Origin of the sequence: Allopontixanthobacter sediminis (assembly GCF_009828115.1) — a bacterium.
GTDB lineage: Bacteria > Pseudomonadota > Alphaproteobacteria > Sphingomonadales > Sphingomonadaceae > Allopontixanthobacter > Allopontixanthobacter sediminis.
The window spans coordinates 510,682-565,048 of the sequence record NZ_WTYL01000002.1 but is presented as its reverse complement, the minus strand read 5'-3'; the positions used below and the strand labels follow the sequence as shown (position 1 = coordinate 565,048).

Genomic DNA, 54,367 nt, shown 5'->3' with positions numbered 1-54,367 from the left:
AAATCGCGCGTTCTTCGAAGATCTCCATCGGGGATTCGTAAGAAAAATCCGGCCCGGTCGCGATCGGGCCAACCATTTTACAAGAACGGAACACTGCCATGAAGGCGCTCACCAAGAGCACCCGGTCGATCAAACCGGCCGAGGTTGAAAAGAACTGGCATCTGATCGATGCCGAAGGCCTGGTCGTTGGCCGGCTGGCGGTCATCGTCGCCAACCTGCTGCGCGGCAAGCACAAGCCGAGCTTCACCCCGCATGTCGATTGCGGTGATCATGTGATCATCATCAACGCCGACAAGGTGCAGTTCACCGGCAACAAGATGACCGGCAAGACCTATTACAAGCACACCGGCCACCCCGGCGGGATCAAGGAAACGACCCCGGCGAAGGTGCTGGAAGGCCGCTTCCCCGAACGCGTCATGGAAAAGGCGATCACGCGGATGATTCCGCGCGGACCGCTTGGCCGGGCGCAGATGAAGGCACTTCATCTCTATAACGGCACCGAGCATCCGCATGATGGGCAAAAGCCCGCCGTGATGGATGTCGCTTCGCTGAATCGCAAGAACAAGGCTGCATCGTAATGGCTGACGAAAACACCAAGGATACCGGCACGGTTTCCGATCTCGCCGATCTGAAGGACATCGCCGGCGGCACCGCCACTGCAGCTCCGCCTGCAGCCGCTACTGCCGATGCAGACACGGATGCCGCTGCGGCACCCGTTGCTCCTTCCGCACCGGAAACTCCGCTGCGCGAACAGGAACTGGACGCCCAGGGCCGCGCCTATGCCACCGGCCGCCGCAAGGACGCCAAGGCCCGCGTGTGGATCAAGCGCGGCAGCGGCAAGATCACCGTCAACGGCCGCGACCAGGAAATCTATTTCGCTCGTCCGACCCTGCGCCTGGTGATCAACCAGCCGTTCTCGATCTCCGACCGGGTGGAACAGTATGACGTGATCTGCACCGTCAAGGGCGGCGGGCTTTCGGGCCAGGCCGGCGCAGTCAAGCACGGCATCGCCCAGGCATTGTCCAAGTTCGAACCCAAGCTGCGCGGCACGATGAAGCTCGCCGGCTTCCTCACCCGCGACAGCCGCGTGGTGGAACGCAAGAAGTACGGCAAGGCCAAGGCCCGCCGGAGCTTCCAGTTCTCCAAGCGCTAAGTTCTTCAGGAACTTTCAGGAAAACGGGGCGGCCAGGCAACTGGTCGCCCTTTTCTTTGTGAGTTTCAGTGAGGTCCGATACCGGGGCCCGGCCGGTTCAATGGACGGGCGGATCGACCGGCGGCACCCGGTTTACCGGCGCGACGGGTTCGCCCGGTGAACGCGGCGGCATCGCATCTTCCGGCACTTCGTCGATCATCATAGCGCTGGATTCTGCCGATTCCTGATTGCGCACTTCGACATGGATCTCGCCGCCCGCCATGGTCAGTTCGTTGAAACTGGGCGGGGTTGAGCGGATCCGGTGCGACAGGGTGCCGGCGCCGATCATCCGGACCGGCCCATTGGCGGTGTCCTGCATAATATCGAAGGCGTCATGGACATGACCGGTCAGCACCGCCGCGACCTTGCGCCGGGCGAGTTCGGCAAGCGCCCGGGTGCCGCCCCGGGTGAGCGCGGTTCCGTGCGTGTCGGCCTCCACCAAAGGATGGTGCGCGGTAACCAGCACCTTCGTTCCGGCAGGCAGCGCGTCGATTGCCGCGAGCGTCCTTGCCAGCGCCTTGTCGGACACTGAGCCCTTCGACCAGTTGAAGCGCCATTGCGCGCGCGCGGTGGTCTTGAGCGGCACGATCGCCACCCCCGGCAGGTCGATTTCGCGTTCGATCATCGATTTTAGCCCGCGAAACCGCTTGTACGGGGTCACGAACCGCTCGATCAAATTGTAATAGGGCATGTCGTGATTGCCGACCTCGATGGTGACCGGCACATCGACCGAGGAAATCCATTCCTGCGCCGCGGCAAATTCGCGGTGCCGCGCGCGCATCGTCAAATCCCCGGTGATCATCACCGCATCGGGGCGGCGGCGGGCAATTTCTTCCGCGACCCAGGCCAATGCGGAGCGATCCTCCAGCCCGAAATGGATGTCGCTGAGATGGAACAGGAGCGCGCGGTCAGTCGTCATGCCCGGTCGCTAACAGATCGACCCTGCTCGGGGCCAGCCCAAAAACTTCCTGCGTGCCGCCCTCGACCGGCTCTCCGTCGAGCAACAGGTCGATCGGGCTGCCGTCGGTCTGACGCAAGGTAATCTGCCGGAACAGGCCGAGATCGTCATGCGGACCTTCGCGAAAATTCCGCCGCAGCAGTGCCGCCCCTTGCGACAGGAAATCGGCGATCGATTCGGCATAGTAACCTTTGACCCGCAGTCCTTCACCGGTGGGAGTTATCTCGATCAGGGGATAACCCTCTTCCCGCCCGGCATCGGGCTCGACGATATGGACGTTGGGGCCTTCATAGGTTTCCGCGATAGCCTCCGCGGTTCCGGTCACGATACCCGGGACATCGGATTCGCGCAGCGCTTCCCGCACCACGTTCCAGACTGTGCCCGGCCCCGCCAGCAGCCCGACCAGCGCAGTGCCGTGGGAAGTCGTTCCGACCAGCGGCCGCACGGCCCGTCCCTTGCCCTGGCAGAGCCGCGTCAGGATCGATTCCGCATCCTGGTCGCCGTGGAGTCGTTTCGACAGAAGGTTCATGGTGCCACCCGGCAAGGGCAACACTGCGCCGCTCCAATCTTCCAGCCGGGTGATCGCGGCGTTGAGCGTTCCGTCCCCGGTGAAGACCGCCAATACGCGAACACCGGCCGCGTCGAGGTCCTTTGCGGATGGCAGCTCCTCGTCCGGGAAGTTGATCGTGCGCACGATTTCGACGCCTGTGCTCGCGGCTCCGCAGCAAGCCTGCAAGCGATCCGCGCTATCGGCTGAATAGCTGCCGCTGGCAGTGTTAACGACGAGCCAGAGCGGTCCCGTAATGGTCATGCAAGAAGTTTCCTGTGGTAGATTTCGGAAGAATTGCAGCGAATCGCAGTATCTTACCGGCCAGCAAGTGTCTGTGCACTTAAAAGCGGCGAGACAGGATGAGCCATGCCGCAAAACCGTTGAGCAGCGAGTATCCGAGATAGGCCCATACCGCGAACGTCCAGCCACTCGCCGCCATCAGCAGCGCGGCCAGCAGCACGGCAAACTCCGCAGCGAGCATCGTGCGCCGGCCGAAGCGGGCCGCCAGCTTGCCGATTTCCTGCGATCGCGGGTGTGGGCTTTCCAGCACCGCACGATGAAGCGCGAAATTGGCGATTCCGAGCAAGAATATGATGATAAAGGCCATTAGGCTGCAACTATGCACTCACCGCCGTCGGTTGCCAAACATCCTTCGTCCGGATTCCGAACCCATTCGTCCGGCGATTACATCCGTGGTCGAGTGGAAACGGATGACGGTCGAAGTCCGACTGCGCGGTCGGGGGAGCTGGGGTAAACCAATCATGCGAAAGGCCTCCACCCCCAAATCGGATGGTCCGCAATAGGAGGAAATCATTATGAAAAGCGCATTCTTTGCCCTTGCCGCCGCAGGTTCCGCTCTTGCCCTGATGGGCGCCGTGCCGGCAGCCGCACAGTCCAACCGCGACATGGTCATCGTCCACTCCGACCTCAACCTGAACTCGCCTTCCGGTCAGAAGACCCTCAAGCGCCGGATCGACAAAGCCGCGCGGGAATTCTGCGGGATGGACCGCAAGCTAACCGGATCACGCGTTCGCGCGAGCCAGGACACCGAATGCTATCGTCAGGCCAAAGCCCTTGCCACGCAGCAGATGGCGAAGCTGGTCGACGATGCACGACTTGGCGGCTGATCACCCTCAGCTGTCGGAGCCCGGGCCGGACCAGTCCCCCGACCCGGGCTTCTATCTCTTCTTCATCGAATCCAGCGCTCAGCGCCCGGCCATGGCCTTGACCCGGGCGAGGTAGGTTCGCCCGATCCGCAGCGCTTCCCCGTCATCCAGTTCCGCCGACCAGACGCCGAGACCATCGTGGCGAAGCCCGCGGATATTTTCACGGCGCAGGATGGTCGAACGGTGGATGCGGATGAACTCCGCCGGGTTGAGGCGCTCTTCAAGACCGGCGATCGTTTGCAGCAACAGGTAATTGGCGCCGCCGACATGCAGGCGGACATAGTCCCGCTCGGCATCGATCCGCGAGACCTGCGCGATCTCGATCCGCACCAGTTCCGAACGATGCGGCACCCACAATTCGGTGAGCCATTCGCCCTCGCGGGGGCCCGATTCGCTGCGCCGCGCGAGCGCGCGTTCGATGGCGCGGCCGAGCCGGTCAGGCGCCACCGGCTTGAGAACGTAGTCGACCGCATCGAGGTCGAACGCCTCGACGGCGAAATTGTCATGCGCGGTGACGAAAATGATCGCCGGGCGCTTCTGCTTTTCCGGGTCCATCCGGGCCAGCTTGCGGGCGACCGAAAGGCCGTCGACTTCGGGCATGGTCATATCGAGCAGGACGAGGTCCGGCCCGAGCGCCTCGATCAACCGCAACGCAGCGGCCCCGTCGCTGGCGGTACCGACCACCTGCAGGTCGTCGAGCTTGGCGCAGATTACCTGCATGCGTTCGACCGCCAGCGGCTCGTCGTCGACGATCAGGGTGCGGAGGGGAGTATTCTCGGTTTGATCAGCCATGCGTCACCAGGGGCAGCCTCAGTTCGGTAAGGTATCCATGCCGCGTCGGGCCGGAAGTGATGCTTGCTTCCTTGCCGAAACGGGCCTCGAGCCGGTCCCGCACATTGGCGAGGCCGATGCCGAACCCCGGCGCGCCGTTTTCGCCCGCTTCTCCGTCCCGGGACCTGCCATTGTGTCCCGGCCCGTCATCGCTGACCGAGACCACCAGGCGGCCGTATTCGGCCCGCGCGGCAAGCGTTATTGTGACCGGCTGGTTGAACGGTGCGACCGCATATTTGACCGAATTTTCGATCAGGGGCTGCAGGATCATGCCGGGAACGCGGGTCTGTGCGAGCTCGGGCGGCAGGTCGTACCGGGTTATCAGCCGCTCGGGAAAGCGGACCTGCTCGATCTGGAGGTAATGCTGCTGCAATTCGAATTCTTCGGCCAGTTCAACGTCGGATGTCGGGTCGTCCGCCAGGCTGTAGCGGTAGAAATTGGAGATCGACTGGATCATCTCCTCCGCTTTGTCGGCCTTGCCCGTCATCACCATCGCCGACAGCGAATTGAGCGTGTTGAACAGGAAATGCGGATTGACCTGGTAACGTAGCGAGCGCAATTCGGCCGCCTTGGCCGCGCGCCGGAATTCGCCTTCGCGGCGCTCCGACGATTTGGCCTGCGCGCCCGCCAGCAGGGCGAGATAGAGCGAAGCCCAGGCAAGCAGCAGGAAGTACCGCCCCAGCGCGATGTCCGACAATTGCCGCCACCGGTCGAGACCGGTCGGCGCCGGGGCGAGGGTTACCGTAGCCCCGACCGAGGGTTCGGTGACGCCGGGCCCGGTAACGGTCTGACCATCCGGGGTATCGTACTGGCCTGGCAGGCCCGGCACATCGACCAGCACATTACCCGCTTCGTCGCGCCGGATGCGGATACCCTGGCGCTCCCCCATTTTCTCGATCACGCGGGTTTCGACATCGGCGAAGATCATCTGGTTGGTCTGGGCGATCAGCACCGCGGCCGGCAGGGCGAGCACGAGCGCCGCCAGGATCTTTGCCCACAGCCCGCGTTCGTCGAACAGCCGGAGGACCAGCCACATGACGAAGGTGATCGCCACCCCGGCCACGCTCACCAGCGCGCGCCGCCACATCAATTCGTAAGGCATTTCCAGCCCGACGATCGAACCGCGCAGCGTCGTCAGGAGGAAGTAGCATAGCCACAGCCCGACCATCGAGGCCAGCACGGTGCGGACGGGCAGACGCACCGGCACAGCGCGGGCGGATTCGGAAAAGTTCATCACCCCGTCACCTAGGCCCGATGCGGCGGTGCGCGCCAGCGCCGTCGTCGAGTTGGCAGCGCCTTTCGTCGAGCATGCTTCAATCCCCCCGGATTTACTCACCAAACAACCCCCTCAACTCCCTCAACCGACCGGCAGCAGCCCCTCGCGGGCGATCTTTTCCTTCCAGTAGGCGGGGGCGAGCGTGTGGACATTGTTGCCTTCGCTATCGACCGCCACTGTCACCGGCATATTCTCGACCGTGAATTCGTAGATCGCTTCCATCCCCAGGTCTTCGAACGCGACGACTTTGGCTTCCTTGATGGCGCGCGCCACCAGGTAGGCCGCGCCGCCGGTGGCCATCAGATAGGCGACCTTGTTCGCTGCGATCGCGTCCACCGCGCCCTGCCCGCGCTCGGCCTTGCCGATCATCAGCAGCAACCCGAGGTCGAGCATCATCCTGGTGAACTTGTCCATCCGGGTGGCGGTGGTCGGGCCGGCCGGGCCGACCGCTTCGCCCATGATCGGATCGACCGGACCGACGTAATAGATCGCCCGTCCGGCAAAGCTGACCGGCAATTCCTCGCCCGCAGCTATCATGTCCGCGATCCGCTTGTGCGCCGCGTCGCGCCCGGTCAGCATCTTGCCCGATAGCAGCAGACGGTCGCCGTTCTTCCAGCTGCGCACCTGTTCCGGTGTTACCGTGTCGAGATCGACCCGCAGGGCCGCCGCGTCGGGCTGCCAATCGACGTCCGGCCATTCGTCCAGCTTGGGCACTTCGAGGAAGGACGGGCCGGAGCCATCGAGAGTGAAATGCGCATGCCGGGTCGCTGCGCAATTCGGGATCATCGCCACGGGTTTGCCCGCCGCATGGCACGGCGCATCGTAGATCTTGACGTCGAGCACGGTCGACAGGCCGCCCAGCCCTTGCGCACCGATACCGAGCGCGTTGACCTTGTCGAAAATCTCGATCCGCAGCCGTTCGATATCGGTCTGCGCCCCGCGCGCTTTCAACTGGCCCATGTCGATCGGGTCCATCAGGCTCTGTTTCGCGAGCTTCATGCAGTGTTCCGCGGTGCCGCCGATGCCGATGCCGAGCATTCCGGGCGGACACCATCCAGCGCCCATCTGGGGCAGCATTTCGAGCACCCAGTCGGTGATGTTGTCCGACGGGTTCATCATCTTGAACTTGGACTTGTTCTCGCTGCCGCCACCCTTCGCCGCAACGTCGATCGAGACGGTATTGCCCGGGACCATTTCAACCGACAGCACGCACGGCGTGTTGTCGCGGGTGTTACGCCGGGTAAAGGCCGGGTCGGCGAGGATCGACGCGCGGAGCTTGTTCTCCGAATTGGTGTAGGCCTGGCGCACGCCCTCATCGACCACGTCCTGGAGACTCATGTCGGAGCCGAGGCGGCAATCCTGGCCCCACTTCACGAACACGTTGACGATGCCGGTGTCCTGGCAGATCGGCCGGTGCCCTTCCGCGCACATCCGGCTGTTGGTCAGTATCTGCGCGATTGCGTCCTTGGCCGCGGGGCCCTGTTCGGCGTCATAGGCTTCGCCAAGCGCGCTGATATAATCCATCGGGTGATAATAGGAGATGTACTGCAGCGCATCGGCAACGCTTTCGACCAGGTCCGCCTCGCGGATCGTTACCATTTCGCTCATCGGATCGTATCTCCATTCGGTCGATTGGCCCGCTTCATAGTCGCAGCGCGCGTCTAGCGTCAAAGGGCTTGGCGGAGGATGCCTTACACCGTAAAGCCGCCGCAGATCCGGAGAAGGGGGCACTTCCCTGTCCGACACCGATTGACCAACTGTATTGTTGGTGTAATACAGTAGAGATGTCCATGACGAAGACCCTTACCAGCACCGAAGCCGCGCGCCGCGCGATGATCGACAGCCAGTTGCGGACCAGCGGCGTCAACGAACCGTTCGTGCTCGCCCGCATGGCCGCCGTGCCGCGGGAAGATTTCGTGCCGGCAGCGGCGCGCGACACCGCCTATATCGACCGCGCCATCCCGCTTGAGAATGGCCGCCGCCTTGCGGCGCCGCTGTTCTACGGCATGATGCTGGCCGAAGCGCAGCCGCTCGCCGCCGAAACGGCGCTGGTGGTGGATAGCGGAAGCGGATATCTGCCCGAATTGCTGCGCCCTTTGGTGAAATCGGTCGATGTCATCACGCCCGAAGAAGCGCTGGTGAAAAGCCGCAAGGCCGCCGTATATTCGCTGATGCTGGTCGACGGCGCGGTCGAGGAACTGCCCGACAGCCTGACCAAACGCCTCGGCGATGGCGGCCGGGTCCTGACCGGGCTGGTCACCAAGGGCGTGACCCGCCTGGCCGTGGGCCGCAAGACCGCGGGCGGCGTCGCCCTGCTGCCGCTGGCCGAACTCGGGATTCCACGGCTGTCCGAATTCGACAAAGCCGCCGGCTGGAGCTTCTGATCATGCGCCGCAGCGTTATCCGACTGGCGCTGCTCGCTGCGGCGTCGACCGTAATCGCCGCCCCCGCCGCGGCGGATACCCTGCGCGAGGCGCTGACCCAGGCCTATCAGAGCAACCCGACGCTGCAGGCGGCGCGCGCCAACCAGCGTGCGACCGACGAACTGGTCCCGCTGGAAAAAGCCGCTGGTCGCCCGAACGTTGGCGCGACCGTGACCCATATCGAGTTCCTCAAGCGGTCCTCCAACAGTTTTACTGCTCCCGAGCGGACGCTCAGCGCCGCGGCGGATCTTTCCGTTCCGATCTATTCCGGCGGGGCGGTGAGAAACAGCGTGCGCGCCGCCCGGGTCCGGGTGGACGCGGGCCAGGCCAATTTGCGCGCCACTGAATCGGCGATTTTCAGCCAGGTCGTCGCGGCCTATATGGACGTGATCCGCGGCCAGGCGCTCGTCGGCCTGACTGCGAACCAGGTCAACGTCCTGTCGGTCAATCTGGATGCGACCAGCGACCGGTTCGAAATCGGCGACCTGACCCGGACGGACATTGCCCAGTCGCAATCGCGCCTGGCGCTGGCGGAGAGCGATCTGCGCACCGCCCAGTCCAACCTGATCAGCGCACGGGAGTTCTATATTCAGCTGGTCGGCGATGCGCCGGATGACCTGCAACCGCCCCCGCCCTTGCCCGCATTGCCTGCGACGGCCGCCGAAGCGGTCGACACGGCGCTGGAATACAACCCGGACCTGATCGCCGCGCGCGAAAATGCGAAGGCCGCGGAGATCGACATCAAGGTCACGCGGGCGAGCCGCCTGCCCACCGTCTCCCTGTTTGCCGGGACCGATTACAACGACTTTTTCGGCACGCTGGGCGGGCCTTCGGCAGCGCAGCTTTCGCAAAGCGAGACGACCGCCAGTGCCGGCGTCCAGGTCAGCATACCGATTTTCCAGGGCGGCCGCCCCGCCGCGCTGGAACGGCAGGCGCAGGCTTTTGCCAGCGCCGCGCTGGAACAGGAAATCGCCGCGGAGCGTGACGCCATCGCCCAGGTCCGCGCCGCTTATGCCAGCTGGCAAGCGTCCAGCGCGATCATCGAATCCTCGCAATCCGCCGTTGCCGCTGCCGAATTGAGCCTCGAAGGCGTGCGGGCGGAAAACACCGTCGGCAACCGCACGATCCTCGATATCCTGAATGCGGAGCAGGAATTGCTGAACGCCCGCGTCGAGTTGGTGACCGCCCGGCGCAACGCGTATGTCGCAGGCTTTACCCTGCTGGCCGCAATGGGCCGCGCCGAAGCCCGCGATCTCGGGCTCGGTGACGCGACGCTGCTGTATGACCCGCAGGTCAATTTCGACCGGGTCGAAGGCAAGTGGTTCGATTGGGACAGCGACCCCGACCCGGTGGCCCGGTCCACCCGCACAACCGACGTTCCCGCGCCGGATGCGGAGATTCCGCAAACAGATGACTCGCCAAACCGGTGATTTTCGGTAATCTGGCACCCTGACGTCAGTTTGCGAATACGGGGACAGTTACACGATGCGCCAGCAAGGCGAAGCTTCGGTCGAGGAAATTCTCGCGTCCATCAAGCAGGTCATCGCGCGCGACAACCGCGCCGGGGCCCTGGAAGAACGCCGCCGCCGCGAATCCGACGGTCTTAAGCAGCATGACGAGGCGCAGGACGACGAGCAGCCGGAAACTGCTCCGGAGGATTCGGAGCAACCCGCAGCCGAAACCGAGGCAGTCGATTCCGATGATGTCCTGAATTTGAGCGAGGCGGATTTCGTCGAGCAGGATGACGATTACGCAGACAGCGCTGCGACCGCCGATGACGACGACAGCGAAGCGCCGCTGACCGCTGATCCCTTGCGCGAATCGATCCGCGAAAATTTTGCCGCGCTGGCCATGCTGTCCAAGCCGGGGGTTCAGCCCCAGATCGTGCGGTCCGGCGAAACCTCGCTCGAAGGGCTGGTGCGCGAATTGCTCCGTCCGATGCTGTCCGAATGGATCGAGAAGAACCTGCCCGGCATGGTCGAAAAGATGGTTCAGGCCGAAATCGCCCGGATCGCCGGAAAACGCGGATAAATCCGGACGAAATCCGCTTGCACGGCCCGGTAGAGCGTCTAACTCTACCGTCATGACAATGAAATCCGGGCTTAAGCCCCTGTTCGCACCCTTTGCCCTGGCCCTGACGCTTGCGGCTACGCCGACCTTCGCTGCCGATGAACCGACCGCGATGAGCGCGCAGGACCTGGTGACCATGCCCCGCGTGGGCGGCCCGGCCACCAGCCCCGATGGCCGGTTCGCGGTCTATCCCGTCACGGTGACCGATCCGGAAACCTACGAACGCAGCACCAGCCATTACGTGCTCGACCTGGCGAACCCTTCCGCCAGCCCGATGCCGCTCGACCTCGGCGGTAATGCCTCCGACGTCCGCTTCGGCGCGGGCGGATATCTCTACTTCCTCTCCGCCCGCCCCGAAACGGGCAGTCCTGCGGATGCGGAGGACGGCAAGACCCAGATCTGGCGCATCGCGGTAGCGGATGGCCGCCCTACCGGCGCGCCGGCGCAGGTCAGTTCTCTCGAAGCAGAAATCGCCGGCTACTCCGTCTCTCCCGACGGCACCAAGGTGCTGGTGTTCGGCGACGTGCTGCGCGGCTGCCCGACATTCGGCTGCGCAGATGCGAAAGGAAGCCATTTGCCCGGACCCGGCGCCGGCCGGCTTTACGAGGGCGATGTCGGCTTTATCCGCCACTGGGACCAATGGGAAACGCCCGGCATCTACAGCCGTGCCTTCGTGTTTCCCATCGTCGATGGGCGGCTGTTCGGTAACGGCGCAGCGGTGGACGGGCCCGAGGGCACTGGCGCGCTGATTGGCGACACCCCGACCAAACCATTCGGCGGGTCCGAAGATCTGGCGTGGGCACCGGACAGTTCCGCGGTTTATTTCGCCGCACGCAAGGCCGATGCGGACGAACCGGTGTCGACCAATGTCGACATCTACCGCTCCGATCTGTCCGGCAATGCGCCGGTCAACCTGACCGCGGCAAACACTGCGTTCGACACTCTGCCTGCCCCGTCTCCGGATGGGAAGTACCTCGCTTACGCCGCGATGGAACGGCCCCGTTACGAAGCGGACCGGCTAGTGGTCCAACTGCGCGATCTCGATACCGGAGAGATACGTGCGGTGACCTCCGCCTGGGACCGGTCGGCCGGATCGGTCGCGTGGACACCCGATTCGCGTTATCTGGTCGTGACCGCGCAGGACGTGCTGGATACCCCTGCTTTCCGGATCGATCCGCGTGACGGCTCGGTAACCCGCCTGACCCTGTTTCCGGGCCGCGAAGGGCATATCGGAAATGTCACGCCGCTTTCGGATGGCCGATTGCTGCTCACCCGCGACACGATCGAGGGCCCGGCCGAAATCTATCTTGCGCCCGAGGGCGCGCCGGTCCAGCAGCTGACCAGCCACACCACCGCGGCGCTAACGAGTTTGGCACCGGTCACCACCCGCCGGTTCAGTTTTGCCGGCGCGAACGGCGATACGGTCTGGGGCCAGATCACCAAGCCAGCCGGCGTGGACGGGCAACTACCCGCGATCCTGTATGTCCACGGCGGGCCGCAAGGCAGCTTCAACGACAGCTGGTCCAGCCGGTGGAACCCGCGCGTGGTCGCCAGCCAGGGCTATGCGGTGGTGTCGGTCGATTTTCACGGTAGCACCGGTTACGGCCAGGCCTTCACCGACGCGATCACCCGTGACTGGGGCGGCAAGCCGCTCGAGGACCTGCAGAAAGGCCTCGCCGCGGCCTTGGAGCTCGACCGCCAGATCGATGGCGACAACGCCTGCGCCATGGGGGCGTCCTATGGCGGTTACATGATGAACTGGATTGCCGGCCAGTGGCCCGAACGGTTCAAATGCCTGATCCAGCACGACGGCGTGTTCGACCAGCGGGCGATGTATTACGAGACCGAGGAATTGTGGTTCATCGAATGGGAACACGGCGGCAAGGCCTATTTCGAGGCGCCCGAGGAATTCGAGAAGTGGAACCCGGTCAATTACGTCAACAATTGGCAAACCCCGATGTTGGTCATCACCGGCGAGAAGGATTTCCGCATCCCCTATACGCAGGGAATCGCGTCCTTCACGGCCTTGCAGCGCAAGGGTATTCCGTCGCAATTGCTGGTGTTCCCGGACGAAAACCACTGGGTGCTGAAACCGAAAAATTCGCTCCAGTGGCATAACACCGTGTTTGGCTGGCTGGATCGCTGGCTGAAGGACGATACGTCCGGCACCCCGGGACAATGAGCGCGGAAAAGGAGCTGCTCAAGGCCCGGCAGGCGCTGGCCAAGATCGGCGGCGAGAGCATCGAACGGCAGATATTTCTGTGCGGGATCTCGGAGAAGCAGAAATGCTGCAACCGGGAAGAGGGTAAAGCCGCGTGGCATTACCTCAAGAAGCGGCTCAAGCAGCTGGATCTGGTCGGTCCGAAACGCACCGGCAAGGACGGCGACACTATCGGCGGGGTGCAACGGGCCAAGGCCGACTGCCTGCAAGTCTGCGCGGCGGGGCCGATCGCGGTCGTCTGGCCGGACCGGGTCTGGTACCATTCGTGCAACGAGGACGTGCTCGAACAGATCATCCAGCGCCATCTGATCGGCGGCGAAGTGGTCGAGGAATTCCGCCTGACCGGTACGACTTCGGATTAGTCGCGCTTGCGGGGGTCGCTCAGGTCTTCGACCGATTCGTCGTGACCGGTCCCGCTGGACAGGAACACCAACCCCATCAGAGCCGACATAAGAAGCATCGCGAACCCGATTCCGAGCGCGGTGGCGATGTAGAAATGCACCGACACCATGCCGTTGAATTTATACAGCACCGCGATGGCGATGATCACCGTGCCGGTAGTCAGCAGGAACATGAAGCGCATCAACCGGCGGTAACGGTCCCAGGCAAAGGCGGCTTTTTCAGGATCTTCGAGGGGGGACTTCTTGGTCATGGCGCCTCTTTAGGCCCCGCGAGGGGCGAGTTGCAACGGTTGCTTGGGCCGCCATCCCACGGGCATCAGGCGCGGATTCGCCATGAAGTGATTTTCGTGGCATATTTTCTCCAGGCCGGAAAACCGGCCGGTCGCCGTGAAAAGGGGAGTTGCGATGCAGATTGCCAAATTGATTGCGGGCCGCGATCCGGCAGATATCATCCATTGCACCGTCGACATGCCGGTGCGCGAAGTCGTCGCCTTGCTTGCCGGGAAACGGATCGGCGCGCTGCCGGTGATGAACGGATCGATGGTCGCGGGGATTTTCTCGGAGCGCGACCTGATCTACCGGGTCGCCGAAATGGGTGACAAATGTCTCGATTGCCCGGTGGGAGAGGTGATGACGGCTCCCGCGATTACCGTCGGGACGCATGAAACGGTGCTCGAAGCGCTTGGTCTGATGACGCGGCGCAGGATTCGCCATCTGCCCGTGCTGGAGAACGGCTTCATGCGCGGGTTCATCTCGATCGGGGACCTGGTCAAATCGCGGCTTGATGAAGTGGGTCACGAAGCCGAAGCCCTTCGGACTTACATCCAGAGCGCGTGACGCCTGAAGCCGGACGATTTGCGAATGTTGACCGGTGCGCCTTGAGCGCGGACCCGGCAGGCCCTACATAGGGTCCATGTCCGACACCCTCACATTGACGCCCTCTGCCGCCAAACGGGTGGCGTGGATCGCCGAGCGGCAGGCCAAACCTGCCATCCTGCGGCTGTCGGTCGAGGGCGGAGGTTGTTCCGGCTTCCAGTACAAGTTCGACCTTGCCGAAGGCGCGGACGCCGATGATATGGTGAGCGAAACCGAGGGCGTGAAGCTCATCGTCGACCCGGTCAGCCTCGACCTGGTGTCAGGCAGCGTGGTCGATTTCGTCGAATCGCTCGGCGGAGCGGCCTTCAAGGTCGAAAATCCGCAGGCGGCGGCCGGTTGCGGCTGCGGATCCAGCTTCGGTATCTGACGCGGGCACGGATCGTTATCCGGCGATGGACGGGCCCCCGATTATGGGGCTAATGCTCTCCCCATGAAAATCGCCAGCTTCAATATCAACGGCGTGAAGGCACGCCTGCCCCGCCTGCTTGAATGGCTGGAGGAAACCCGGCCAACCGTCGCCTGCCTGCAGGAAGTCAAAAGCCAGGACGAAGGATTTCCCGCCGAGGAATTCGAGAAGATCGGGTACCACGCGGTCTGGCATGGCCAGAAAAGTTTCAACGGCGTCGCCATCCTGGCGGACGGGGTCAAACCGGTCGAAACCCAGCGCGGCCTGCCGCATCTGTCACCGGAAGATGTCGAGGACGACCATGCCCGCTATCTCGAGGCCGATGTCGGCGGCGTGCGGGTCGCGTGTATCTATTTGCCCAACGGCAATCCCCAGCCGGGCCCCAAATTCGATTACAAGCTGGCCTGGATGAAACGGCTGCGTGCGCGGATGCAGCACCTGTGGGCGCTGGAAATACCCTGCGCAGTGGTGGGGGATTTCAACGTCATCCCGCATGACGACGATGTCTGGTCACCCAGAGCCATGGAAAACGACGCGCTCATGCAGCCGCAATCGCGCGACGCCTATATGCAGCTGCTCGGCGACGGCTGGACCGACGCGCTGCGCACGCTCAATCCGCGCGGCGGGGTGTGGACCTATTGGGATTACCAGGCTGGCGCATGGCAGCGCGATCACGGGTTCCGCATCGACCACATGCTGCTGTCACCCGAGGTGGCGGACCGGCTTGTCGGCGCGGGGGTCGACAAGGACCACCGCGGGCGTGAAAAGGCGAGCGATCACGCCCCGGTGTGGTTCGAAATCCAGTCCTGAACCGCCCTCAGCGGTAGAAAATGTGGCTGTCGATGGTTGCGCGGGCGACTTTCGTCCGGCTCCAACTTGGACGCACGTAGTTCGCGTGGAAATAAAGCGAATCGCCGGCCTGGCTGTCCCACATGCCCTCGTGCGCAATCCGGGCAATGGTCTTGGCGCGGCTCCACGCGGCCGAATTGCGCATGATGCGCGGCATGGCGCCGCCCTTCACGAACGAAAATTGCGAACGCTGGTACACGACACCACAATAGCTTGACGGGAACTGGGGAGATTCGGCGCGGTTCACGACAACCTGGGCAACAGCCAGTTGCCCATCGACGGGTTCGCCGCGCGATTCGAAATACACGGCCCCGGCGAGGCATTCCATTTCCGGGGAAAGCACTTCGGGAGCCTGCACTGCGGCGATCAGCTGTTTCAGCGAAGACGCCTGCGGTACGTCGGGGCGCCCGGGTGAAATCTCGTCCGCGGTTTCGGTGGGCAGTGGTTGAACCACTTCTTCGGCCACGAATACGGGTACGGTTTCATCAGTCAGAGGGAGTGCGGACAGTTCCGCGGATTCGCCCTGCCGGGCAATTGCGCCGGAACTTGCGGCGCTGGCAAAAACTACGGTCCCGGTCGCGGCGATCGCGATCAGGCCGGCAAAGTGGGCCTTACGACTCATGTGCTCATTCGTTAGGGCGGTTGACGCGCTCAGACGCAGGCTGGGACCGTGGGGTACTGGAATTTACGGTCCGCTGTTGGCCTGCCGGCCGCCACCCGTCTGCGTGCAAACCAGATAACCGAGTGTCATCATGGCCGCCTGCGCTTTCGGAAGCTCGGCGCCAAATAGGTGCATCTGAAACTAAGTCAACTCAGGGATTGAGGGTTGCGATGAACCGTTCCGGGTTTGCGATATCGACTTCGACGATCCAGGTGTCGCTATCCTGGCGCTTGCGGCGGTCCAGATATTCGTCGAATTCCCCAGCGTTATCCGAGCCTTGCGTCCTTACCGCAACGAATTTTCGGGACCCGTCGAGCTGCGGCATCCGTTCGAAAAGCACCCGGTTTTCGCCCTTTTGCATGGTCAGCACCAGGATTGTCCCGGCGTCGCGTTCGCCCTTGGCAAGGACCATTGCAAACCCGCCATTCGCTTCTGCCATCCGGAGAAGGCCGGAAACTTCGAGGTGGGCGGGCAGCCGTGCGTCCATCGCGGTCATTCCCTGGCCGCGCTATAACCGGGCAGGCCCGAGAGCAGGATCGAGGAGCGCATGAAGGTGCCGGTGCCGCGCCCGATCTCGTCACCTTCCTCGTCGATCAGCCGTGATTCAGCGACATAGACCCGGCGGCGGCCGCTGACCCACCGCCCCTCGGCAATCACCCGCCCGGTGCGGACCGGCTTGGTGAAATGGAGATTGAACGACGTCGTCAGCAGGAAGCGGTCGGTGACCAGCGTGTTCGCGGCATAGAACGCGGCATCGTCGAGCATCTTGAAGTAGATCGTCCCGTGCGCCGCACCTGCCGCGTGATAGCAGCTTTCGGTGACGTTGAAGATCAGCCGCGCGCTGCCCTCGCCCTCTATATGAAGGCTGGAATCGAACAGGGCGTTGACCGGGGCAGACCGGTACAGCCGTTCCAGCGCCCGGTAATGGAGGTCCGCGCCAGTACCCGCATCACGGTCCGGTTCGGAGGAACTTTCATGCGCTTTCACGAGTGACTCCACCGGGATTGTCGTTCGCGATTACACTATCCGCCAGATTGGTAAGGGTGGCAAACAGTGCATCGGCATCCTCCGCCCGAAGCAGGGCGTCGTAAATCGCTTCGTTGCGGATCATGCGCGATATTGCCGCCAAGGTGTGCAGGTGGTCCGCACCGGCGTTGGGCGGAGACAGCAGACCGATCACGAGATCCACCGGCATTCCGTCGGCCGCGTTGAATTCAACCGGCGCTTCCAGCTTGATCAGGGCCACCACCGGACGTTCGAGACCGTCGATCCGCGCGTGGGGAATAGCCACCCGGCGCCCGAACCCTGTGCTGCCAAGGCGTTCGCGTTCCTCCAGCCCCTCCAGCACGGTGATGCGGTCAAGACCGTAGGCTTCGGCAAAACAACTCGCCAGGGTACCAAGGACATCCGGTTTGCTTGCGGCACTGCACGTCGCCACGGCGGCTCTCGAGAGATTCAGGTTTGCGTTCATGGTTCCGACCTTTGCAGCGGGGATCCATCCTCTCAGAGTGTGACACTTTCGGCCGCGAATTTTCGCATGCCGGGCAGGCAAGGCCGTAAAACACGACCGCGGTTCGCAGGCTCGACCAGCGCTGCAATCCAGCAAATTCAAGGTTTTGACATCATCGCGGACGGACATCGCGATCTGGTTCAACCGGCGATATCAGGCCATCAATGCGGTTCGACCCAGCCGATCGAACCATCATTGCGGCGGTACACCATATTATGGCGTCCGGTTCCAGCGTTTTTGAAGAACATCGCATTGGTATGCCGCAGATCCAGCATCATCACCGCGTCGGCAACGCTGGCTTCAGGGATGTCGACCTTGGTTTCCGCTACAATCAGCGGGGCGTCGGCAGCTTCCTCAACCTCATCGGGCTCGGGCGCGGCGAAGATACGGTACGCTGCCTCTTCCTCCGCGACCGAATGGGCGGCCTGTTCGTGGCGATCGTTCAGCCGGCGCTTGTACCGTCGCAGCTGCTTGTCGATCTTGGTCACCGCCTGGTCCAGCGCCTGGTGGGCATCATGCGCTTCGCCGTGGCTCTTGACGATAAAGCCCTGCATCACGTGGGTCACGATGTCGCAGCTGAACGCCCCGCCGGGCGCCTTGCCGAAGGTAACATGCGAGGACAGGGCCCGATTGAAATACTTCTCGACGATCCCGTTCAAACGTTCCGCCGCATGATCCTGCAGCGCGGCTCCGGTATCCATCTGGTGGCCTGAAACACGAATATCCATCGCTACTACCTTTTATTTAACGCGCGTCGCCAACGATCCTGTTGGCGTTTGCGCGGGTTGACGAGCACGTCACCGTCCCCACAGGGGAGACTGGATCTGCTCGAGAAATTCGGCATGCCGGACGAGTTCGTCCGCGCTGGCCGCGTGGGGCCGCGGCGGGCGGCGGTCCAACCGCGGTGCCGCACCGGCCAAAGCCGCCGCGGCAATCACCGGCTCCACCGTATCGGCAGCGAGTTCGAGGCCGATCTGGCGCCCGCCGGTAAGCTCGACGTAAACCTGGGCAAGCAACTCGGCATCGAGCAGCGCCCCGTGCTTTACCCGGTGGCTACGGTCGACGCCGTATCGGCTGCACAGCGCATCGAGCGACAGCTTCGCCCCGGGATGTTTCTTGCGCGCAAGGGCGACCGTGTCGACCATCCGGCTGGTGCACACCGGCTCCCGCGATATGATCGTCAGTTCCGCGTTGAGGAAACCGAAGTCGAAACTTGCGTTATGCGCAACCAGCGGCGCATCTTCCAGGAAATCGAGCAGCTCCTGCACCTTGTGCGAGAACAGCGGCTTGTCGGACAGGAACGCGGCGGACAGGCCGTGAACCGCTTCAGCCCCGGCAGGCATGTCGCGTTCGGGGTTGAAATACGCGTGGTAGGTGCGGCCGGTGGCGACCTTGTTGATCATTTCGACACAGCCGATTTCGACCATGCGGTCCCCGCTTCGGGGGTCAAGACCGGTGGTTTCGGTATCGAAGACAATTTCACGCATTGGTTATAGTATCGGCGTGAGGATGGCGGTGTGCAAGAGGTCAATTCACCTAAAACCGCCAGTTACCCTTACGTGCGCGTCCGTTCGAGGTGCTTGACAAGTTCCCGCACGGCTCGCCGGGTTTCGTCAAGACTTCCTGAAGTATCGATCAAGTGATCGGCGCGGGCGCGCTTTTCCGCATCGGGGACCTGCAGGCTGAGGATGTGGGCGAATTTGTCGGCGGTCATGCCGGGCCGGCCAAGGACCCGCCGGCGCTGGATTTCCGCAGGGGCGGAGACCACCACGACCTGATCCACCCGGCTCTCGCCGCCCTTTTCGAACAGCAGCGGGATGTCGAACAGCAGGATCGGCGCACCCGCGTGTTCAAGCAGGAATTCGGAGCGCAGTTCGGCCACCGCGGGATGCACTATCGCCTCCAGCCGGGCGAGGGCTTCAGGATCGCCAAAGACCAGTTCCCCCAGTTTTACCCGATCGACGCCGTCCGGCCCGGTCGATCCGGGAAATTCCGCTTCGATTGCGCCGAGCAGCGCGCCGCCAGGTCCCTGCAGCCGGTGGACTGCCGCGTCGGCGTCGAACACCGGCACGCCCTCATCCGCGAACATTCGGGCGACCGTCGATTTGCCCATGCCGATTGAACCGGTGAGCCCAAGGATCAGGTGCTTGCCGAATTTGCTCATCGGACGAGACTTTCGCGCAGTTCGGCGTCGTATTCGCGTGGCGGCGCGGTACCGAAAAACAGCTCGAATGCCGCCGCCGCCTGGCCGATAAGCATGGAAAGGCCGTCAACGGTGCGGAAGCCGGCCGATCGTGCCGCGGACAGGAATTCGGTCTCCACCGGGTCCGTGACGATATCGTAAACGAGGCTGCCCGGCGGAGCATGGCTCAGATCGAAACGCAACGGCGGCTGTCCGCGCATCCCGAGCGGGCTGGCGTTGATGACCAGGTCGCAGCAGCCCTCGCGGTCGTCGAAGTCGAAGTCGGTAGCTTTGGCAAAATGGCTCAGACTGACGGCGTGATGATCGTTTCCCGCTGCGAGTTCGCCGAGTAATTCCGCTGCCTTGGCCGGATTTCGTGCTGCGACCACCAGCGTGAAGCCCCGGTTCCCGAGCGCGGAAACGATCGCACGCGCCGCGCCGCCCGCGCCGATGATCCTCGCCATGCGGAAATAATGGCTTTCGCGCATTTCCGCCGCCAATGGCTCAAGAAATCCCGCCGCGTCGGTATTCGTGCCTGCCAGCAAACGATCGAACGCAGGATAAACCGTGTTAACCGCCCCGATGGCGGTGGCGGTTTCGTCGATACTGTACAGCAGCGGAATGATCGGCAGCTTGAGCGGCATGGTCACATTGCATCCACGCCAGTCGGGGTCGCTGCGCCGGGCGGCAAGGTAATCCGCGAGACCATCTTCCGTCACTCGCTGGGCACGGTATTCCGCATCTATACCCAGTTTCTCGAGCCAGAAATTGTGAATCGCAGGCGATTTCGACTGCGCGATCGGGTCACCGATCACTTCCGCATAGGGCCGGGTCATGACGGCATCTCCCCGAGATTTCGAAGCGCGCCGAGGAGGGGCAATAGCGGCATTCCGAGCACGGTGAACTGGTCGCCGGTGATGGATTCGAACAATTGCACGCCGCGAGCCTCGATCCGGAACACCCCGACGCAGTATGATACTTCGGGCCATTCGGCGTCGAGGTAGCCTTCGATGAAATCCTCCGACAACTTGCGCACCATGAGCTGCGCCATCTCGGTGTGTTGCCACAAGGTCTCGCCGCCCCGAACCAGGGCGGCGGCGCTGTGAAGGTCCATGGTCCGGCCCGAGAAATACCGCAGATGCGCTGTCGCTGCCGCGCGGTCGGCGGGCTTGTCGAACCGCTTGCCCTCGACCGACACCAGCGAATCGCTGCCCAGGATGATCCGCCCCGGATTGGTGCCGGAAAGCGCGGCTGCCTTGGCGCGGGCCAGCGCCAGCGCCACTTCGGCGGGCGCGTGATCCGCCAGTTCCGCCTCAAGTGCGCGCTCGTCCACATTTGCGGGCGCGGCTTCATAGGCGACGCCTGCCGCGTCCAGCATGGCCCTGCGCGACGAGCTCTTGGAGGCAAGGATGATCATTGGACGCGGCTCATGTCGGATGGTTCATATCGGCTTCGGGCCGCCGTGCGAAGGATTGTCCTGCTTACCCCGCTCGTTATACAGCTTGATCACTGCGGCGGCGGTTTCCTCGATCGAGCGGCGGGTCACGTCGATCACCGGCCACCCGTTGTCGGCAAACATCCGCCGGGCGAAATGGATTTCCTCGCGCACCCGGTCACCGTCGACATAAGACGTCTCTGCCGCCTCGTTCATGCTGAGCAGGCGGTTCCGGCGGATCTGGACCAGCCGGTCCGGCGCGGTTGTCAGGCCCACCACCAGCGGATGCCGCAAACCGAACAGCGCGGCGGGCGGGGGGCTTTCGATCACCAGCGGAATGTTGGCGGTCTTGTACCCGCGGTTGGCGAGATAGATGCTGGTCGGGGTCTTCGAACAGCGCGAAACCCCCGCGAGCAGGATATCGGCTTCCTCCCAGTCTTCCCACCCGACCCCGTCGTCATGCGCGATGGTGAAATGGATCGCGTCGACCCGGCCGAAATAGGCGTCGTCCATGATATGCTGGCGGCCCGGACGGCCGTGCGCTTCCTGCCCGAGCTGCGTTTCGAGTGCACTGGTGACCGTATCGAGCGCGGGCACCGCAGGCAGTCCCAACTGGCGGCAATGTTCTTCCAGCCGGGCGCGGGTTTCCGGATTGACCAGCGTGAACAGGACCAGGCCCGGATTATCCGCAAGATCGGGGACGATCCGGTCGAGATGCTGGCGCGAGCGGACCATCGGCCAGAAATGGCGGACAACCTGGGCATCCTCGAACTGGGCAAGGGCGGCCTTGGCGACCATTTCCAGCGTTTCACCGGTTGAATCGGACACCAGATGCAAGTGAAGTTGACTCATGTTCGGCCTGCTGCTGGAGGGCGCGCATACGGGCGACCCGCGAGGGGTAAAATGCGTGTGGACAAGTTCCGGCATAAACCACGGGACAAGTCCGTCGACAAGTTCCGGCGGCAATTCGCTCCCCGCTGACCGGCATCGCAGCCCCGACTTGTGGCTGGGATAAGCCTGTTATCGACAGGCTGGGGACAACGGGGATAGCTATTGCTTGACGCGCAGCCATGCGGATTCGACAAGCATCGCGATGTGGCCAATCGGGGACAAGTCGGGCAAAGCCGGGTTGTCCCCGAAATCCACAGGGCCAACAGACTCCTACAATCCTTATTATATACTTTATTATTTTGATTGGACTCCCTCGATGCCTGGTCTTTTGCTCGAAACCTTGCGCGGACATCGCGGTACGCAGGCCCCCATGTGGCTGATGCGGCAGGCAGGACGCTATCTGCCCGAATATCGCGCCTTGCGGAGTGAAAAGGGCGGATTTCTGGACCTGGTCTACGACGCCGATGCCGCCGCGGAAGTGACCATCCAGCCGATCCGCCGGTTCGGCTTCGACGGTGCCATCCTGTTTTCGGATATTCTGATCGTTCCCCACGCCATGGGCCAGAATCTGGAATTCCTGGCCGGTGAAGGTCCACGACTGTCGCCGCGCCTGCTGGATGCCGCACTGGAAGGGCTGGAAGCGGCGCCACAGCACCTCGAGGCGATTTACCGGACCGTGGCCAAGGTGAAGGCGCAATTGGGCCCTGAGACCACCTTGCTGGGCTTTGCCGGAAGTCCGTGGACCGTCGCGACCTACATGGTCGCTGGCGAGGGCAGCCGCGACCAGCATGAAACGCGCGCAATGGCGTACCGCGATCCACCGGCGTTCCAGGCGATCATCGACGCCATTGCTGCGGTAACCGTCGAATATCTCGGTGGCCAGATCGAAGCCGGCGCGGAAGCGGTGCAATTGTTCGACAGCTGGTCGGGCACCCTGGCTCCGTCCGAATTCGAGCGCTGGGTCATTGCCCCCAACGCCGCCATCACCGCAGCGGTAAAGGCGCGCTATCCCGGTGTGCCGGTGATCGGATTTCCCAAGGGTGCGGGCGAGAAACTTACTGCCTATGCGCGCGAAACCGGGGTCGACGCGCTGGGCATTGACGAGACTATCGATCCGGTCTGGGCAGCGCGCGAACTGCCTGCCGGAATGCCGGTGCAGGGCAACATCGATCCGCTGCTGCTGCTGGCTGGCGGCGAAGCGCTCGACCGTGAAGCCGTGCACATCCTCGAATGCTTCGCGGACCGCCCGCATGTGTTCAACCTTGGCCACGGGATCGGCCAGTTCACTCCGATCGACCACGTCGAGCAACTGATCGCTACCGTTCGCGGCTGGCGCGGCTAATTTCTACACGAGGGGTGCTTTTGACGGCGTCTTTCCCTACATCGCTCTAATGCAGGAAGTGCTCTCGATGGTGTATCTCTGGCTCAAGGCCGGCCACGTGATTTTCGTGATCTTCTGGATGGCGGGGCTGTTCATGCTGCCGCGGTTCTTCGTCTATCACCAGGAAGCCGAGGCAGGTTCCCCCGAGGAAGCGCGCTGGATCGACCGGGAAAACAAGCTTCTCAAGATTATCCTGCTGCCTTCGATCATCATCGTATGGCTGCTCGGCCTAGCGCTGGCCGGTTCGATCGGGGCGTTCGCGCAGGGCTGGTTCCACGCCAAGCTGCTGCTGGTCCTGCTGCTGTCGGGTTATCACGGCTATCTGTCCGCCTATGCCCGCAAGCTGGCCCGCGGCGAACGTCCGCTGGCCGGCAAGAAACTGCGCCTGCTCAACGAAGTACCCGGCGTCGCGGCGGCGATCATCGTCGTATTGGTGATCGTCAAACCGTTCTGAACAGGCCGATTGACGTCCGGCCCGTGTCGGCGTATTTGCTTGGCCAATTCGGCTGAGGCTTCGCCGTAATCGAAGCCGGGTCTGCTTTCTCCAAGCCCTGACGACCTGCCGCCTATCTTGAAAATTCCCGGGGTTTCCGCGTGCGGATTTCCGGACCAATCTATCGGACTCGATTGCCATGCATCTTAGAGAACTCAAAGCCAAACCCCCCGCCGAACTGGTCAGCATGGCGGAAGAACTGGGGGTCGAGGGCGCGTCCACCATGCGCCGCCAGGACCTGATGTTCTGCATCCTCCGCGAATTGGCGGAGGATGAGGAATACACCGACCAGATCATGGGCATCGGCACGATCGAAGTGCTGCAGGACGGCTTTGGCTTCCTTCGCAGCCCCGAAGCCAACTATCTGGCCGGCCCGGACGATATCTACGTTTCGCCGAACCAGATCCGCAAATGGGGCCTGCGCACCGGCGATACTGTCGAAGGCGAAATTCGCGCACCCAAGGATGGCGAACGCTATTTCGCGATGACCAGCTTGGCCAGTGTGAACTTCGAAGACCCCGACCAGGTCCGGTTGCGGACGAATTTCGACAACCTCACGCCGCTCTATCCCGAGGAAAAGCTCAATCTCGATACGCTCGACCCCACCGTGGTCGACAAATCGGCGCGGGTGATCGACATCATCTCGCCGCAGGGCAAGGGCCAGCGCGCGCTGATCGTGGCGCCGCCGCGGACGGGTAAGACCGTGCTGCTGCAGAACATTGCCAAGGCGATCACCGACAACCATCCCGAAGTGTTCCTGCTGGTGTTGCTGGTCGACGAGCGGCCCGAAGAAGTCACCGACATGCAGCGCAGCGTGAAGGGCGAAGTAATCTCTTCAACCTTCGACGAACCCGCCACGCGCCACGTGCAAGTCGCTGAAATGGTTATCGAAAAAGCCAAGCGCCTGGTCGAGCACAAACGCGATGTGGTGATCCTGCTTGATTCCATCACCCGGCTTGGCCGCGCCTACAACACCGTGGTCCCAAGCTCCGGCAAGGTGCTGACCGGCGGTGTCGATGCCAACGCCCTGCAGCGTCCGAAGCGGTTCTTCGGCGCGGCGCGGAATATCGAGGAAGGTGGTTCGCTGTCGATCATCGCGACCGCCCTGATCGATACGGGCAGCCGGATGGACGAAGTGATCTTCGAAGAATTCAAGGGCACCGGCAACTCGGAAATCGTCCTCGACCGCAAGGTTGCCGACAAGCGCATCTTCCCCGCACTGGATGTCGGTAAGTCCGGCACCCGCAAGGAAGAATTGCTGGTCGAGAAGGACAAGCTGTCGAAAATGTGGGTCCTGCGCCGCATCCTCATGCAGATGGGCACGATCGATTCGATGGAATTCCTGCTCGACAAGATGAAGGATTCCAAGACCAACGAAGATTTCTTCGCGACGATGAACCAGTAAACAAACGGCGGGAAGGTGGCCGGTATCGGCACCTTTCCGCTACTTTGGCAATCGGGTCGGCGCCCGGTGTACCGTCCGCCGGGCGGTCAGCGGATGCTACAACAGGTGCTTCGCGAAAAACTCAGCGGTCCGGCTGTCGGCAAGCCGGGCACCTTCCTCATTGCGGCGCTTCCCGCTTTCGGTCGCAAAGCCGTGATCGAGCCCTTCGTAATCGTGCAGTGTAACCTTCGGATGGTCGTCTAATCCCTCATGCATCGCTTTTTGCGCTTCAGCGCTGACGAAGTGATCGGCAGTCGGAATATGCAGCATCAACGGGTGCGCGATTGCCTTTGCCTCGCGCAGCATCTGGTCGATCATCACTCCGTAATAACCGACCGACGCATCGATATCTGTGCGGGTCGCCGTCATGTAGGCCAGCTTCCCGCCGAGGCAGTATCCCACGCAGCCGACTTTTGACACGGCGGCTTCGCGCCGGATCCAATGGATCGTCGCTTCGATATCCTTGACCCCTTCGTCGGCGTCATATTTGCCGAACAGCTCGAGCGCACGGTTGAATTGATCTTCGACATCGGGGTCGAGCTGGATGCCGGGTTCCAGGCGCCAGAACAGGTCCGGAGCCACCGCCAGATAGCCGGCTTCGGCCCACTTGTCGCATTTCTCGCGGATCCCCTGGTTCACCCCGAAAATTTCCTGGATAACCAGGATAGCCGCTTTCGCGTTACCGGCCGGCTTGGCAACGTAAGCTTCGAAGCTGCCTTCGCCGGAAAGTGTCTGGATAGTGGCGGTATCGTTCATGAAAGTTTCCTCGTTATCTTGCGGGCATGGTTAGGAACGGGTGCGGCGAAGGTTCCTGTCCAGCCGCTTACGTGCAGGCTTTACCAAACCCGACTAATCGTCAACACTCGGCGCGGTGTTGTGCAGGGCAGGACGGTCACCATATATATAGCCCAACGGAGGAAACGCGATGAAGGTCCATGTAGAAATAGAATGCACGCCGGAGGAGGCGCGGACTTTCATGGGCCTGCCCGACGTAGGCAAAGCCAACGACATTTATGTCGACACCATCACCAAGGCGATGAAGGGTGTCTCGAACCCGGAACAGCTGCAGGATTATGCCAAGCAGCTTGCCCCGATGGGCCAGGTCGGACTTAAACTGTTCCAGAACTTCGTCGAGGGCGGCCTTAACGCAGCCAGCGGCGGCATGATGGGCAAGGGCACCACGAAAAAAGGTGAATGATCCGCAGCGCTTAACCTTTCGCGCTGGTATGTGATTGTAATAATGGAAACAATCTTCGCCCTTTCCAGCGGATCAGCGCCCGCGGGGATAGCGGTAATCCGCATCAGCGGCCCCCGCGCGGCCGCCGCGTTGGAGAACCTTGCCGGAAAGCTTCCGCCTCCGCGCCGCGCTGTCGCGCGCTATCTGAAGGACAGTGGCGGAGGTATTCTGGACCACGCAATGGTGCTGTTCCTGCCAGGGCCGAACAATGCAACGGGCGAGGACACCGCAGAGTTGCACCTGCATGGAGGCCGCGCAGTCATCGCTGCGGTCGAAAGCGCGCTGGCCGCGATGGATGGCCTCCGCCATGCCGAACCCGGCGAGTTTACCCGCCGCGCCTTCGTCAACGGCCGGCTCGACCTCGCCGAATCGGAAGGTCTCGCCGACTTGCTCGAGGCGGAGACAGAACTTCAGCGCCGGTCGGCGATCGCGATGCTTGGCGGCGGGCTTTCGCGCGTGGTCGAGGGTTGGCGAAGCGAAGTCCTGATACTTTCCGCACAGGTAGAAGCGGTTCTCGATTTCTCCGACGAGGAAGATGCCGCCGACCTTCCTTCATCCTTCGCTGAAGGCCTTGGCGCGCTCCGGGCAGGTATCGGCGACTGGCTGGCGCGGCCCCGGGCGCGGGCGCTCAAGGAAGGTTTCAGGGTTGTACTTGCGGGACCGCCAAATTCGGGAAAATCGACTTTATTCAACGCATTAGTGGAGGATGAGGCGGCAATTACGGCCCCGACTGCGGGCACGACGCGGGATATCTTGCAGCGATCCTGCGCGATTGCCGGCATACCCTTCACATTTATCGATACAGCCGGTCTGCATGAAAGCAGCGTCGACCCGATCGAGATTATCGGAATCGAGCGCGCGCATTCCGCTCTCAACCAAGCAGATCTTGTCCTGTGGCTGGGTAATGAGGGGGAAGGGCCGCCAGGGGCTTGGGAAATCGAAAGCAAGATCGACTGTAGCGCTTCCGGTGGCAAATCATCACCTTTGCTGCGTATATCAGCGGTTACCGGAGAGGGCGTGGATGAATTGCGCCACCGGCTAACCGCGCACGCTGCGATTGCGCTACCCAAAACGGGGCAAGTTGCTTTGAGCGACCGACAGCACAATTTGCTGACCGAAGCTTTGAATAATCTCAACGAGATCTGTCCATCTGGAGACCTGCTTCTTACCGGAGAAAACTTGCGAAGCGCGCGAGCAGCGTTCGACCGCTTGATAGGGCGAAGCGCTACCGAAGACCTGCTCGATACACTTTTCGGCCGGTTCTGCATTGGGAAGTGATACCGTACTGACGATTGGAGTTGTTTCACGTGAAACACAGGTCGCCCTGCCGCGAGAGCCTTTGACCCAAAGCGTTGCCTCGACTATCGGGCAAGCATGCATGATTTCCAGATACTGATTGTCGGCGGCGGGCATGCCGGGGTCGAGGCAGCGGCCGTTGCTGCGCGGATGGGCATGCGCACGGGCCTTGTGAACTTCGACTTGAGCACAATCGGCGCGATGAGCTGCAATCCGGCCATCGGCGGGCTGGGCAAGGGGCACCTGGTCCGCGAAGTCGATGCCCTCGACGGGGTGATTGGCAAGGCAGCGGACGCTGCAGCTATTCATTACCGGATGCTCAACCGGTCGAAGGGTAGCGCAGTCTGGGGACCACGTGTCCAGGCAGACAGGGCGTTGTTCAAGGCCTCGGTTCAGAGCCAATTGCAGAGGCAGGGCGATCTCCACCTGATCGCTGGCGAGGCGGCGGAATTGCTGTTTCGTTCAGGTAAAGTCGCCGGCCTCGTGCTTGCCGATGGCACAGCCCTGACCGCCGCTGCGGTGATACTGTGCACCGGAACGTTCCTTGGCGGGAAGCTGTTTCGCGGTGAGGAGCGCCTGACCGGTGGACGTATCGGAGAGGCTTCGGCCAGCAAGCTTGCAGCGCAAATGCGCGAAGCGAAATTACCAATGGCGCGGCTGAAAACCGGCACGCCGCCGCGTATTGATGGACGGACGATCGATTGGGCACGGCTCGCCGAGCAGCCCACCGACAGCGAGCGCTGGACCATGTCTCCGATGACCAGGCGGCGACTAAACCCACAGGTCTTTTGCGCGATCACGCGCACCAACGCGCGCAGCCACGATATCATTCGCGCGAACCTCGACCGTTCACCGCTCTTCTCGGGTGCGATCGGTGCAGAAGGCCCACGTTATTGTCCCTCGATCGAGGACAAGATCCATCGCTTTGCCGACCGGGACGGGCATCAGGTGTTTCTGGAACCGGAGGGTCTTTCGACGCATCTGGTGTATCCCAACGGAATCAGCACGTCGCTGCCTGCCGATGTCCAGCATGCGATGGTGCAAAGCATGGAAGGTCTGGAGCGGGCGGAAATCGTCGTGCCCGGGTACGCTGTGGAATACGATCATATCGATCCGCGCTGCCTGACTAGCGGGCTTGAACTGACCGATATGCCGGGACTTTATTGTGCGGGGCAGGTCAACGGTACGACGGGATATGAGGAGGCGGCAGCCCAAGGCTTGGTCGCGGGTATCCACGCGGCTGCGGCGGTTTCAGGTCGGGAGCCGGCGAAACTGGACCGGGCAAATTCCTACATCGCGGTAATGGTCGATGATCTGACGTTGCACGGCGTTACGGAACCGTACCGGATGCTGACGTCGCGCGCCGAGTACCGCTTAAGGCTCCGCGCGAACAACGCCGTGACACGGCTTACCCCGCTCGGAATTGAGGCCGGATGTATCGGCGCGGACCGGCAAGCTTGGTTTGAGGCGCGGCTGAATCGCGGAGCGGAATGGGCGGAAGCGATAGCGGCGGATGTTTCGGCGGTTGAGCTCGAGACGTCCGGGCTTCCCGTGCGCCGGGATAACGGGACCAAGCCGATCAGCGAATGGCTTCGTTTCGGCGGGATCACTTTGGAAACGCTCGAGCCCTGGCTGCCTGAGGGCATGGAACCGACGGATGATGTTGGTCAGGAGCTCGCGGAGGATGCGGCGTATGCGCCCTATTTGATTCGGCAAGACAGCGAACTTCGCGAACTGCGGGCGAGTGAAGCCGTAAGTTTGGGACCAGACTTTCCTTACGACTCCGTGCCCGGGCTTTCGAACGAGATGACCGAACGGCTTGCGAAAGCGCGACCAGAGAACCTCGCTGCGGCGGGGAGGGTGGCTGGGATAACTCCGGCAGCGCTGTCGGCGGTGCTGGTGTTCGCCCGGCGTCGTGAGCGCCAAGCAGCATGATTACGGACGAAGCTTCGGCCCGATCCTATGTCTCTGAGCGTTGCAATGCTGCAGCGATGGACAAAATGGATCGTTTCGTAGAATTGCTCGTCGCGGAAAGCGCTAAGCAGAACCTTGTCGCGAGGCAATCGCTTGGAGTGGTTTGGCAACGGCATATCGCTGACAGTGCACAATTGCTCGAACATGTTCCACGTGAAACAGGACTTTGGTTGGATCTGGGGACGGGAGCGGGTCTCCCGGGGATTATTATCGCGATAATGCGCCCTGAATTGCCCATCAAGCTGATCGAATCGCGTAAGCGCAGGATCGAATGGTTGGTTCATCTCGTAGCGGAGCTCCAATTAGCCAATTGCGACGTAGTCGGAAGCCGACTGGAACTCGTGGAAAGTGTCCCGGCATCGGTCATATCCGCCCGGGCGTTTGCTCCGTTGGCGACTATTCTCGATTTGGCGGCACGATTTTCCACAAGCGATACCTTCTGGCTGTTGCCGAAAGGGCAGTCGGCGGCGCAAGAATTGGAAGCGCTGTCTGAACGACGAAAAGAGCTGTTCCACGTGAAACAATCGCTCACAGATGCGGAATCGGGAATAATTGTCGGAAAATTGCGTTAAATCAATAAGGTGACCTCATGATAACCATCGCGATAGCCAATCAGAAAGGCGGAGTAGGCAAAACTACCACCGCCATCAACATTGCAACCGCGATGGCCGCAACGGGATGGAAGACGTTGTTGCTCGACCTCGATCCGCAAGGCAACGCATCGACCGGGTTGGGGGTCGAAGTTGAAGCCCGCGTCTGCTCCAGCTATGATCTGTTGGTTGACCAAGTGGCTCTTGCCGATTGCATCCAGCCGACCAACATCCCGAACCTCGACATCATTCCCGCGACAGTCGATCTAAGCGGTGCCGAGGTCGAACTGGTCAGCGTGGAAGACCGCACCGCGCGCCTTCGCGACGCGCTCACTGGTCATACGGCCCATGACATCTGTTTCATCGACTGCCCACCCTCGCTCGGTCTGTTGACGCTGAACGCGCTCGGCGCTGCCGATACCCTGATGGTGCCGCTGCAGTGCGAATTCTTTGCGTTGGAGGGTCTTAGCCAGTTGTTGCTGACAGTCGAACGCGTGCAGCAGCGGTTTAATCCCGACCTCGGCATCGTCGGCATTGTTTTGACCATGTTCGATCGCCGCAACAGGCTGACCGACCAAGTCGCCGACGATGTGCGCGATTGCCTTGCCGGATTGGTTTTCGAATCGGTCATTCCGCGCAATGTTCGCCTCTCGGAAGCGCCCAGTCACGGGTTGCCAGCGCTCGTTTACGACCATTCCTGCGCGGGAAGCCGCGCCTACATTGCGCTCGCTCGCGAATTGATCGGAAGATTGCCTGAACAGAGGAAAGCCGCATGAGTAACCCTAACGCCGATCCGATCCGCTTCTCCGTTCCGGCGCGCGCAGCTTCGGAAGGCAAGAAGAAGCTTGGCAAGGGGCTAAGTGCCTTGATGGGCGAAACTCGCCGGGAGGAACCGCTGGTTCTCGGCAAGGCGGCTGGCCAGGACGATTCATCGAACAGCGCCAAAACCGGTTCGGGGGCGGGGCACCCTCGGTCCGGCCTGGCATCCTTGGCAATCGCGTCGATCGAGCCGCTGCCCGGGCAACCGCGCCGTTATTTCGACGAAGATGCGCTGGCAGAACTGTCCGCCTCGATTGCGGCGAGGGGGGTTATCCAGCCAATTATCGTCCGCCCGCTTGCTGGCGGACGCTATCAGTTGGTGGCCGGCGAACGTCGTTGGCGGGCAGCCCAGAAAGCGCAATTGCACGAAATTCCCGCCTTGGTGCGCGATCTGGACACGCGCGAGGTGATGGCGCTGGCGCTGATCGAGAATATCCAGCGGGAGGACCTCAATCCGGTCGAGGAAGCTCGCGCCTACCAGCGGCTGGCGGATGAGGAGGAGATGACGCAGGGCGAAATAGCCAAGCTGGTCGACAAATCGCGCAGCCATGTGGCCAATCTCCAGCGGCTGCTGGGTCTGCCGGACGAGATCCTGACGCTGGTGGAGCAGGGCGATTTGTCGATGGGGCATGCCCGGGCGCTGATCGGCTACGATAACGCCGTATCGCTCGCCCGGCAGGCCGTGGAGCAGAAACTGTCGGTCCGTGACATCGAACGGATGGTCAAAGCCGGATCGGCGCCGGCGAATTCCGAGACAGAACGCCGCAAGGCAAGGACCTCGCGCGATCCGGCAAAGGATGCCGACATTGCGGCAGTCCAGGGGCATCTCGAGGAATTTCTCGGGCTCGCCGTGAAGATCAAGACAGACGTCGATCCGAGGTCCGGAACGGTCACCATCCGTTACCGCACCCTCGACCAATTGGACTTGGTCTGCCAGCGCCTGACGGGCGGCGACATTTAGTTGAGCCTAATCTTTATAAACAATATCAACGAGATATCGGAACTTGCTTGCCGAATAGGTTAACAGAAAAGGGTTCACCTGTTAACCATAACCAGAAGCAAAGATTGAACGCAGTGGTTCTACTTAATGGCTCTTGGATGGACAGGGGCGTTCATCCAGCGGGGAGCCGGAAATGGTCTTCCCGAACGGGATCGAAGACCATTTTTAAGGACCACATCACTATGAAAAAGTTTCTCCGTTTTGGCGCTGCCAGCGCAGTCGTCGCCGCTTCGCTCGGCATGTCCAGCGTTGCACAGGCCCAGGACACCGCAACGGCTGACGCCTTTGCCGAAATCCTCACCGCACTCCAGCTGGAACTGGACGCAGGCAGCAAGCTCGATTTCGGTTCGATGGTCGTAACCGGCGCCGGTACCGTATCGCTTGATGCCGACACGGGCGCTCTTAATTGCACCGCCGCCGGCATTGTTTGCAGCGGGACGACCGAAACCGCGACCTTCAACGTTACTGCAGGCAGCGCGCTGAAAGATGTAACCATCACTTTCGATACGCCGGCCGTGACCCTGCTTCGCAGCGGGGGGGTTATCGGAACCGCAGCCGATGAACTCGAGCTCACCAACTTCAATTCGGACGCTGCCTTTATTACAGATCCAATGGGTGATTATTACGAAGTGACCCTGGGCGCGACCGGACTCGCCACGTTTGAAGTCGGCGGTGATCTGACCTTTGACGGCACCGAATTGGCCGGGGTTTACCAAGGTTCCTTCGCCGTATCTGTCGAATATAGCTAATTCGACACCGGCGGCGGTGCCGAATAGCGGCATCGTCCGGTAACGATTGATAAGATGGCAGGGCCGCGTCCACACAGGGCGCGGCCCTTGCTGTGTGTACTATCGGATCGCGCCCACCGTCATGTTTAACCGATATTAACCCTATTCGGTTACCGCCTCAGGATAACTACCGATACGCCGCGCAACGCGGTCGTAATCTTCCTGGGAATGACACAGAACATGGCCAACAATTTCTCCCGTTTCATCAGTGTTGCCTGCGCTGCCATTGCCGCGTTCGGCGGTATCCTGTCGGCCGCGCCCGCAGCGGCGCAAGGCGACCTGCTGGTCGCTCCGACCCGGATAATCCTCGACGGACGCCGCGGCACCGAAGTCATTCTCAGCAACATCGGGTCTGAAGAAGCGACGTACCGCATCGAGCTGGAACTGCGACGAATGACGGCGACCGGCCAGTTGATCGATGTCGAGACAGACGATGCCAACGAACTCGAGCAGGCCGCGTTGGCAATGGTCCGCTACGCGCCGCGCCGGATTACCCTGCCGCCGGGCCAGCCGCAGTCGGTCCGCATATCGGCGCGTCCCGGGGCTGAACTGCCGGACGGGGAATACCGCGTGCACATGTCATTCCGGGCAATTCCCAAACCGACCCCGGTCACCGAAGCGCCCGAGGACAGCCAGGGGATCCGGATCAAGCTCGTTCCAATCTACGGAGTCACCATTCCGGTGATTGTCCGCCACGGGCGGCTGGAAGCGACAGTGGCAATCAGCAATCCGCAAGTTGCCGAAGGCGTTCGTGGCCCAGAACTGCGCTTGGCGATGGTTCGCAATGGTACGAAATCGACCTACGGCGAGCTTCGCGTCACCCGTCCCGGCAGCGACGAGCCGGTCTTTCTGGCGCGGGGAATCGCAATTTACAGCGAGGTGGCTGAACGCGCCATGGAGTTCGACCTGACGCCGGAACAAGCGGCGGCGATGAAAGGCCAGCTACGGTTCGAATACCGCGAAATGCCAGAAGCCGGCGGAGCCGTGATCGCATCGGTCGACGCGGTACTCGGCTGAACGGGACGGCCTCGGCCGAAAGTCCTCCGGATGTCATCCCCTCACCCTTGGGCCCTTGTAGCCGCCGCGTTTGCGGCGGTTCTTGGCGTTGCGGGTCCGGTGAGCGCGCAGGCGCAGGCATCTACGCCAACCTGGCAGCCCAACGACGACGATGCGCTGTTGCTGCAGATGAGCGTCGGATCTTACAAATTGACCAACGAAATCCGTGGTTATCAGACAGATAAGGGCGTTTGCCTCGACCTTGCAGACGTCATTCAATCACTTGATCTGCCCATTCGCCTCGACAAGAAGTCGCGCCGCGCAACTGGCTGGCTATTCTCCGAGGATCAAGAATTCGTCCTCGACCGCGCAGCCAATACGGTACAAAACGTGAACAGTAGTGCAGCACCGGTCGGTGGTGAGATTTTCGACACGCCTGAAGGGTGGTGCGTTGATAGCATGGCGCTGTCACGCTGGTTTGGCGTCACGCTGACGCCGGACCTGTTCAATTCGGCCATCCGGCTCGAAAGCGACACGAAATTGCCGTTCATGCAGGCGCTCGAGCGCCGAAGTCGTGCCGCGCGACTTCGGCCGAAACGCGAGGCGTTCGATCTGGCGGCCTATCCCCACGCGCCAAGTGAGTACAGGATGTGGCGCACGCCTTCGGTCGACGCGGTTGTCCGAACTGGCTATGATTCAAATTCGAATTCAAAGACTTCGGGCCGGTTCGAGCTCTACGCTGCCGGTGAAGTGGCCGGCGCCAGCTTCGACGCTCGGCTCAGTTCGGATGACCGGTTCAAGCCCAACTCCCTCAGGATTAGCGCGTTTCGCAACGACGTTTCAGGAAATTTGCTCGGCCCGCTTGGGGCCACGCAAATTGCCGCCGGTGACGTCGAGACGCAAAGCAGTCAGCTGACCGCCCAGAGCGCGGTTGGCCGCGGAGCTTATATCAGCAACCAGCCGCTCGGCCGGCAATCGCGGTTTTCAAGCACGACAATCCGCGGAACCATGCCGACAGGTTGGGATGCCGAGCTCTATCGCAACGGGCAGTTGATCGCCTCGCAGATGGAAAGCGATGACGGCCGCTACGAATTCCTCGATGTCGACCTGTTCTATGGCGAGAACGATCTTGAAGTGGTGCTTTACGGTCCTCAGGGCCAAGTGCGCAGGGAACGGTTCGATCAGCCGGTCGGGGTCAACAACGTCGAACCGGGCGAGACCTATTACTGGGCCGGCATCTTGCAGGACGACCGGGACCTGATCGACCTGCGGAAGGTCAATGTGGGCGCGGTGCATGCGTGGAGGGGCGGTATCGGGGTCGAACGCGGGATCGACAAGCGAACCAGCGCCGCGCTCGGCATGCAGAGTCTCGTGGTGAACACCAGGCGGCGCAACTACGTCGAAGGCAGCCTGTACCGGACTCTTGGTTCGATGCAGATGGAACTCGCCGCGGCGCATGAACTGGGCGCGGGCGCTGTGCTGCAGACCAATGCGCTCGGGCGGCTGGGCAGTTTCAACCTCGGTGCCAACGCCACCTGGGTCCGAGGCGACTTCGCGAGCGAGTTCGTCAGTGAAGGACTCGATTATCGCTACGGCTTCAATTTCGACACCTCGCTGCGTTTGGGCAAATTCGTGCTGCCAGTGCAGGCGGCGGTCGACCGGTCGGCATTGAGCGACGGTTCGAGGATCACCAAGGGGTACCTGCAGACTGCAGTCGGGCTGCAGGGCATCGCGTTGACCGCGCAATTGCAGCACGAGCGGACTGACGAGCCCGGACCCGCCGCGACCCGCGAAACCACGCGTCTGCGGCTGCTCGCCAATACCCGAAAATTCGGGCTGCGTCTGCGTGGTGCGGCTGGTTTCGATCTTTCGGGTCGTAACAAAGGTCTGGAAACGATACGAATCTCCGCCGATAAGTCACTCGGCGAGCGCAGCGATATTACTGGCGAGATCGAATACGAAGCCACCCGGCACGAAACCACGTTCGGGTTGGGCTATACCCACCGGTTCGACCAGTTCGCCTTGCGGACCAACGCAAATTACGGGACCAGCGGCGGGTTTGGTGCGAATCTGGCGCTTGCCTTCAGCTTCGGTCCGGATCCGGTGAACGGCGGCATTCGCTTCTCCGAAAAGAAGCTCGCGCGCAGCGGCCAGGCGGCGGTCACCGTGTTCCGCGACGAGGATGGCGACGGCCTTCGCGGCCCGGACGAAGATGTCCTGAAGGATGTCTATGTCGAAGCGGGCCTGCGGACGACCGATGCGATCACCGATGAGACGGGCCGCGCGATCGTGGACGGACTGCGGCCCTATATTCCAATCCTGGTCGGGGTCGACGAATCGTCGCTCGGTGATCCGTATCTGGCGCCGTCAACCAAAGGCATCGTCGTGGTTCCCCGGCCGGGGGTGGCAACAATCATCGAACTCCCCATCTCTCCCTCCGGCGAGGTAGAGGGAACGTTGCAATCGCCAGCGGGAGCTGATCTGCCTGGGGTCGTGCTGGAATTGATCGATATGCGCGGTGCCACGGTGGCGGCAACGATGAGCGAATTCGACGGGTTTTTCCTGTTCGAACGCGTGCCCTACGGCAAATACCGCCTGCGCGTGGCAGCGGAGTCTGCGCGCGCGCTGTCGGTAGTCACCGGCATCGATGCGCCGGTCGTCCTGGGCCGCGGTGCCGACATAGCCCGCATGGGGATCGTTCGCTTGGCCTACAGCAGGCTTACGGCGGCTCATAGTTCGGGAAGCCTAGCCGCCATATCCCTGGCCGCAGCGCCCGAGGCTTCCAGCGGCGTACGTGGTGGGGGCAGCGGCGTCTCCGCCGAAACTGCCCCCTGAAAGTCGCGGTCTTAGCGGCCGCTCTTGATCATCTTGGTCTTCACCGGAACTGTCTTCACCGGTTTGGGTGCCGGGGCGAGCCGGCGGACCGTCTTGCTTGGCACCGTGACCATGACTTCTTCTTCGGCCCATTCTTCGGTGACGTATTCGCGGACCACCGCGCGCTGCTCGACCGGGACCATGATCGGCACCAGCATGACCGGGCCGTAGCCATAATTCGTCTGGCGCCACTGCGCTTCGTGCTGAATCAGGAAGGCCTCGCATTCATCGAGACTTTCGCGCGAATCCGACGATCCGCCGATGGCTGAGCCCGCTGCCGCGCCGGCGAGACCGCCGACGCCCGCACCGATCGCAGTCCCGAGCAGCCGGTCGCCGCGTCCAGCCACCCGGTTGCCGATGAGGCCTCCCGCAGCGGCACCAACCAATGCGCCGATTGTCCGGCCGCGCCGCTCGCCGCGGCCGTCACCGCCGGCGTAACGCGCGCGGCATTCCTCCAGCCATCCGTCGCGGGCAAACTGGTCCTGCTCGTATCCGCCGGGATATTGCACCACCCCGCCCGGATAGCCGGCTTGGGGGAAATAGACCGGCGCACCCACCGGATGGCCGGACAGGATCGGAGCCGCATGGCGCATCGAGGGGTAGCCCGCTTGATGATGCATGGGTTCCAGAGCCCGCATGCCGCGATGTTCGATGCGGCTTTCAACGTGACGCTGAGCCGGATACTCGTCCTCGTAACCGGGTTCGTAACCGGTAGGATCTTCTTCTGTTGCCTGCGCAGGGGCGAGCGCGGGTGCGGGCTGGGACCCGGCTTCACGCTCGATTTGCTGCGGCGCGGATCCGGGGAGCGGCTGGATCACCACTTCCGCCTCGTACACTATGTCCTGTTCGGACTGGGCCCAGGCGGGACCCGCCGCGGCCAAGGCGGCAGAAGCCAGAACTGTCGAAACGATCGGGCGCAAAATCACAACTTGGGCTCGCATCGGTATTCCCCCTTACAGCCGGCCGGGGCGATTCCCGGAATTAACCGAAAATCTACCATTACCTCCCGCGGAGAACCAAGGATTCATGGCCAATGTCCCGAATTGGACCATAAACCCTGTGCGCGGTCAGATTCGGTCTGCGAGTACGCCTGCGAGCCGCTCGATCCCGGCCGCATCCTCTGCGTCGAACCGCGCGAGATCGGGGCTGTCGAGGTCGATTACCGCCAGCACCTGTCCCGCGCGGATGATCGGCACGACCAGTTCGGAACGGCTGGCCGCATCGCAGGCGATATGGCCTGGAAAGGCATGCACGTCCTCGACCAGCTGGGTGCGGGCATCGCTCGCCGCGGTGCCACAAACGCCCTGGCCCAGCGGAATGCGGATGCACGCAGGCCGTCCGACAAACGGGCCGAGAACCAGCTCGCCTTCGAGGACGCGGTAGAACCCCGCCCAGTTCAGCGCGGGGAGGAATTCGGCCATCAGGGCGGCGACATTGGCCATGTTCGCCACGGGATCACGCTCGTCTGCTGTTATCGCCTCACAAGCTTGGACGAGCTGGCGATAGAGTTCAGGCTTGGGCAGATCGGCGTCGGTGGTAAAATCGAACATCGGACGATCCAATAGGTCCAGCGCGGCCATATGCAAGGGGCCAAGGCAAAGGCCAGGTGCTTCCCCTGCCTTTGCAAACCGGCTGCGCGGAAGCCATTGCCGCCAGCCATTCCCTGCCTTATCTGGTACGCCATGAGCACAAAGCGCAAGATACTCGCCTGGGTCGTTGGCCTGATTGTCCTGATCCTGCTGGTCTTCTGGTGGCTATCACGCGGCGATACGGCAGACCTTTCGGTGAGTGAAGTATCGGGCGAAGGGCCAGTTCTCCAAGAACCCAGGGCCGAAACAATCCCGACGATCAACATCGCCGAACCGGTCGGCTGGCCGGCGGGCGAAGTACCCGCTGCGGCTGAGGGTCTGGTGGTGAACCGCTTTGCCGAGGGTCTCGACCATCCGCGGGTCGTCCATACGCTGCCCAATGGCGACGTGCTGGTGACGCTGACCCGCGCGCCCGCTTCCGACAATGGCGGCGGCATCACCGCGTGGATTGCGGACCTCCTGATGTCGCGCGCCGGGGCTACCGGTACGTCGGCCAACGAACTGGTCCTGCTGCGCGACCAGGATGGCGACGGCCGTTCGGACCAGCGCCTGACCGTGCTCGACAATCTTGATTCGCCGTCCGGCATCGCGTGGCGTGATGGCCGGCTGTATATCGCCAACCACGACGAGCTGCTGGCGTATGATTACGAACTGGGCGCGGCCAGCACCACGGGTGATCCCGAAAAGCTGATGGATCTGCCCGCGGCCGGTAACCACTGGATGCGGAACATCGCGCTCAGCCCCGATGGCGACAAGATCTACGTCGCCGTCGGTTCCGCCTCCAACATCGGCGAGAAGGGCATGGACGTGGAGAAAGGTCGCGCGGCGATCTGGGAATATGACTTGGAAGCTGGCCGCCAGCGCATATTCGCCACCGGCCTGCGCAACCCCAACGGGCTCGATTTCAGCCCGTGGAGCGGTGAGTTGTGGACCACGGTCAACGAACGCGACATGCTCGGTTCGGACCTCGTGCCCGATTACCTCACCAACGTGCCGGTTGGGGCGAATTACGGCTGGCCGTGGGTTTATTACAAGGACACGATCGACCGGCGCGTCGACGCGCCGATGCCCGCCTATACCACCGAATATGCGCGCTATCCCGAATTCGCCCTCGGCCCCCACGTTGCCGCACTCGGCCTCGTCTTCAGCGAAGAAGGCAGCACGATGGGCGAGAAATTCGGCAACGGCGCGTTCATCGCGCGCCACGGTTCGTGGAACCGCAAGCCCGCCTCGGGTTACGACGTGGTGTATGTCGCGTTTGACAACCGGGGCAATCCGCTGGGCAAGCCAGTGCCCGTCCTGACCGGCTTCCTCAACGACAACGGCACTACCAAGGGACGCCCCACCTGGGTCGATTTTGCCGGTGACGGGTCGCTGCTGGTCAGCGACGATACCGCCGGGATCATCTGGCGGGTTACCGCGCCGGGCGCAGCACCTCGCGCCGCAATCGTCCAACCCGAACGCCGATCATTGCCGCCGCAGCGCCAGCTCCAAGGCGACCCGCGGGCACGCTTCGTCGAGGAATACGCACGCGAACAGGTTGCCGAATAGCGGCTGCCGCGGGTCTCACCCCGCCAGTTGCAGCGCGCTGAGTTCGTATAGCCCGCTGGCGCCCGCTACCGCGGAGGCCTTAAGCCCGGCGGCCTCGGGCACGATGTGGTCGAGGAAGAAGCGCGTCGTGGCCGGTTTCACCGCGGCGAGTGAGGTTGCGGCGCCTGCTTCCACCGCGTTTTTTTGCCGCAGCATCTGCCATCCGGCGACCGCGACGGCGCACATTTCGCAGAACGGTACGCTTCCGGCGAGGCGGTCATCGAGGCTGGCCTCGTCGCGCATCCACACGCCGATGGCGGCGCAGTCGCCTGCGAGGGCGAACAATGCCGGTTCGTCCGTAGCGTCCCGTGCGATGTCCGCCATAAGCGCGGCGAACACTCCGCCGCTTTCGAAGCCGAGTTTGCGGGTGACCAGATCGGCCGCCTGGATGCCGTTGGTGCCTTCGTAGATCGGTGCAATCCGTGCGTCGCGGTAATGCTGGGCCGCGCCGGTTTCCTCGACGAATCCCATTCCGCCGTGGACCTGCACGCCGATGCTGGCGACTTCGACCCCGGTGTCGGTCCCCCACGCCTTGATGAGCGGGACCAGCACTTCGCCGCGCAGTGCGGCGGCTTCGTTGCCCAAAGTGCCGCGGTCGACTTGTCCCGCGGTGTAGTAAAGCAGCGCCCGCATGCCTTCGGTGAGCGCCTTCATCCTCATCAGCATTCGGCGTACGTCCGGGTGTTCGATGATCGGGACTGCTGTGCGGTCTGGCGCGCCGGCGCGCGCCGACTGCACTCGGTCGGCGGCATAATGGACCGCCTGCTGCAATGCCCGTTCGGCGATCTGCACACCCTGGCTGCCAACATTGATGCGGGCGGAATTCATCATCGTGAACATAGCCGCAAGTCCGCGATTTTCCGCCCCGACCAACTCGCCGATGCAATCGCCATTGTCGCCATAGGACATGACGCAGGTCGGCGATGCGTTGATGCCCAGCTTATGTTCCAGGCTGACGCAGCGCAGATCGTTCTTCGGCCCGAGTGATCCGTCGGCGTTGACCAGATATTTCGGGACCACGAACAGCGAAATGCCCCGCGAACCTTCCGGCGCACCGGGGGTGCGGGCCAGCACCAGATGGATGATGTTCCTCGCCAGTTCGTGTTCGCCCCAGGTGATGTAGATCTTCTGGCCGGTGATGCGGTATTTGCCGGCATGTTCCCCATCCTCGATCGGAACGGCGGTGGTGCGCAGGGCGCCGACATCGCTGCCCGCCTGCGGTTCGGTCAGGTTCATCGTGCCCGACCATTCGCCGCTCACCAGCCTGGGCATGTAAAGCGCCTTCTGCGCCGCGCTGCCGTGATCCTCGAGCGCTTCGACCGCACCGATGGACAGCATCGGCAGGAGGTTGAAGGCGAAATTTGCCGTGCCCAGGTTTTCCAGCACATTGCAGCCCAGCACGCTCGGCAGACCTTGCCCGCCGAATTCGGCGGGCGCGGAAATCGCGTTCCAGCCCTGTTCGACATAAGCTTCGTAAGCTTCCGCAAAACCATCGGGCAGCCGCACGACCCCGTTCTGGAGTTGTGCGCCTTCGGTGTCGCCGATCCGGTTGAGCGGCGCCCATTCACCTGCCGCAAAAGCGCCTATCCCCTCGACGATAGCCTCGACCATATCCGGTTCTGCCGCGGCAAACCGCTCGGATGCCGCAAGCTCCTCGATCCCGCCGCAAATCCTGATAGCGAGCAACTGATCCTGGGTGGCGGCGGTGTAGGGGGTCACGGGAATTTCCTTGCGGCTAACGTTAGGTCAAATCGTCTCGGGAATTTCTTGGCTTTTCAGCGCCCCCACTATAGCGGACCGGCATGACGGGCAAGAACGCTACGGAAATGCTGGAGGCGAACCGCGCCGGGATCACCCGCGCCGCGCGAATCCTGCAATCCGGGGGCTTGGTCGCCGTTCCGACGGAGACGGTTTACGGACTTGCCGCCCGAGCGGATGACCCGGTAGCGGTCGCCGGCATCTACGCCGCGAAAGGTCGTCCGGGCTTCAACCCGCTGATCGTCCATGTCGACGCGGTGGAGCAGGCGGAGGCGCTGGCCGAATTTTCAGAACGCGCGCGGCGCATCGCGCAAGAGGTATGGCCCGGGCCGGTAACGCTGGTCTTGCCGCGGCGGGAAGGGGCATCGCTGGCGAAGGGCGTATACGCAGGCCTGCCGACGATTGCCCTCCGGATGCCGGCGCACCCGGTGATGCGCGCGCTGATCCGGCAAAGCGGCTGTGTCCTTGCTGCACCCTCGGCCAATCCGAGCAACGCCGTCAGCCCGACGACCGCAGCGCATGTTGCCGCTTCGCTCGGAGGGCGGATCGACGCAATTCTCGACGGGGGTGCGTGCGAAGCGGGCCTGGAATCGACGATCCTTGCGGTGCGCGATAACGGCACCCTGGAAGTCCTGCGTCCGGGGCCGTTCGATCTTGGCCGTTTAACCGAGTTCGGCATGGTAGGCGCAAACCCTACGGCGGAAATCGAAGCGCCTGGCCAGATGAGGTCCCATTATTCTCCGGGCAAACCAGTGCGGCTCGCTGCGGCGAAACCTGAAGCTGATGAATTCATGATCGGGTTCGGCGGGATTGCCGGCGAGTACAATCTGTCCCCAGGCGGTGATCTGTCCGAAGCAGCCGCTAATCTTTACGCGGCGCTGCACCGGGGTGCCGCCTCTACCCAGCCGAGGATTGCGGTCGCTCCGATCCCCGAAACCAGCGTCGGCGCGGCGATCAACGACCGGCTTCGCCGTGCGTCGGCGTCCTGACGGAGTTTACCGGCGGTACGGTTCGACGGGGACTGCGGGACTGAGCGCGCGCATTTCGGCCTCCACCGCCTCGAGATCGCGGCAGGCGGAACTATCGCCGTCATCGCACTTATCGGCAAGTTTTTCCCGCTTCCGGTCAAGCTTGCCCAGCTGTTCCTCGCGCTTGCGAATTTCGCGCCCGCGCTTCTCGTCCGCTTCCGACTGGCTGGTGGTGGCGAGGTCGGCGGCCTTGCTGACCACCTTCACGGGCGCGGTGACGACATCCAGTGCCGTACGCGCAATGCAGCCCGGTAGCAGTATCGACGAACCCAGGGCCAGAAGGGGGAATAGTGCGCGCATGGAAATTCCTCTCGCGCGCACCATAGCCCCGGATGGCAAACCCGTCGATTACTTGTCGGCCTGTTGCACCGAATTGCAGGTGAGCTTGCCGGAGCCGAGGGAATTGAGCGTGCAAGTCGCCCGGCCGTTCACGGTAACATTACCCGAACCCATGATATTGGCGGTGACTTCCCCGTCGGAATCGAACTCCGTGCCGCCGGACCCCATGATGGAGACATCGGCCTTGGCCACTTTTAGCCCCGGCATCGCGGCGCTGCCCGAACCGGCCATGGCGACCTCCAGTTCGGTGACCGAGCCAGTTCCCTCGTAACTGCCCGAACCGGCGATGTTCACGTTCAGCGAATCCGCGGCCACGCGCCCGACCGTGACCTTGCCCGATCCGAGAACCTGCACGGAGGCATCGCGCGACAGTGAATCCGCTTCGATGGTGCCGGACGCCAGCAGCGTGAGCTCTTCGGGTGAGGGCATGGTGACGAACACCTTTGCCTTGCCGGTGTCTTTCCAGCTGCCATCGAGCCGCGTGATCGCGAGGGTCTTGCCGTCTCGCGAAAAGCGCAACGCATCGATCGCCGCCTGATCCCCTTCGACTGAGATTGTCAGCGTGTCGCCGTCGGTAACCCGAACGCTGTCCGGGCCGGCGAGTACGAGAACGGTGGGCGGATCGCCGCTCAGGTCGAGGTCGGCCAGCGGCACGCCTTCCTCCCCGTTGATCTTGATATTCGATCCGTCACACGCCGCGAGCCCGGCCGCCATGACCATCGCCGCAAGTGGGCCCCACATCCTGGAAATTCCGCGCAACATACGATCCTCCTGCCAATAAACTGTACCATCTGTATTGCTAACCTAATACAGCAAGGGGGTGGTGGCAAGTGCGGCGTGAGGACCTACGAAAAAGGGCCGCCCTTCCAGGCGGCCCCAATTCATTCAATCGTGATCTGCACCAACAGGCGGATCCGCGATTACACCGGTTCGGCGTTATCGTAATATTGCGGCGCGTGTTCGCGCAGGACTTCAAGGATTTTCAGCAAAGCGGCCGGTTCGTCGGTCTTTTCCATCGCCGCCAACTCGCGGGCGAGACGGCTGGAAGCTGCTTCGAAGATCTGCCGTTCGGAATAGCTCTGTTCCGGCTGGTCTTCGGGGCGGAACAGGTCGCGGGTGACTTCGGCGATCGAAACCAGGTCACCGGAGTTGATCTTCGCTTCGTATTCCTGAGCCCGGCGCGACCACATGGTGCGCTTGACCTTGGGTTTGCCCTTGAGCGTTTCCATCGCTTCCTTCAGCGTCTTGTCGCTCGACAATTTGCGCATTCCGATCGCGTCGACCTTGTTGGTCGGCACCCGCAGGGTCATGCGTTCTTTTTCGAACCGCAAAACATACAGCTCGAGCTGCATTCCGGCGATTTCTTCATTCTGGAGTTCGATTACCCGGCCTACCCCGTGCTTGGGATACACTACGTAATCGCCGACATCGAAGGCATTTGCCTTGGTCGCCATATAAAATCCTTTCGTGCGGGCAGTGCCCCGAACGTCAGTCAAATGTCCTGCCGACCGCGCTATTGCACGGCCAAATTCGGAATTCTTGCTGAGGTTGGGTGGTCTGCGCCTTTCCAGATACTACGCCTGCAGGACCACGACCGAAAGCGGCTGACCCGTGCAGTTGCGCAGTATATAGCACAGGCGCAGCCGAATTTCCACCCCGCATGCGGAATGGTCCGCCGCAGTGCACCATGCGGTCCGTTTTGCCTTGTCTGACCGGTAAACGTACGTTGGCGCCGGTCAGGACGCGCGCGACTTCCTAGTCGCCTTCACCGGGTTCGGGAGTGAAGTACTTGTCGAACTTTTCCTCTTCGCCCTTATGCTCGTCGGCATCGGCGGGGGGTTCTTTCTGGCTGGTGATGTTGGGCCATTCCGCTGAGAACTTGGTGTTCAGCTCAAGCCATTTTTCCAGATTGTCTTCGGTATCGGGCAGGATCGCTTCAGCCGGACATTCCGGTTCGCACACACCGCAGTCGATGCATTCGCTGGGATTGATCACCAGCATGTTCTCGCCTTCGTAGAAACAGTCCACCGGACAGACTTCGACGCAGTCGGTATATTTGCATTTGATGCACGCCTCGGTGACGACATATGTCATGGCTGCGCGTTCCCCTTAAGTCCGGTGGTTTGAAATCGATTGGTCTGCGGATTTTGCTATGGCGGATTGGCATTGCGGGTCAAGCGGCAGATAACACATTTGCGCCTCCGCAGGGGGCCCGCGCCTTGTGGGCAACGCGCAGATTTGTGCCACCATGATCCGCGAACCGAGCGGGAGTGTCAGCACATCGCCTTGTCCGACCGGCTGGCTGGCGCGGCTGACTCGCTGTCCGTTGCGGCGAACATGCCCTTCGCCGATCAACCGCTGGGCGCAGCTTCGTGACTTAACGAAGCGCAGATAACACAGCAGAAGATCGATCCGCATTACCGCAGCAGATCCGCGAGGCCGGCGAAGGCGCTGTTCGGGTTGGGCGCGGGTTTCGCAGGCGCTGCTCTCGGCGGCTTTTTCGCCGGTGCCCCGGTCCTTTCATGGGGCTTGGTGGCGGTAGCGCGCGGGTCCTTGCTTCGGTGCGAACCTGCCTGAGGTCGTCGCGCACTCTTGTCGCCTGAAGGCTTGCCGCGTGAGGGCCTGCCCCGCGAAGGTTGCCATTCCCATTGGTCCGGTGCGGGCGGACCCGATGCACCCTCGGCCAGCGCGCGACCTTCAGTCCGGCGAAACCCGGCTTGTCCCAGCAGGTAGACATAGCTATCCGGCGTCAAACCGGTCGAGACCGCGAGGGCAGGGTCGAGGACGAACTTGCGCCGTGCACTTTTGCCCCGGGCGTCATGGGCGGCGCGGATGATCTTCTCGGCAATGTCGATCCGCACGGCCTGTTTGCCGGCATGCCGGTAGCCTGACGGGAGCGCCCCCGAACAGTCGATCACCGGGATCATCGGCGAATTGAGCGGACGCGGGTCCGCGCCCAGTTTGCTGAGCAATTGCCGCGGCGCGGGTTTGAGCAACGCGGTCGCAAAAATATCCAGGGCGCCGAAGGTCACCCCGATGCGCCGCAGGAAAGGCCGCGTTTCCTTGGGCAAGTGTTCGAGGCCCGCCGCCTGCCGCGTCATGTGGCCATGCGCGGCGATCAGCGACAGCAACAGCGCACGGGCTTCCGACCCGGCGGCGGGATCGCGCGAGGCTTCTTCGAGCTTGGCCAGCGGCGCGAGCGGGGCCATCCGGGCCGCCAGCCATGCTTCCAGCGCCTCGACAAGTTTGGCCCGCGCCCCGTCAGGAAGCTGGGTAAGCTGCCGGTCGGGCACGAGCCGCGCGCTAGCCGCGCTTGGTCCTGCCGACAGCGAAGCGATCTGCTGGCCTTCCCACCGGATCCCGCCATCTTCCAGCGTGACACCCGCCATATCGGAGGCGATCAGGGCATCGACCTTGTCCGAAAGAATGCGCGGCATGGCTTTCTCGCCCGCAGCCAGCAGCATCTTGCGGTCGGCATGGCTCGCGCTGTGATCGACGGTAAAGCGGAAGCCGGAGACCGCGCCGATCGGCTCGTCCTCTACCGACAGGACGCCTTCATCCGACAGGCTGACGGCTAGCAGCGAAGCATCCTGGCCCATTGATTTCATCAGGATTGCGGTCCTCCGGTTAACAAATCTCTCGGTCAGGCGGCCGTGCAGCGCATCCGACAATTTAGCTTCCACCGCATGCGCCCGCGCGGCCATCTCGTCGCGCGCCAGCACCCAGTCGGGTCGCTGGCAGATATACGCCCAACTGCGGATCGCGGCAATGCGGCCTTGCAGCGCGTGGATATCTCCCTGCATGTTGTCGAGTTCGGAAATCCGGGCGGCAGCATAATCCGCGCCGATGTAACCCCGCTGCAAATCCTGCCACAGCCGCGCGACGAACCGGCTGTGCGTATCGGCACCCTGCTGGCGGAAATCAGGCAGGCGGCACACTTCCCAGAACCGCCGCACGTTCCCTGAGCCCCTGATCTGGTCCGCCCAAGGCTCTTCGGCAAGGCGCTTCAGCACGGCGAGGTCGATGGCTTCAGGGGCGAGGGCCAGCACCGGATTTTCCGGCGGGCTTTCGAGGTCACCGATCAGCACCGGCAGACTGTCGAACCGCGGCTGCGAATCGCGCCAATACAGCCGCGTCAGCGGGGCGAACCGGTGTTCCTCGATTGCGTGAATCTCTTCTTCGGTAAATTCGACCGGTTCGCCGTCATGACGTCCTGAACCCCCGCCGTCCTTGCCGACGCCCGACAGGGTGCCGAAGGTTCCGTCCCGCTGATGGCGGCCGGCACGACCGGCAATCTGGGCCATTTCGGCGGGCATCAGGCGCCGTTTGCGGACCCCGTCATATTTCGTGAGCGACGCGAAGGCGACATGGTTGATGTCGAGATTGAGGCCCATGCCGATGGCGTCGGTGGCGACGATGTAATCGACTTCGCCGGACTGGAACAATTCGACCTGCCGGTTGCGGGTTTCCGGGCTCAGCGCGCCCATCACCACCGCCGAACCCCCGCGAAACCGGCGCAGCATTTCGGCCACCGCGTAAACCTGTTCGGCGGAGAAGGCGACGATCGCGCTGCGTGGCGGCAAGCGTGACAATTTGCGCGGACCGATGTGGGTCAGGGTAGAAAACCGCGGACGCTTGATGATCTCCGCATCGGGATGCAGCGCGCGCACCATTGGCTCCAGCGTTGCGGCCCCCAGCAGCATGGTTTCGTCCCGCCCGCGCGCGTTGAGCAGCCGGTCGGTGAAAATATGCCCGCGTTCCCGGTTCGCGCCGAGCTGCGCTTCGTCCAGCGCCAGGAAGCTGTGGGTGCCGCCGTCATGGGTACGCTGGACCGGCATTGCTTCGGCGGTGCAACAGTAATAGCGAGCGCCAGGCGGTTCGATCCGCTCCTCGCCGGTGATCAGCGCCACCTGCGCTTCGCCCTTGATCCGCACCACCCGGTCATAGACTTCGCGCGCCAGCAACCGCAGCGGAAATCCGATTGCGCCGCTCGAATGGCCGCACATTCTTTCGATTGCCAGATGGGTCTTGCCGGTATTGGTCGGACCGAGGACCGCCTTGATCCGGGAAGCGTCGAGAGGGGGACGGGTCACATCTGCAATGTGGCATCGCGCCGGGCGATTCACAACCGCGCGGTTCTCGCCATTAACAGCCGCGATTGCACGGCCTGTCTCAAACCGGACTCGGGTGGGCGCACTTTAAACCGGTATTAACTTTAAATGTGCAGGGAAACCGTCGAGGGCCATCAGCAAGGTCCTTCGGCAAAGCAATTGCCACAGACCGTACGAGGAGGTCGCGCTGTACACTTCGCGCGAAAATGACGGGATCACAGGCGGCAGGTCGGATGCTTCCGACCGGGTGGAACTGTGTCACAGCCAGATCCTGGCCGACGAAGCAGGGGCTGCGCTGGAACCCGCTACCAGTGCGGCGGAAGCTTCTCGCGCGACGGAAGATGCGCCGGCCGGCGAACGGATAGTTTTCCAGCGCGCCCACAGTTTTGCCGACAGGTTCGAAGAATGGCGCCTCGCAATTTCGCAGAGGCTCGAATCGGTCGATCTCGCGCCCGATCTCGCCGAGAAAATCGGCAGCCGCCGGTGGTTTCGCGGCTTCGGCACCTTCCTCGGCCTGTCTGCCCTGTCGCTGGCGTTCTGGCCGGATTTCTCCCCGGTCGAAGCGGCCCCGGCCATGGCGATCAACGATAGCGCGCGCGACGAATTTCGCAGCCAGATGATCATGCCGCTGGCGCTCGGCGCTGACAGCGGCCGACACATGGGCGCGACCGAAGCGGTGGTGCCGCTCAAATCGGTGCCGGAACGCCCCCAGCTTGAAATGCTCGCGACGCTGGTCAGGGGCGACAGTTTCGGCCGCATGTTGCAACGTGCAGGGGTCGGCTCTGGTGACGCCGTTCGGGTGACCGAACTGGTCGCGCGCACGATGCCGCTGCAGGATATCGAATCCGGCACGCAAGTCGATATTACTTTGGGCCGCCGCCCCGCACCGGGTGAGGCGCGTCCGCTCGATGCGCTCAACTTTCGTGCACGCTTCGACCTCGAACTGTCGATCGAACGGGTCGGCGGAAACCTCGCCCTGCTCCGCAAACCGATCGCAGTGGACGAAACCCCGCTGCGCATTCGCGGGACTGTCGGGCAAAGCCTGTACCGCTCCGCCCGGGCCGCGGGCGCGCCGGCGAGCGCCGTGCAGCAATATCTCAAGACGTTGGGCGACCAGGTCGACATGGACCGCTCCGTCCGCGCCACCGACACGTTTGACATCATCATCGCGCATAAGCGCGCGGCCACAGGCGAACGCCAAGCGGGCCAGCTGCTGTTTGCCGGGATCGAGCGAAGCGGGAAAACCACCACGCAGCTGATGCGCTGGGGCCGCGACGGCCGCTTTTTCGAGGCTTCCGGCGTGGGAGAACAGCGCAGCGGGATGGTGTCGCCGGTCCCGGGCCGGGTCTCCTCCCGTTTCGGGATGCGCCGCCATCCGATCCTCGGTTACCGGCGGATGCATGCGGGTCTCGACTTCCGCGCCAGTCACGGCACGCCGATCGTCGCGGTCACCGACGGCCGGGTCAGCGGAGCGGGACGGATGGGCGGCTGTGGCAACGCGGTCCGGCTGGATCACGGCGGCGGCTTGCAGACCCGCTATTGCCACATGAGCCGGATGGCGGTGCGCGGCGGCCAGTCGGTCCGGCGCGGACAGGTGATTGGCTATGTCGGCTCGACCGGCCTGTCGACCGGCGCGCATCTCCATTACGAAATGTACCGGTCGGGCCGGGCGGTCGATCCCGCGTCGGTCAATTTCGTGACCCGGGCGGAACTCTCCGGCGCGGAACTGCGGGAATTCCGCGCATCGCTGGCGAAGCTGAAGACCGTCGAAGCTGGCGCGGCGCTGGCCAATATCGCGCCCGCATCGAATGAGCCGGAAGCGCCGGTGCGCGAAATCGACAAGATTGAAGCTCCCAGGAAAATCGGCTGAACCGCCCGGTCGGCGCGCTGCCGATTGAACTTTTGCGCAAATCGGGCAACAGGGGTGCATGACCGCATCCTATCCCGCACTTCGCCTTCGCCGCAGCCGTGCCACCGGTTGGAGCCGCGCGCTCCACCGCGAAACCATGCTGACCCCTGCGGACCTGATCTGGCCGATGTTCGTCACCGAGGGGACGGGGGTCGAGCATCCGATTGCGTCGCTGCCCGGCGTATCGCGCTGGTCGGTCGACGGGATCGTGGCCCGGGCGTCGGAAGCGGTCGACCTCGGCATTCCGTGCATCGCGCTGTTTCCCCACACCCAGCCGGACCGGCGCAGCGAAGACGGCGCGGAAGCGATCAATCCCGACAATCTGATGTGCCGCGCCATCCGCGCCGTGCGCGACGAATGCGGCGACCGGATCGGCATCCTGACCGATGTCGCGCTCGACCCCTATACCGCGCACGGGCAGGACGGGCTGGTCGATGATGGCGGCTATGTCCTCAACGACGAAACCGTCGCGGTGCTGGTCGACCAGGCGATCAACCAGGCCGAAGCTGGTGCGGACATCATCGCTCCGTCCGACATGATGGACGGCCGGGTCAAGGCGATCCGGATGGCGTTGGAGATGGGCGGCCACCACAACGTCCAGATCATGGCATATGCCGCGAAATACGCCTCCGCCTTCTACGGACCGTTCCGCGATGCGGTGGGATCGAGCGGGCTGCTGAAAGGCGACAAGAAAAGTTACCAGATGGACCCGGCGAACAGCGAGGAAGCCTTGCGCGAAGTGGCGCTGGACATCGCCGAGGGTGCAGACAGCGTGATGGTCAAGCCCGGGCTGCCCTATCTCGACATCGTCGCAAAGGTGAAGGCGCGCTTCGAAGTGCCGGTGTTCGCCTACCAGGTGAGCGGCGAATACGCGATGATCGAAGCCGCGGCAGCGGCGGGCGCGGGCGACCGCGATGCGCTGGTGCTGGAAACTTTGCTGGCGTTCAAACGCGCCGGATGCACCGGAATCCTGACATATCACGCGGCCCATGCGGCCCGTCTCCTGAACGCCGGATCCTGAATGACTGACTTCCGCATAGAAACAGAGCGGCTTGTGCTGCGCGAATTCACCAGCGAGGGGGATTGGGAAGCTTTCTTCCGCGTCACCAACACGCCTGTGGTCATGGAATGGCTTGGCGGAGTGCTGGATGGCACCGGTATCGCGCAGCAGCGCACCCGAATCGAGCAATGTACCGCCACCAACGGACACTGTTTCTGGCTGGTTGAGCGCAAACGCGATGAGGGCCACCTCGCGGGCGAGGTGCTTGGCTTCTGCGGCCTGAAGCGGGCCGACGCGCCGGGCAGCACCGTTACCGGCGAGATGGAAATTGGCTGGCGCCTGCGTGAAGATGCCTGGGGCAAGGGTTACGCGCGCGAGGCAGCGGCGGCATCGCTCGATGCCGGTTTCACCCAGTTCGGCGCAAAGCAGATCATGGCCCTGACCGTGGCCGAGAACCGCGCCAGTTGGGGCCTGATGATCCGCCTCGGCATGCGCCGGCGCGAGGATCTGGACTATCCCGACGATCGCTACGATCCGCCCTGGCGCGACACGATCGTCTATTCGATTTCACGCGAGGAATGGGAACAGCAGCAATGACCGGCAGGCCCGACGTTACGATCATGGCGATCCACGGCAAATCTCCGAGGATCCATGACAGCGCCTTCATCGCCCCGGGATGCCGGATCATCGGTGACGTGGAGATCGGCGCGGATTCCTCGATCTGGTACAATTGCGTGCTGCGCGCCGACGTCAGCCGGATCGTGATCGGCGAGCGCACCAATGTCCAGGACGGCAGCGTGCTCCACTGCGACCCCGCGCGTCCTGGTGACCCGGACGGATCGCCGCTGATCATCGGAGACGACGTGCTGGTCGGCCATCTCGCGATGCTGCACGGCTGTGTCATCGAGGATCGCGGCTTCATCGGACTCGGCGCGATTGCCATGAACAAGGCGGTGATCGGCTCGGACGCGATGCTGGCGGCGGGCGCGATGCTGACCGAGGGCAAGGTAATGGAGGCGCGCAGCCTGTGGGGCGGGCGCCCCGCGCGGTTCATGCGCGAACTGGATGATGCAGCGATCATGGGCATGCGCGCGGGTGTGGTGCATTATGCCCAAAACGCCCGCGACCACCAGGCGGCCGCGGATGGCGCGGCCCAGGACTGATCTGCCGCCCGCCGACGACCTGCGGGCGTTGGCAAGCGAGGGAGGGCATCTGGCCGTCCGGGCTACGCCGGGCGCACGGTCGGAAGCGGTTTCAATCGAAGCGGGCCGGGTACTGGTCAAGGTTCGCGCCCAACCGGAAAGCGGTGCGGCGAACGATGCGGTGCTGAAATTGCTCGCTAAGGCCTTGGGACTGCCGCCGTCTCGGCTGCAAATGTTGCGCGGCGCAACTAGTCGGGACAAGATCTTCGCGATCAGGGACTAGTCGCCCTGGTTTCGATCCACCGGGCCCGCAATGCGAGGCACACCGCCCACGCCTATGCCGCGCCAAACGCCGCCATTTCCGCAGTCAGATACACTGCCGCGCCGGCGATCGCACCGCTAACCAGCCCGAGCCACAGCGCCAGTGTCATCCGCCATCCCGGCAGCGACCGGCCCTGCAGACCTGCAGCGATGACTTGCCCGATGCGGACCAGCGCGCCGGTCATGTAGGTCACTCCGACGGCGACCTCTCCATTGCGCCGGAAGCTGTTGTTGAGCACCCCCATCGCGAGGACCATGCAGGCCATCATCGCGCCTGCGAAGCCGAAAGAATGGGCCAGCAGCGCTGCCCCGAGCAGCGCGCTGGCTAATGTGAGTACCGCGGTCTTGCGCCATTGTCCGGCCCGATCGGATACGATGGCGCCTGCCGTTACGCCGATTACAAAACCGCCGATCAGGCCGAGCGGGATCAGCGCCTGTGCGAGGTCGGTGACCAGATCGACCGCCAGCCGGGTGGTGTTGCCGGACATGAACGACACGAAATAGCGGTCCCCGGCCAGAAAGCCCGCCGCGTCGACGAAGCCGGCCAAGGCGGTAATGCCGATTGCCAGGATGCGGCGTGACGGATCGTAATTGTCCATAGGATTCGCGGGAAGAAACACCTTCCGCCCGTCAATGCAAGCGCGGCCTGCGGGCCGGGCAACGGCGGTCAATCGCGAATCAGTTTTTCCAGCGCCGCGATCCGGTCTGCTTCATGCGCCGGTTTGTCCCACCGGATGCGGTGGATGCGGGGGAACCGCATGGCGAGACCCGACTTGTGGCGCTTGCTCAGGTGGACCGAATCGAAGGCAACTTCGAACACCAGGCTGCGTTCGACCTCGCGCACCGGCCCGAACCGGTTGAGGGTGTTTTGGCGCACGTGCCGGTCGATCTTTTTCAGTTCCTCGTCAGTGAAGCCGGAATAGGCTTTGCCGACGGGCAGCAATTCGGCACCCTCGTCGGGATCGCCGGCCCAGCAGCCGAAGGTGTAGTCGGAATAAAAGCTCGAGCGCTTGCCGCTACCGCGCTGCGCATACATCAGCACCGCGTCGATCAGCAGCGGGTCGCGTTTCCATTTGTACCACAGACCGGTCCTGCGCCCGGCGACATAAGGGCTGTCGCGGCGTTTCAGCATCAGCCCCTCGATCGCATCGTCGCGCGCGGCTTCGCGAATTTGCGCAAGCTGCGCGAAATCCTCCGCATCGACGATCCGGGAGAGATCGAAATGCTCGACCGGCAGGCGCGGGAGGAATTGCTCGAGCCGGTCCCTCCGCTCGGACCACGGCAGGGCGCGCAGATCCTCGCCTTCGATCACCAGCGCATCATATAGCCGCACGAACGCAGGCGCTTCGGCAAGCATCTTCTTGCTAACCGTCTTGCGTCCGAGGCGCTGTTGCAGCGCGTTGAAACTGGCCGCCCCGCCCTGTTTGTCCGGCCCGCTCTCACCGCCTTGGTGCGACCCGCGGACCAGCAATTCGCCGTCGAGCACGGCAGGGATCGACAGCGCCGGGAGCAGTTCCGGGAAGGTTGCCGAGATATCGTCGCCCGAACGCGAATAGAGCCGTGTCTCCCCGCCGCTATCGTTGTCGGCGTGGACCAGTTGGACCCGAATCCCGTCCCATTTCCATTCGGCCGCATACTCCTCCATCGAAACCACGGTCTCTTCCAGCGGATGCGCCAGCATGAACGGGCGGAACAGTGGCAGGCTGCCGGTGTCCGGCGGGTCCGCCCCCTCCGCTGCCCAAGCGAACAATTCGGCGTAGGGCGGCTGGAGGCCGTGCCAATATTCCTCG

59 protein-coding genes (1 of these 59 cut by a window edge) are annotated in these 54,367 nt (G+C 63.0%); 30 read left to right on the top strand and 29 right to left on the bottom strand.

The window, feature by feature from the left end:
• Window positions 1-98: 98 nt before the first annotated feature.
• Both rplM and rpsI read left to right on the top strand, forming a co-directional pair.
• A complete protein-coding gene (gene rplM, locus GRI65_RS08460; RefSeq protein ID WP_160756078.1) occupies window positions 99-578 on the top strand; it encodes a 50S ribosomal protein L13 in 480 nt (159 codons plus the stop codon).
• Entirely contained in the window at window positions 578-1,153 is a 576-nt protein-coding gene (gene rpsI / locus GRI65_RS08455) for a 30S ribosomal protein S9 (RefSeq protein ID WP_160756077.1), read from the top strand. The genes rplM and rpsI overlap by 1 nt, the downstream gene beginning before the upstream one ends.
• A gap of 97 nt (window positions 1,154-1,250) precedes the next feature.
• On the opposite strand, the gene GRI65_RS08450 is transcribed toward rpsI, so the two are convergent.
• The 3 genes from GRI65_RS08450 to GRI65_RS08440 all read right to left on the bottom strand — a co-directional run bounded on the left by GRI65_RS08450 (window position 1,251) and on the right by GRI65_RS08440 (window position 3,307).
• Window positions 1,251-2,111, bottom strand: coding sequence for a metallophosphoesterase family protein (locus GRI65_RS08450; RefSeq protein ID WP_160756076.1), 861 nt, complete (start codon window positions 2,109-2,111; stop codon window positions 1,251-1,253).
• Complete coding sequence (locus GRI65_RS08445) at window positions 2,101-2,961, bottom strand: diacylglycerol kinase family protein (RefSeq protein ID WP_160756075.1); 861 nt, start codon at window positions 2,959-2,961, stop codon at window positions 2,101-2,103. Before GRI65_RS08445 ends, GRI65_RS08450 begins: the two co-directional genes overlap by 11 nt.
• A 79-nt stretch (window positions 2,962-3,040) precedes the next feature.
• Window positions 3,041-3,307, bottom strand: a complete 267-nt coding sequence (locus GRI65_RS08440) for a hypothetical protein (protein ID WP_160756074.1) — start codon at window positions 3,305-3,307, stop codon at window positions 3,041-3,043.
• Between the two features lie 208 nt (window positions 3,308-3,515).
• Between GRI65_RS08440 and GRI65_RS08435 the strand changes: the two genes are divergently transcribed.
• On the top strand, window positions 3,516-3,827 hold the full coding sequence (locus GRI65_RS08435; RefSeq protein ID WP_160756073.1) for a UrcA family protein: 312 nt from the start codon (window positions 3,516-3,518) through the stop codon (window positions 3,825-3,827).
• 78 nt (window positions 3,828-3,905) lie between these two features.
• Here GRI65_RS08435 and GRI65_RS08430 read toward each other — a convergent pair whose 3' ends face one another.
• Genes GRI65_RS08430 through GRI65_RS08420 form a run of 3 tightly spaced genes read right to left on the bottom strand, consistent with a single transcriptional unit; the run spans window position 3,906 to window position 7,572 of the window.
• Entirely contained in the window at window positions 3,906-4,658 is a 753-nt protein-coding gene (locus GRI65_RS08430; protein ID WP_160756072.1) for a LytR/AlgR family response regulator transcription factor, read from the bottom strand.
• On the bottom strand, window positions 4,651-6,033 hold the full coding sequence (locus GRI65_RS08425; protein WP_332872620.1) for a sensor histidine kinase: 1,383 nt from the start codon (window positions 6,031-6,033) through the stop codon (window positions 4,651-4,653). The genes GRI65_RS08430 and GRI65_RS08425 overlap by 8 nt, the downstream gene beginning before the upstream one ends.
• A gap of 21 nt (window positions 6,034-6,054) precedes the next feature.
• Window positions 6,055-7,572: a fumarate hydratase gene (locus GRI65_RS08420; protein ID WP_408609043.1), complete on the bottom strand. Its 1,518-nt coding sequence runs from the start codon at window positions 7,570-7,572 to the stop codon at window positions 6,055-6,057.
• Between the two features lie 185 nt (window positions 7,573-7,757).
• On the opposite strand from GRI65_RS08420, the gene GRI65_RS08415 reads away from it, so the two are divergent.
• From GRI65_RS08415 to GRI65_RS08395, 5 genes are read left to right on the top strand one after another with little or no spacing between them, the layout of a single operon-like run.
• Complete coding sequence (locus GRI65_RS08415; protein WP_232844008.1) at window positions 7,758-8,357, top strand: protein-L-isoaspartate O-methyltransferase family protein; 600 nt, start codon at window positions 7,758-7,760, stop codon at window positions 8,355-8,357.
• 2 nt (window positions 8,358-8,359) lie between these two features.
• Window positions 8,360-9,826 carry a TolC family outer membrane protein gene (locus tag GRI65_RS08410; protein WP_160756070.1) on the top strand — a complete coding sequence of 489 codons (1,467 nt, stop codon included), beginning with the start codon at window positions 8,360-8,362 and terminating at the stop codon, window positions 9,824-9,826.
• Window positions 9,827-9,881: 55 nt separating this feature from the next.
• On the top strand, window positions 9,882-10,427 hold the full coding sequence (locus tag GRI65_RS08405) for a DUF2497 domain-containing protein (protein ID WP_160756069.1): 546 nt from the start codon (window positions 9,882-9,884) through the stop codon (window positions 10,425-10,427).
• A 58-nt stretch (window positions 10,428-10,485) separates the two neighbouring features.
• Complete coding sequence (locus tag GRI65_RS08400) at window positions 10,486-12,648, top strand: prolyl oligopeptidase family serine peptidase (RefSeq protein ID WP_160756554.1); 2,163 nt, start codon at window positions 10,486-10,488, stop codon at window positions 12,646-12,648.
• Window positions 12,645-13,049, top strand: a complete 405-nt coding sequence (locus GRI65_RS08395) for a (2Fe-2S) ferredoxin domain-containing protein (protein ID WP_160756068.1) — start codon at window positions 12,645-12,647, stop codon at window positions 13,047-13,049. Before GRI65_RS08400 ends, GRI65_RS08395 begins: the two co-directional genes overlap by 4 nt.
• Here the strand turns inward: GRI65_RS08395 and GRI65_RS08390 are convergent.
• The gene (locus tag GRI65_RS08390) at window positions 13,046-13,339 is read right to left on the bottom strand and encodes a hypothetical protein (protein WP_160756067.1); all 294 of its coding nucleotides are present in this window, start codon (window positions 13,337-13,339) and stop codon (window positions 13,046-13,048) included. The two genes, GRI65_RS08395 and GRI65_RS08390, sit on opposite strands and share 4 nt — an antisense overlap.
• A 154-nt stretch (window positions 13,340-13,493) precedes the next feature.
• Here GRI65_RS08390 and GRI65_RS08385 point away from each other — a divergent pair, with 154 nt between their 5' ends.
• From GRI65_RS08385 to xth, 3 genes are all read left to right on the top strand, one after another.
• A complete protein-coding gene (locus GRI65_RS08385; RefSeq protein WP_160756066.1) occupies window positions 13,494-13,925 on the top strand; it encodes a CBS domain-containing protein in 432 nt (143 codons plus the stop codon).
• Between the two features lie 76 nt (window positions 13,926-14,001).
• Complete coding sequence (locus tag GRI65_RS08380; protein ID WP_160756065.1) at window positions 14,002-14,331, top strand: HesB/IscA family protein; 330 nt, start codon at window positions 14,002-14,004, stop codon at window positions 14,329-14,331.
• A 63-nt stretch (window positions 14,332-14,394) separates the two neighbouring features.
• Window positions 14,395-15,180, top strand: a complete 786-nt coding sequence (gene xth / locus GRI65_RS08375) for an exodeoxyribonuclease III (protein ID WP_160756064.1) — start codon at window positions 14,395-14,397, stop codon at window positions 15,178-15,180.
• 7 nt (window positions 15,181-15,187) lie between these two features.
• On the opposite strand, the gene GRI65_RS08370 is transcribed toward xth, so the two are convergent.
• The 10 genes from GRI65_RS08370 to GRI65_RS08325 all read right to left on the bottom strand — a co-directional run bounded on the left by GRI65_RS08370 (window position 15,188) and on the right by GRI65_RS08325 (window position 21,859).
• The gene (locus tag GRI65_RS08370) at window positions 15,188-15,841 is read right to left on the bottom strand and encodes a cell wall hydrolase (RefSeq protein ID WP_160756063.1); all 654 of its coding nucleotides are present in this window, start codon (window positions 15,839-15,841) and stop codon (window positions 15,188-15,190) included.
• Between the two features lie 190 nt (window positions 15,842-16,031).
• Window positions 16,032-16,367: a DUF1491 family protein gene (locus GRI65_RS08365; RefSeq protein ID WP_160756062.1), complete on the bottom strand. Its 336-nt coding sequence runs from the start codon at window positions 16,365-16,367 to the stop codon at window positions 16,032-16,034.
• A gap of 5 nt (window positions 16,368-16,372) precedes the next feature.
• A complete protein-coding gene (locus GRI65_RS08360) occupies window positions 16,373-16,867 on the bottom strand; it encodes a PaaI family thioesterase (RefSeq protein ID WP_160756061.1) in 495 nt (164 codons plus the stop codon).
• Window positions 16,854-17,351, bottom strand: a complete 498-nt coding sequence (locus GRI65_RS08355; RefSeq protein WP_160756060.1) for a PTS sugar transporter subunit IIA — start codon at window positions 17,349-17,351, stop codon at window positions 16,854-16,856. The genes GRI65_RS08360 and GRI65_RS08355 overlap by 14 nt, the downstream gene beginning before the upstream one ends.
• Window positions 17,352-17,551: 200 nt before the next feature.
• A complete protein-coding gene (gene hpf / locus GRI65_RS08350) occupies window positions 17,552-18,118 on the bottom strand; it encodes a ribosome hibernation-promoting factor, HPF/YfiA family (protein ID WP_160756059.1) in 567 nt (188 codons plus the stop codon).
• Between the two features lie 69 nt (window positions 18,119-18,187).
• Window positions 18,188-18,877: a DNA polymerase III subunit epsilon gene (dnaQ, locus tag GRI65_RS08345; RefSeq protein ID WP_160756058.1), complete on the bottom strand. Its 690-nt coding sequence runs from the start codon at window positions 18,875-18,877 to the stop codon at window positions 18,188-18,190.
• 68 nt (window positions 18,878-18,945) lie between these two features.
• A complete protein-coding gene (coaE, locus tag GRI65_RS08340; protein WP_160756057.1) occupies window positions 18,946-19,554 on the bottom strand; it encodes a dephospho-CoA kinase in 609 nt (202 codons plus the stop codon).
• Window positions 19,551-20,408, bottom strand: a complete 858-nt coding sequence (locus GRI65_RS08335; RefSeq protein WP_160756056.1) for a shikimate dehydrogenase family protein — start codon at window positions 20,406-20,408, stop codon at window positions 19,551-19,553. Before GRI65_RS08335 ends, coaE begins: the two co-directional genes overlap by 4 nt.
• Entirely contained in the window at window positions 20,405-20,989 is a 585-nt protein-coding gene (locus GRI65_RS08330) for a Maf family protein (protein ID WP_160756055.1), read from the bottom strand. The genes GRI65_RS08335 and GRI65_RS08330 overlap by 4 nt, the downstream gene beginning before the upstream one ends.
• A gap of 24 nt (window positions 20,990-21,013) precedes the next feature.
• Complete coding sequence (locus GRI65_RS08325) at window positions 21,014-21,859, bottom strand: pyruvate, water dikinase regulatory protein (protein WP_160756054.1); 846 nt, start codon at window positions 21,857-21,859, stop codon at window positions 21,014-21,016.
• A gap of 355 nt (window positions 21,860-22,214) precedes the next feature.
• Between GRI65_RS08325 and hemE the strand changes: the two genes are divergently transcribed.
• The 3 genes from hemE (at window position 22,215) to rho (ending at window position 25,177) form a co-directional block, all read left to right on the top strand.
• On the top strand, window positions 22,215-23,240 hold the full coding sequence (gene hemE, locus GRI65_RS08320) for a uroporphyrinogen decarboxylase (RefSeq protein WP_160756053.1): 1,026 nt from the start codon (window positions 22,215-22,217) through the stop codon (window positions 23,238-23,240).
• A 49-nt stretch (window positions 23,241-23,289) separates the two neighbouring features.
• Window positions 23,290-23,733, top strand: coding sequence for a CopD family protein (locus GRI65_RS08315; RefSeq protein ID WP_160756052.1), 444 nt, complete (start codon window positions 23,290-23,292; stop codon window positions 23,731-23,733).
• Between the two features lie 178 nt (window positions 23,734-23,911).
• On the top strand, window positions 23,912-25,177 hold the full coding sequence (gene rho / locus GRI65_RS08310) for a transcription termination factor Rho (RefSeq protein WP_160756051.1): 1,266 nt from the start codon (window positions 23,912-23,914) through the stop codon (window positions 25,175-25,177).
• Between the two features lie 96 nt (window positions 25,178-25,273).
• On the opposite strand, the gene GRI65_RS08305 is transcribed toward rho, so the two are convergent.
• Window positions 25,274-25,972 (bottom strand): dienelactone hydrolase family protein, encoded by a 699-nt coding sequence (locus tag GRI65_RS08305; RefSeq protein WP_160756050.1) that lies wholly within the window; start codon window positions 25,970-25,972, stop codon window positions 25,274-25,276.
• A gap of 169 nt (window positions 25,973-26,141) precedes the next feature.
• Between GRI65_RS08305 and GRI65_RS08300 the strand changes: the two genes are divergently transcribed.
• From GRI65_RS08300 to GRI65_RS08260, 9 genes are all read left to right on the top strand, one after another.
• Entirely contained in the window at window positions 26,142-26,414 is a 273-nt protein-coding gene (locus tag GRI65_RS08300; protein WP_160756049.1) for a DUF6489 family protein, read from the top strand.
• Between the two features lie 42 nt (window positions 26,415-26,456).
• Window positions 26,457-27,731 carry a tRNA uridine-5-carboxymethylaminomethyl(34) synthesis GTPase MnmE gene (mnmE, locus tag GRI65_RS08295; protein ID WP_202391228.1) on the top strand — a complete coding sequence of 425 codons (1,275 nt, stop codon included), beginning with the start codon at window positions 26,457-26,459 and terminating at the stop codon, window positions 27,729-27,731.
• A gap of 96 nt (window positions 27,732-27,827) precedes the next feature.
• The gene (gene mnmG, locus GRI65_RS08290) at window positions 27,828-29,684 is read left to right on the top strand and encodes a tRNA uridine-5-carboxymethylaminomethyl(34) synthesis enzyme MnmG (RefSeq protein WP_160756048.1); all 1,857 of its coding nucleotides are present in this window, start codon (window positions 27,828-27,830) and stop codon (window positions 29,682-29,684) included.
• Window positions 29,681-30,295, top strand: a complete 615-nt coding sequence (gene rsmG, locus GRI65_RS08285) for a 16S rRNA (guanine(527)-N(7))-methyltransferase RsmG (RefSeq protein WP_160756047.1) — start codon at window positions 29,681-29,683, stop codon at window positions 30,293-30,295. The genes mnmG and rsmG overlap by 4 nt, the downstream gene beginning before the upstream one ends.
• A 17-nt stretch (window positions 30,296-30,312) precedes the next feature.
• Window positions 30,313-31,089 (top strand): ParA family protein, encoded by a 777-nt coding sequence (locus GRI65_RS08280; RefSeq protein ID WP_160756046.1) that lies wholly within the window; start codon window positions 30,313-30,315, stop codon window positions 31,087-31,089.
• Window positions 31,086-32,093: a ParB/RepB/Spo0J family partition protein gene (locus GRI65_RS08275; RefSeq protein WP_160756045.1), complete on the top strand. Its 1,008-nt coding sequence runs from the start codon at window positions 31,086-31,088 to the stop codon at window positions 32,091-32,093. The genes GRI65_RS08280 and GRI65_RS08275 overlap by 4 nt, the downstream gene beginning before the upstream one ends.
• A gap of 221 nt (window positions 32,094-32,314) precedes the next feature.
• A complete protein-coding gene (locus tag GRI65_RS08270; protein WP_160756044.1) occupies window positions 32,315-32,881 on the top strand; it encodes a DUF4402 domain-containing protein in 567 nt (188 codons plus the stop codon).
• A 219-nt stretch (window positions 32,882-33,100) separates the two neighbouring features.
• Entirely contained in the window at window positions 33,101-33,937 is an 837-nt protein-coding gene (locus GRI65_RS08265) for a fimbrial biogenesis chaperone (RefSeq protein WP_202391227.1), read from the top strand.
• 99 nt (window positions 33,938-34,036) lie between these two features.
• Window positions 34,037-36,751 (top strand): MSCRAMM family protein, encoded by a 2,715-nt coding sequence (locus GRI65_RS08260; protein WP_160756043.1) that lies wholly within the window; start codon window positions 34,037-34,039, stop codon window positions 36,749-36,751.
• Window positions 36,752-36,762: 11 nt separating this feature from the next.
• Here the strand turns inward: GRI65_RS08260 and GRI65_RS08255 are convergent, their stop codons facing one another.
• Together GRI65_RS08255 and GRI65_RS08250 are read right to left on the bottom strand one after the other, a co-directional pair.
• A complete protein-coding gene (locus GRI65_RS08255) occupies window positions 36,763-37,731 on the bottom strand; it encodes a glycine zipper 2TM domain-containing protein (RefSeq protein WP_232844007.1) in 969 nt (322 codons plus the stop codon).
• Between the two features lie 126 nt (window positions 37,732-37,857).
• The gene (locus GRI65_RS08250; RefSeq protein WP_160756042.1) at window positions 37,858-38,340 is read right to left on the bottom strand and encodes a GAF domain-containing protein; all 483 of its coding nucleotides are present in this window, start codon (window positions 38,338-38,340) and stop codon (window positions 37,858-37,860) included.
• A gap of 132 nt (window positions 38,341-38,472) precedes the next feature.
• Between GRI65_RS08250 and GRI65_RS08245 the strand changes: the two genes are divergently transcribed.
• Window positions 38,473-39,930, top strand: coding sequence for a PQQ-dependent sugar dehydrogenase (locus tag GRI65_RS08245; protein ID WP_160756041.1), 1,458 nt, complete (start codon window positions 38,473-38,475; stop codon window positions 39,928-39,930).
• A gap of 15 nt (window positions 39,931-39,945) precedes the next feature.
• Here the strand turns inward: GRI65_RS08245 and GRI65_RS08240 are convergent, their stop codons facing one another.
• Window positions 39,946-41,688 (bottom strand): acyl-CoA dehydrogenase, encoded by a 1,743-nt coding sequence (locus GRI65_RS08240; protein ID WP_160756040.1) that lies wholly within the window; start codon window positions 41,686-41,688, stop codon window positions 39,946-39,948.
• Window positions 41,689-41,771: 83 nt separating this feature from the next.
• Here GRI65_RS08240 and GRI65_RS08235 point away from each other — a divergent pair, with 83 nt between their 5' ends.
• Entirely contained in the window at window positions 41,772-42,716 is a 945-nt protein-coding gene (locus GRI65_RS08235; protein WP_160756039.1) for an L-threonylcarbamoyladenylate synthase, read from the top strand.
• Between the two features lie 6 nt (window positions 42,717-42,722).
• On the opposite strand, the gene GRI65_RS08230 is transcribed toward GRI65_RS08235, so the two are convergent.
• The 6 genes from GRI65_RS08230 to GRI65_RS08205 all read right to left on the bottom strand — a co-directional run bounded on the left by GRI65_RS08230 (window position 42,723) and on the right by GRI65_RS08205 (window position 48,187).
• On the bottom strand, window positions 42,723-43,055 hold the full coding sequence (locus GRI65_RS08230; RefSeq protein WP_160756038.1) for a hypothetical protein: 333 nt from the start codon (window positions 43,053-43,055) through the stop codon (window positions 42,723-42,725).
• A 48-nt stretch (window positions 43,056-43,103) separates the two neighbouring features.
• Entirely contained in the window at window positions 43,104-43,835 is a 732-nt protein-coding gene (locus GRI65_RS08225) for a head GIN domain-containing protein (protein ID WP_160756037.1), read from the bottom strand.
• A gap of 179 nt (window positions 43,836-44,014) precedes the next feature.
• Window positions 44,015-44,548 (bottom strand): CarD family transcriptional regulator, encoded by a 534-nt coding sequence (locus tag GRI65_RS08220; RefSeq protein WP_160756036.1) that lies wholly within the window; start codon window positions 44,546-44,548, stop codon window positions 44,015-44,017.
• 301 nt (window positions 44,549-44,849) lie between these two features.
• On the bottom strand, window positions 44,850-45,188 hold the full coding sequence (fdxA, locus tag GRI65_RS08215; RefSeq protein WP_160756035.1) for a ferredoxin FdxA: 339 nt from the start codon (window positions 45,186-45,188) through the stop codon (window positions 44,850-44,852).
• Between the two features lie 15 nt (window positions 45,189-45,203).
• Window positions 45,204-45,512 (bottom strand): RNA-binding S4 domain-containing protein, encoded by a 309-nt coding sequence (locus GRI65_RS08210; RefSeq protein ID WP_160756034.1) that lies wholly within the window; start codon window positions 45,510-45,512, stop codon window positions 45,204-45,206.
• Window positions 45,512-48,187: a helicase-related protein gene (locus GRI65_RS08205; protein ID WP_456298123.1), complete on the bottom strand. Its 2,676-nt coding sequence runs from the start codon at window positions 48,185-48,187 to the stop codon at window positions 45,512-45,514. Before GRI65_RS08205 ends, GRI65_RS08210 begins: the two co-directional genes overlap by 1 nt.
• A 265-nt stretch (window positions 48,188-48,452) precedes the next feature.
• On the opposite strand from GRI65_RS08205, the gene GRI65_RS08200 reads away from it, so the two are divergent.
• The 5 genes from GRI65_RS08200 to GRI65_RS08180 are packed head-to-tail and all read left to right on the top strand — an operon-like array spanning window position 48,453 to window position 52,539.
• The gene (locus tag GRI65_RS08200; protein ID WP_332872618.1) at window positions 48,453-50,075 is read left to right on the top strand and encodes a M23 family metallopeptidase; all 1,623 of its coding nucleotides are present in this window, start codon (window positions 48,453-48,455) and stop codon (window positions 50,073-50,075) included.
• Between the two features lie 58 nt (window positions 50,076-50,133).
• Window positions 50,134-51,135 carry a porphobilinogen synthase gene (hemB, locus tag GRI65_RS08195; RefSeq protein WP_160756033.1) on the top strand — a complete coding sequence of 334 codons (1,002 nt, stop codon included), beginning with the start codon at window positions 50,134-50,136 and terminating at the stop codon, window positions 51,133-51,135.
• A complete protein-coding gene (locus GRI65_RS08190) occupies window positions 51,136-51,711 on the top strand; it encodes a GNAT family N-acetyltransferase (protein WP_160756032.1) in 576 nt (191 codons plus the stop codon).
• Complete coding sequence (locus tag GRI65_RS08185) at window positions 51,708-52,277, top strand: gamma carbonic anhydrase family protein (RefSeq protein WP_160756031.1); 570 nt, start codon at window positions 51,708-51,710, stop codon at window positions 52,275-52,277. The genes GRI65_RS08190 and GRI65_RS08185 overlap by 4 nt, the downstream gene beginning before the upstream one ends.
• Window positions 52,258-52,539, top strand: coding sequence for a DUF167 domain-containing protein (locus tag GRI65_RS08180; protein ID WP_160756030.1), 282 nt, complete (start codon window positions 52,258-52,260; stop codon window positions 52,537-52,539). The genes GRI65_RS08185 and GRI65_RS08180 overlap by 20 nt, the downstream gene beginning before the upstream one ends.
• A 52-nt stretch (window positions 52,540-52,591) precedes the next feature.
• Here GRI65_RS08180 and GRI65_RS08175 read toward each other — a convergent pair whose 3' ends face one another.
• Together GRI65_RS08175 and GRI65_RS08170 are read right to left on the bottom strand one after the other, a co-directional pair.
• Window positions 52,592-53,176, bottom strand: a complete 585-nt coding sequence (locus GRI65_RS08175; protein WP_160756029.1) for a YoaK family protein — start codon at window positions 53,174-53,176, stop codon at window positions 52,592-52,594.
• Window positions 53,177-53,244: 68 nt separating this feature from the next.
• Window positions 53,245-54,367, bottom strand: the 3' portion of a protein-coding gene (locus GRI65_RS08170) for a cisplatin damage response ATP-dependent DNA ligase (protein WP_160756028.1). The gene runs 500 nt beyond the window's last position; only the last 1,123 of its 1,623 coding nucleotides appear in the window; its start codon lies beyond the right edge, outside the window; the stop codon is at window positions 53,245-53,247.

Excerpts from the sequence above, each read along its gene's own strand:
- mnmE (WP_202391228.1), top strand. The coding sequence starts at position 26,457 with ATGGAAACAATCTTCGCCCTTTCCAGCGGATCAGCGCCCGCGGGGATA.
- GRI65_RS08385 (WP_160756066.1), top strand. The coding sequence starts at position 13,494 with ATGCAGATTGCCAAATTGATTGCGGGCCGCGATCCGGCAGATATCATC.
- GRI65_RS08355 (WP_160756060.1), bottom strand. The coding sequence starts at position 17,351 with ATGAACGCAAACCTGAATCTCTCGAGAGCCGCCGTGGCGACGTGCAGT.
- GRI65_RS08365 (WP_160756062.1), bottom strand. The coding sequence starts at position 16,367 with ATGGACGCACGGCTGCCCGCCCACCTCGAAGTTTCCGGCCTTCTCCGG.
- GRI65_RS08190 (WP_160756032.1), top strand. The coding sequence starts at position 51,136 with ATGACTGACTTCCGCATAGAAACAGAGCGGCTTGTGCTGCGCGAATTC.
- GRI65_RS08400 (WP_160756554.1), top strand. The coding sequence starts at position 10,486 with ATGAAATCCGGGCTTAAGCCCCTGTTCGCACCCTTTGCCCTGGCCCTG.
- hemE (WP_160756053.1), top strand. The coding sequence starts at position 22,215 with ATGCCTGGTCTTTTGCTCGAAACCTTGCGCGGACATCGCGGTACGCAG.
- GRI65_RS08420 (WP_408609043.1), bottom strand. The coding sequence starts at position 7,572 with ATGGTAACGATCCGCGAGGCGGACCTGGTCGAAAGCGTTGCCGATGCG.
- GRI65_RS08390 (WP_160756067.1), bottom strand. The coding sequence starts at position 13,339 with ATGACCAAGAAGTCCCCCCTCGAAGATCCTGAAAAAGCCGCCTTTGCC.
- GRI65_RS08235 (WP_160756039.1), top strand. The coding sequence starts at position 41,772 with ATGACGGGCAAGAACGCTACGGAAATGCTGGAGGCGAACCGCGCCGGG.
- GRI65_RS08315 (WP_160756052.1), top strand. The coding sequence starts at position 23,290 with ATGCAGGAAGTGCTCTCGATGGTGTATCTCTGGCTCAAGGCCGGCCAC.
- GRI65_RS08450 (WP_160756076.1), bottom strand. The coding sequence starts at position 2,111 with ATGACGACTGACCGCGCGCTCCTGTTCCATCTCAGCGACATCCATTTC.
- rsmG (WP_160756047.1), top strand. The coding sequence starts at position 29,681 with ATGATTACGGACGAAGCTTCGGCCCGATCCTATGTCTCTGAGCGTTGC.
- GRI65_RS08180 (WP_160756030.1), top strand. The coding sequence starts at position 52,258 with ATGGCGCGGCCCAGGACTGATCTGCCGCCCGCCGACGACCTGCGGGCG.
- rpsI (WP_160756077.1), top strand. The coding sequence starts at position 578 with ATGGCTGACGAAAACACCAAGGATACCGGCACGGTTTCCGATCTCGCC.
- GRI65_RS08250 (WP_160756042.1), bottom strand. The coding sequence starts at position 38,340 with ATGTTCGATTTTACCACCGACGCCGATCTGCCCAAGCCTGAACTCTAT.
- GRI65_RS08380 (WP_160756065.1), top strand. The coding sequence starts at position 14,002 with ATGTCCGACACCCTCACATTGACGCCCTCTGCCGCCAAACGGGTGGCG.
- GRI65_RS08330 (WP_160756055.1), bottom strand. The coding sequence starts at position 20,989 with ATGATCATCCTTGCCTCCAAGAGCTCGTCGCGCAGGGCCATGCTGGAC.
- GRI65_RS08435 (WP_160756073.1), top strand. The coding sequence starts at position 3,516 with ATGAAAAGCGCATTCTTTGCCCTTGCCGCCGCAGGTTCCGCTCTTGCC.
- coaE (WP_160756057.1), bottom strand. The coding sequence starts at position 19,554 with ATGAGCAAATTCGGCAAGCACCTGATCCTTGGGCTCACCGGTTCAATC.
- GRI65_RS08405 (WP_160756069.1), top strand. The coding sequence starts at position 9,882 with ATGCGCCAGCAAGGCGAAGCTTCGGTCGAGGAAATTCTCGCGTCCATC.
- GRI65_RS08185 (WP_160756031.1), top strand. The coding sequence starts at position 51,708 with ATGACCGGCAGGCCCGACGTTACGATCATGGCGATCCACGGCAAATCT.
- GRI65_RS08445 (WP_160756075.1), bottom strand. The coding sequence starts at position 2,961 with ATGACCATTACGGGACCGCTCTGGCTCGTCGTTAACACTGCCAGCGGC.
- GRI65_RS08245 (WP_160756041.1), top strand. The coding sequence starts at position 38,473 with ATGAGCACAAAGCGCAAGATACTCGCCTGGGTCGTTGGCCTGATTGTC.
- GRI65_RS08255 (WP_232844007.1), bottom strand. The coding sequence starts at position 37,731 with ATGCGAGCCCAAGTTGTGATTTTGCGCCCGATCGTTTCGACAGTTCTG.
- GRI65_RS08275 (WP_160756045.1), top strand. The coding sequence starts at position 31,086 with ATGAGTAACCCTAACGCCGATCCGATCCGCTTCTCCGTTCCGGCGCGC.
- fdxA (WP_160756035.1), bottom strand. The coding sequence starts at position 45,188 with ATGACATATGTCGTCACCGAGGCGTGCATCAAATGCAAATATACCGAC.
- GRI65_RS08230 (WP_160756038.1), bottom strand. The coding sequence starts at position 43,055 with ATGCGCGCACTATTCCCCCTTCTGGCCCTGGGTTCGTCGATACTGCTA.
- hemB (WP_160756033.1), top strand. The coding sequence starts at position 50,134 with ATGACCGCATCCTATCCCGCACTTCGCCTTCGCCGCAGCCGTGCCACC.
- xth (WP_160756064.1), top strand. The coding sequence starts at position 14,395 with ATGAAAATCGCCAGCTTCAATATCAACGGCGTGAAGGCACGCCTGCCC.
- GRI65_RS08370 (WP_160756063.1), bottom strand. The coding sequence starts at position 15,841 with ATGAGTCGTAAGGCCCACTTTGCCGGCCTGATCGCGATCGCCGCGACC.
- GRI65_RS08440 (WP_160756074.1), bottom strand. The coding sequence starts at position 3,307 with ATGGCCTTTATCATCATATTCTTGCTCGGAATCGCCAATTTCGCGCTT.
- GRI65_RS08415 (WP_232844008.1), top strand. The coding sequence starts at position 7,758 with ATGTCCATGACGAAGACCCTTACCAGCACCGAAGCCGCGCGCCGCGCG.
- rho (WP_160756051.1), top strand. The coding sequence starts at position 23,912 with ATGCATCTTAGAGAACTCAAAGCCAAACCCCCCGCCGAACTGGTCAGC.
- GRI65_RS08300 (WP_160756049.1), top strand. The coding sequence starts at position 26,142 with ATGAAGGTCCATGTAGAAATAGAATGCACGCCGGAGGAGGCGCGGACT.
- GRI65_RS08270 (WP_160756044.1), top strand. The coding sequence starts at position 32,315 with ATGAAAAAGTTTCTCCGTTTTGGCGCTGCCAGCGCAGTCGTCGCCGCT.
- GRI65_RS08410 (WP_160756070.1), top strand. The coding sequence starts at position 8,360 with ATGCGCCGCAGCGTTATCCGACTGGCGCTGCTCGCTGCGGCGTCGACC.
- GRI65_RS08265 (WP_202391227.1), top strand. The coding sequence starts at position 33,101 with ATGGCCAACAATTTCTCCCGTTTCATCAGTGTTGCCTGCGCTGCCATT.
- GRI65_RS08305 (WP_160756050.1), bottom strand. The coding sequence starts at position 25,972 with ATGAACGATACCGCCACTATCCAGACACTTTCCGGCGAAGGCAGCTTC.
- hpf (WP_160756059.1), bottom strand. The coding sequence starts at position 18,118 with ATGGATATTCGTGTTTCAGGCCACCAGATGGATACCGGAGCCGCGCTG.
- GRI65_RS08325 (WP_160756054.1), bottom strand. The coding sequence starts at position 21,859 with ATGAGTCAACTTCACTTGCATCTGGTGTCCGATTCAACCGGTGAAACG.
- GRI65_RS08395 (WP_160756068.1), top strand. The coding sequence starts at position 12,645 with ATGAGCGCGGAAAAGGAGCTGCTCAAGGCCCGGCAGGCGCTGGCCAAG.
- rplM (WP_160756078.1), top strand. The coding sequence starts at position 99 with ATGAAGGCGCTCACCAAGAGCACCCGGTCGATCAAACCGGCCGAGGTT.
- GRI65_RS08220 (WP_160756036.1), bottom strand. The coding sequence starts at position 44,548 with ATGGCGACCAAGGCAAATGCCTTCGATGTCGGCGATTACGTAGTGTAT.
- GRI65_RS08175 (WP_160756029.1), bottom strand. The coding sequence starts at position 53,176 with ATGGACAATTACGATCCGTCACGCCGCATCCTGGCAATCGGCATTACC.
- GRI65_RS08280 (WP_160756046.1), top strand. The coding sequence starts at position 30,313 with ATGATAACCATCGCGATAGCCAATCAGAAAGGCGGAGTAGGCAAAACT.
- GRI65_RS08430 (WP_160756072.1), bottom strand. The coding sequence starts at position 4,658 with ATGGCTGATCAAACCGAGAATACTCCCCTCCGCACCCTGATCGTCGAC.
- GRI65_RS08335 (WP_160756056.1), bottom strand. The coding sequence starts at position 20,408 with ATGACCCGGCCCTATGCGGAAGTGATCGGTGACCCGATCGCGCAGTCG.
- mnmG (WP_160756048.1), top strand. The coding sequence starts at position 27,828 with ATGCATGATTTCCAGATACTGATTGTCGGCGGCGGGCATGCCGGGGTC.
- dnaQ (WP_160756058.1), bottom strand. The coding sequence starts at position 18,877 with ATGCGTGAAATTGTCTTCGATACCGAAACCACCGGTCTTGACCCCCGA.
- GRI65_RS08225 (WP_160756037.1), bottom strand. The coding sequence starts at position 43,835 with ATGTGGGGCCCACTTGCGGCGATGGTCATGGCGGCCGGGCTCGCGGCG.
- GRI65_RS08210 (WP_160756034.1), bottom strand. The coding sequence starts at position 45,512 with ATGCGGATCGATCTTCTGCTGTGTTATCTGCGCTTCGTTAAGTCACGA.